Origin of the sequence: Kitasatospora sp. GP30, assembly GCF_029892145.1 — a bacterium.
Lineage (GTDB): Bacteria > Actinomycetota > Actinomycetes > Streptomycetales > Streptomycetaceae > Kitasatospora > Kitasatospora acidiphila.
This window is the reverse complement of sequence record NZ_JARZAH010000003.1, coordinates 56637-112539: the sequence shown is the minus strand read 5'-3', so window position 1 is coordinate 112539 and position 55903 is coordinate 56637. Positions and strand designations below refer to the sequence as shown.

General features: G+C 71.6%; 52 protein-coding genes and 1 pseudogene (2 of these 53 only partly in view). 26 read left to right on the top strand and 27 right to left on the bottom strand.

Annotated features, from left to right (window positions below):
- Positions 1-329, top strand: the 3' portion of a protein-coding gene (locus tag P3T35_RS06230; protein ID WP_280704592.1) for an AraC family transcriptional regulator. Its footprint begins 265 nt before the window's first position; only the last 329 of its 594 coding nucleotides appear in the window; its start codon lies beyond the left edge, outside the window; the stop codon is at positions 327-329.
- A gap of 184 nt (positions 330-513) precedes the next feature.
- Here the strand turns inward: P3T35_RS06230 and P3T35_RS06225 are convergent, their stop codons facing one another.
- From P3T35_RS06225 to P3T35_RS06210, 4 genes are all read right to left on the bottom strand, one after another.
- Positions 514-696: a hypothetical protein gene (locus P3T35_RS06225; RefSeq protein ID WP_101379562.1), complete on the bottom strand. Its 183-nt coding sequence runs from the start codon at positions 694-696 to the stop codon at positions 514-516.
- Between the two features lie 80 nt (positions 697-776).
- Entirely contained in the window at positions 777-977 is a 201-nt protein-coding gene (locus tag P3T35_RS06220) for a hypothetical protein (RefSeq protein ID WP_101379561.1), read from the bottom strand.
- Positions 974-1198: a hypothetical protein gene (locus P3T35_RS06215; RefSeq protein WP_101379560.1), complete on the bottom strand. Its 225-nt coding sequence runs from the start codon at positions 1196-1198 to the stop codon at positions 974-976. Before P3T35_RS06215 ends, P3T35_RS06220 begins: the two co-directional genes overlap by 4 nt.
- A gap of 5 nt (positions 1199-1203) precedes the next feature.
- On the bottom strand, positions 1204-1431 hold the full coding sequence (locus P3T35_RS06210) for a hypothetical protein (protein ID WP_143676765.1): 228 nt from the start codon (positions 1429-1431) through the stop codon (positions 1204-1206).
- A 107-nt stretch (positions 1432-1538) separates the two neighbouring features.
- On the opposite strand from P3T35_RS06210, the gene P3T35_RS06205 reads away from it, so the two are divergent.
- The 3 genes from P3T35_RS06205 to P3T35_RS06195 all read left to right on the top strand — a co-directional run bounded on the left by P3T35_RS06205 (position 1539) and on the right by P3T35_RS06195 (position 2965).
- On the top strand, positions 1539-2369 hold the full coding sequence (locus P3T35_RS06205; protein WP_180356368.1) for a helix-turn-helix transcriptional regulator: 831 nt from the start codon (positions 1539-1541) through the stop codon (positions 2367-2369).
- Positions 2273-2572: a DUF397 domain-containing protein gene (locus tag P3T35_RS06200; RefSeq protein WP_101379558.1), complete on the top strand. Its 300-nt coding sequence runs from the start codon at positions 2273-2275 to the stop codon at positions 2570-2572. Before P3T35_RS06205 ends, P3T35_RS06200 begins: the two co-directional genes overlap by 97 nt.
- 126 nt (positions 2573-2698) lie before the next feature.
- A complete protein-coding gene (locus P3T35_RS06195) occupies positions 2699-2965 on the top strand; it encodes a DUF397 domain-containing protein (protein WP_101379557.1) in 267 nt (88 codons plus the stop codon).
- Between the two features lie 54 nt (positions 2966-3019).
- Here P3T35_RS06195 and P3T35_RS06190 read toward each other — a convergent pair whose 3' ends face one another.
- Positions 3020-3937, bottom strand: coding sequence for an aminoglycoside phosphotransferase family protein (locus P3T35_RS06190; RefSeq protein WP_101379556.1), 918 nt, complete (start codon positions 3935-3937; stop codon positions 3020-3022).
- A gap of 267 nt (positions 3938-4204) precedes the next feature.
- Here P3T35_RS06190 and P3T35_RS06185 point away from each other — a divergent pair, with 267 nt between their 5' ends.
- The 3 genes from P3T35_RS06185 (at position 4205) to P3T35_RS06175 (ending at position 6468) form a co-directional block, all read left to right on the top strand.
- A complete protein-coding gene (locus P3T35_RS06185; RefSeq protein WP_180356367.1) occupies positions 4205-5536 on the top strand; it encodes an acyltransferase in 1332 nt (443 codons plus the stop codon).
- 144 nt (positions 5537-5680) lie between these two features.
- Entirely contained in the window at positions 5681-6277 is a 597-nt protein-coding gene (locus P3T35_RS06180) for a dienelactone hydrolase family protein (RefSeq protein WP_101379554.1), read from the top strand.
- Between the two features lie 11 nt (positions 6278-6288).
- A complete protein-coding gene (locus tag P3T35_RS06175) occupies positions 6289-6468 on the top strand; it encodes a hypothetical protein (protein WP_101379553.1) in 180 nt (59 codons plus the stop codon).
- A 132-nt stretch (positions 6469-6600) separates the two neighbouring features.
- Here the strand turns inward: P3T35_RS06175 and P3T35_RS06170 are convergent, their stop codons facing one another.
- The 7 genes and pseudogenes from P3T35_RS06170 to P3T35_RS06140 all read right to left on the bottom strand — a co-directional run bounded on the left by P3T35_RS06170 (position 6601) and on the right by P3T35_RS06140 (position 15267).
- Entirely contained in the window at positions 6601-7029 is a 429-nt protein-coding gene (locus P3T35_RS06170; protein WP_101379552.1) for a nuclear transport factor 2 family protein, read from the bottom strand.
- A gap of 130 nt (positions 7030-7159) precedes the next feature.
- A pseudogene (locus tag P3T35_RS40375) lies at positions 7160-7310 on the bottom strand (IS630 family transposase); the annotation flags it as partial.
- Between the two features lie 203 nt (positions 7311-7513).
- A complete protein-coding gene (locus P3T35_RS06160) occupies positions 7514-8149 on the bottom strand; it encodes a maleylpyruvate isomerase N-terminal domain-containing protein (protein WP_101379551.1) in 636 nt (211 codons plus the stop codon).
- A 22-nt stretch (positions 8150-8171) separates the two neighbouring features.
- Positions 8172-11009, bottom strand: a complete 2838-nt coding sequence (locus P3T35_RS06155) for a poly(A) polymerase (RefSeq protein WP_101379550.1) — start codon at positions 11007-11009, stop codon at positions 8172-8174.
- Positions 11009-12934 (bottom strand): RNA ligase family protein, encoded by a 1926-nt coding sequence (locus P3T35_RS06150; RefSeq protein WP_101379549.1) that lies wholly within the window; start codon positions 12932-12934, stop codon positions 11009-11011. The genes P3T35_RS06155 and P3T35_RS06150 overlap by 1 nt, the downstream gene beginning before the upstream one ends.
- A 122-nt stretch (positions 12935-13056) precedes the next feature.
- Positions 13057-14595: an FAD-dependent monooxygenase gene (locus P3T35_RS06145; RefSeq protein WP_280704570.1), complete on the bottom strand. Its 1539-nt coding sequence runs from the start codon at positions 14593-14595 to the stop codon at positions 13057-13059.
- 33 nt (positions 14596-14628) lie between these two features.
- Positions 14629-15267, bottom strand: a complete 639-nt coding sequence (locus tag P3T35_RS06140) for a TetR family transcriptional regulator (protein WP_101379548.1) — start codon at positions 15265-15267, stop codon at positions 14629-14631.
- Between the two features lie 106 nt (positions 15268-15373).
- Between P3T35_RS06140 and P3T35_RS06135 the strand changes: the two genes are divergently transcribed.
- Positions 15374-16174 carry a maleylpyruvate isomerase family mycothiol-dependent enzyme gene (locus P3T35_RS06135; protein ID WP_101379547.1) on the top strand — a complete coding sequence of 267 codons (801 nt, stop codon included), beginning with the start codon at positions 15374-15376 and terminating at the stop codon, positions 16172-16174.
- An 81-nt stretch (positions 16175-16255) separates the two neighbouring features.
- Here the strand turns inward: P3T35_RS06135 and P3T35_RS06130 are convergent, their stop codons facing one another.
- A complete protein-coding gene (locus P3T35_RS06130; RefSeq protein ID WP_101379546.1) occupies positions 16256-16927 on the bottom strand; it encodes a Tat pathway signal sequence domain protein in 672 nt (223 codons plus the stop codon).
- A gap of 54 nt (positions 16928-16981) precedes the next feature.
- A complete protein-coding gene (locus P3T35_RS06125; protein ID WP_218976654.1) occupies positions 16982-17944 on the bottom strand; it encodes a hypothetical protein in 963 nt (320 codons plus the stop codon).
- A gap of 379 nt (positions 17945-18323) precedes the next feature.
- Between P3T35_RS06125 and P3T35_RS06120 the strand changes: the two genes are divergently transcribed.
- The 3 genes from P3T35_RS06120 (at position 18324) to P3T35_RS06110 (ending at position 20489) form a co-directional block, all read left to right on the top strand.
- Positions 18324-18977, top strand: coding sequence for a TetR/AcrR family transcriptional regulator (locus P3T35_RS06120; protein WP_280704564.1), 654 nt, complete (start codon positions 18324-18326; stop codon positions 18975-18977).
- A gap of 165 nt (positions 18978-19142) precedes the next feature.
- Positions 19143-19790: a DUF6230 family protein gene (locus P3T35_RS06115; protein ID WP_101379544.1), complete on the top strand. Its 648-nt coding sequence runs from the start codon at positions 19143-19145 to the stop codon at positions 19788-19790.
- A 294-nt stretch (positions 19791-20084) separates the two neighbouring features.
- Entirely contained in the window at positions 20085-20489 is a 405-nt protein-coding gene (locus P3T35_RS06110; protein WP_101384915.1) for a DUF6114 domain-containing protein, read from the top strand.
- 60 nt (positions 20490-20549) lie between these two features.
- Here the strand turns inward: P3T35_RS06110 and P3T35_RS06105 are convergent, their stop codons facing one another.
- The gene (locus P3T35_RS06105) at positions 20550-21023 is read right to left on the bottom strand and encodes a hypothetical protein (protein WP_101379543.1); all 474 of its coding nucleotides are present in this window, start codon (positions 21021-21023) and stop codon (positions 20550-20552) included.
- A gap of 54 nt (positions 21024-21077) precedes the next feature.
- Between P3T35_RS06105 and P3T35_RS06100 the strand changes: the two genes are divergently transcribed.
- Entirely contained in the window at positions 21078-21560 is a 483-nt protein-coding gene (locus tag P3T35_RS06100; RefSeq protein WP_101379542.1) for a MarR family winged helix-turn-helix transcriptional regulator, read from the top strand.
- 4 nt (positions 21561-21564) lie between these two features.
- On the opposite strand, the gene P3T35_RS06095 is transcribed toward P3T35_RS06100, so the two are convergent.
- The 3 genes from P3T35_RS06095 to P3T35_RS06085 form a co-directional block, all read right to left on the bottom strand.
- The gene (locus tag P3T35_RS06095; RefSeq protein WP_101379541.1) at positions 21565-21945 is read right to left on the bottom strand and encodes a MerR family transcriptional regulator; all 381 of its coding nucleotides are present in this window, start codon (positions 21943-21945) and stop codon (positions 21565-21567) included.
- Positions 21946-22008: 63 nt separating this feature from the next.
- Positions 22009-22767 carry an SDR family oxidoreductase gene (locus tag P3T35_RS06090; RefSeq protein ID WP_180356366.1) on the bottom strand — a complete coding sequence of 253 codons (759 nt, stop codon included), beginning with the start codon at positions 22765-22767 and terminating at the stop codon, positions 22009-22011.
- Between the two features lie 95 nt (positions 22768-22862).
- Positions 22863-24047 carry an MFS transporter gene (locus tag P3T35_RS06085; RefSeq protein WP_101379539.1) on the bottom strand — a complete coding sequence of 395 codons (1185 nt, stop codon included), beginning with the start codon at positions 24045-24047 and terminating at the stop codon, positions 22863-22865.
- Positions 24048-24236: 189 nt separating this feature from the next.
- On the opposite strand from P3T35_RS06085, the gene P3T35_RS06080 reads away from it, so the two are divergent.
- The 7 genes from P3T35_RS06080 (at position 24237) to P3T35_RS06050 (ending at position 33612) form a co-directional block, all read left to right on the top strand.
- Positions 24237-24914, top strand: a complete 678-nt coding sequence (locus P3T35_RS06080; protein ID WP_101379538.1) for an alpha/beta hydrolase — start codon at positions 24237-24239, stop codon at positions 24912-24914.
- A 227-nt stretch (positions 24915-25141) separates the two neighbouring features.
- On the top strand, positions 25142-25423 hold the full coding sequence (locus tag P3T35_RS06075) for a hypothetical protein (protein WP_101379537.1): 282 nt from the start codon (positions 25142-25144) through the stop codon (positions 25421-25423).
- Between the two features lie 90 nt (positions 25424-25513).
- The gene (gene glmS, locus P3T35_RS06070) at positions 25514-27340 is read left to right on the top strand and encodes a glutamine--fructose-6-phosphate transaminase (isomerizing) (protein WP_101379536.1); all 1827 of its coding nucleotides are present in this window, start codon (positions 25514-25516) and stop codon (positions 27338-27340) included.
- Positions 27341-27499: 159 nt separating this feature from the next.
- Positions 27500-28306, top strand: a complete 807-nt coding sequence (locus P3T35_RS06065) for an SAM-dependent methyltransferase (RefSeq protein WP_101379535.1) — start codon at positions 27500-27502, stop codon at positions 28304-28306.
- A gap of 116 nt (positions 28307-28422) precedes the next feature.
- A complete protein-coding gene (locus P3T35_RS06060) occupies positions 28423-30732 on the top strand; it encodes an EAL domain-containing protein (RefSeq protein WP_280704558.1) in 2310 nt (769 codons plus the stop codon).
- Between the two features lie 129 nt (positions 30733-30861).
- Positions 30862-31740, top strand: a complete 879-nt coding sequence (locus tag P3T35_RS06055; RefSeq protein WP_101379534.1) for a serine protease — start codon at positions 30862-30864, stop codon at positions 31738-31740.
- A 237-nt stretch (positions 31741-31977) separates the two neighbouring features.
- The gene (locus P3T35_RS06050; RefSeq protein WP_101379533.1) at positions 31978-33612 is read left to right on the top strand and encodes a hypothetical protein; all 1635 of its coding nucleotides are present in this window, start codon (positions 31978-31980) and stop codon (positions 33610-33612) included.
- Between the two features lie 37 nt (positions 33613-33649).
- Here the strand turns inward: P3T35_RS06050 and P3T35_RS06045 are convergent, their stop codons facing one another.
- Entirely contained in the window at positions 33650-34261 is a 612-nt protein-coding gene (locus tag P3T35_RS06045) for a TetR/AcrR family transcriptional regulator (RefSeq protein ID WP_101379532.1), read from the bottom strand.
- Between the two features lie 165 nt (positions 34262-34426).
- Here P3T35_RS06045 and P3T35_RS06040 point away from each other — a divergent pair, with 165 nt between their 5' ends.
- The 3 genes from P3T35_RS06040 to P3T35_RS06030 are packed head-to-tail and all read left to right on the top strand — an operon-like array spanning position 34427 to position 36917.
- Complete coding sequence (locus tag P3T35_RS06040; protein ID WP_101379531.1) at positions 34427-35182, top strand: SDR family oxidoreductase; 756 nt, start codon at positions 34427-34429, stop codon at positions 35180-35182.
- Positions 35179-35964, top strand: coding sequence for an SDR family oxidoreductase (locus P3T35_RS06035; protein WP_280704553.1), 786 nt, complete (start codon positions 35179-35181; stop codon positions 35962-35964). The genes P3T35_RS06040 and P3T35_RS06035 overlap by 4 nt, the downstream gene beginning before the upstream one ends.
- The gene (locus P3T35_RS06030; protein WP_101379530.1) at positions 35961-36917 is read left to right on the top strand and encodes an NADPH:quinone oxidoreductase family protein; all 957 of its coding nucleotides are present in this window, start codon (positions 35961-35963) and stop codon (positions 36915-36917) included. The genes P3T35_RS06035 and P3T35_RS06030 overlap by 4 nt, the downstream gene beginning before the upstream one ends.
- 61 nt (positions 36918-36978) lie before the next feature.
- Here the strand turns inward: P3T35_RS06030 and P3T35_RS06025 are convergent, their stop codons facing one another.
- The 3 genes from P3T35_RS06025 to P3T35_RS06015 all read right to left on the bottom strand — a co-directional run bounded on the left by P3T35_RS06025 (position 36979) and on the right by P3T35_RS06015 (position 40951).
- Positions 36979-38175 carry an acyl-CoA dehydrogenase family protein gene (locus P3T35_RS06025; RefSeq protein ID WP_101379529.1) on the bottom strand — a complete coding sequence of 399 codons (1197 nt, stop codon included), beginning with the start codon at positions 38173-38175 and terminating at the stop codon, positions 36979-36981.
- 5 nt (positions 38176-38180) lie between these two features.
- A complete protein-coding gene (locus P3T35_RS06020) occupies positions 38181-39179 on the bottom strand; it encodes a phosphotransferase family protein (RefSeq protein WP_101379528.1) in 999 nt (332 codons plus the stop codon).
- A 137-nt stretch (positions 39180-39316) separates the two neighbouring features.
- Positions 39317-40951, bottom strand: coding sequence for a metallophosphoesterase family protein (locus tag P3T35_RS06015; RefSeq protein WP_101379527.1), 1635 nt, complete (start codon positions 40949-40951; stop codon positions 39317-39319).
- Between the two features lie 272 nt (positions 40952-41223).
- Here P3T35_RS06015 and trpS point away from each other — a divergent pair, with 272 nt between their 5' ends.
- Positions 41224-42222 carry a tryptophan--tRNA ligase gene (gene trpS / locus P3T35_RS06010; RefSeq protein WP_280704548.1) on the top strand — a complete coding sequence of 333 codons (999 nt, stop codon included), beginning with the start codon at positions 41224-41226 and terminating at the stop codon, positions 42220-42222.
- Positions 42223-42253: 31 nt separating this feature from the next.
- On the opposite strand, the gene P3T35_RS06005 is transcribed toward trpS, so the two are convergent.
- On the bottom strand, positions 42254-44497 hold the full coding sequence (locus tag P3T35_RS06005) for an AAA family ATPase (RefSeq protein WP_218976652.1): 2244 nt from the start codon (positions 44495-44497) through the stop codon (positions 42254-42256).
- A gap of 175 nt (positions 44498-44672) precedes the next feature.
- On the opposite strand from P3T35_RS06005, the gene P3T35_RS06000 reads away from it, so the two are divergent.
- Positions 44673-45422 (top strand): DUF2785 domain-containing protein, encoded by a 750-nt coding sequence (locus P3T35_RS06000; RefSeq protein WP_101379525.1) that lies wholly within the window; start codon positions 44673-44675, stop codon positions 45420-45422.
- Positions 45423-45594: 172 nt separating this feature from the next.
- The gene (locus P3T35_RS05995; protein WP_101384911.1) at positions 45595-46911 is read left to right on the top strand and encodes an acyltransferase; all 1317 of its coding nucleotides are present in this window, start codon (positions 45595-45597) and stop codon (positions 46909-46911) included.
- A 764-nt stretch (positions 46912-47675) separates the two neighbouring features.
- On the opposite strand, the gene P3T35_RS05990 is transcribed toward P3T35_RS05995, so the two are convergent.
- On the bottom strand, positions 47676-50840 hold the full coding sequence (locus P3T35_RS05990; protein WP_143676764.1) for a BTAD domain-containing putative transcriptional regulator: 3165 nt from the start codon (positions 50838-50840) through the stop codon (positions 47676-47678).
- 297 nt (positions 50841-51137) lie between these two features.
- On the opposite strand from P3T35_RS05990, the gene P3T35_RS05985 reads away from it, so the two are divergent.
- The gene (locus P3T35_RS05985) at positions 51138-53357 is read left to right on the top strand and encodes a tetratricopeptide repeat protein (protein ID WP_101379523.1); all 2220 of its coding nucleotides are present in this window, start codon (positions 51138-51140) and stop codon (positions 53355-53357) included.
- Here the strand turns inward: P3T35_RS05985 and P3T35_RS05980 are convergent.
- From P3T35_RS05980 to P3T35_RS05970, 3 genes are all read right to left on the bottom strand, one after another.
- Positions 53285-53821, bottom strand: a complete 537-nt coding sequence (locus P3T35_RS05980; RefSeq protein WP_101379522.1) for a hypothetical protein — start codon at positions 53819-53821, stop codon at positions 53285-53287. The two genes, P3T35_RS05985 and P3T35_RS05980, sit on opposite strands and share 73 nt — an antisense overlap.
- On the bottom strand, positions 53821-55056 hold the full coding sequence (locus P3T35_RS05975; RefSeq protein WP_280704540.1) for a hypothetical protein: 1236 nt from the start codon (positions 55054-55056) through the stop codon (positions 53821-53823). The genes P3T35_RS05980 and P3T35_RS05975 overlap by 1 nt, the downstream gene beginning before the upstream one ends.
- A gap of 172 nt (positions 55057-55228) precedes the next feature.
- On the bottom strand, positions 55229-55903 hold the 3' portion of the coding sequence (locus P3T35_RS05970) for a deoxyribonuclease IV (RefSeq protein WP_280704538.1). It continues 246 nt past the right edge of the window; only the last 675 of its 921 coding nucleotides appear in the window; the start codon falls outside the window, past its right edge — the gene reads right to left on this strand; the stop codon is at positions 55229-55231.

Genomic DNA, 55903 nt, shown 5'->3' with positions numbered 1-55903 from the left:
ACGAGACGCCGGACGACAACGCAACGCTGGCCGAACTCGGTAAGACGATCGGAGCCAGCAGTCGCACCCTCAGCCGACTGTTCCGCAGCGAACTCGGCATGACCTTCTACGAGTGGCGCACGCAGCTACGCATCCATCACGCACTCGTGCTCCTCGCCGACGGCCACGACACCACCCAAACCGCCTACGCCTGCGGATGGGCCAACCCCAGCGGCTTCATCGCAGCGTTCACCAACATCATCGGCACGACCCCGGGCCGCTACCGAGCCGGCCGCGGGACCACCGCCCACGCATCTCAACTCCCCGCAGTGGTCGAGTCGTCGGGGTGAAGCGGACTCGCACCCGGGCCGATTCGGTCCGCGCTCGGAGAGGAGACGACCCCCGCGTGCCTCGCGATTCCCGCACAAGTACAGAGCCGAAAAACGGCCCAGGACATCTGTTCCGGGCCGTTTTCCTGTAGCGGAGACGGGATTTGAACCTGCGACAACTGTGGTCACCGCGCGGTCGGTTGGTTCAGCGGGCGGCGGCCAAGTTGGTGGTGATCGTGGCGTGGAGCTCCCTCATGGCGGCGAGGGTGGCGTCGAGGTCGGGGACGGCGGGGCTGGTCTGCTGGGTGACCTGGGCGTCGAGGGTGCGGCCGAGGGCGTCGAGGTCGGCGAGCGCGGCTTGGTGGTCGAAGGGGTGGCCGTGGTTCATGGGGTTCCGTTTCCGCTTCTGGGCGTGGTGAGTAGTCGTGCGGCGGGGCCCCGCACGGGAGTTGGGGTGGGGCGGGGTGCTCAGGTACCGCGCAGGGCGGCGCGGTGGAGCATGCGGTTGGCGCGTTCGAAGCCGAACAGGCACCAGGGGATGGCGACTTGGAGTCCGCCCTTGGTCGTGATCAGCGGCCCCGGGGCGACCAGGGTGAAGCGGGAGCAGCAGTGGCAACGCCCAGGACCCCAGAGGTCGTTGGGCGGGAGGGGGATCGGCCAGCTGCTCATCGGCGAGCCCTGCGGGCGCGGTGGCGCTCGGCCCATTCGAGGAACGGCCCGCCGGCGATCACGCAGATCATGAGGAGCGGGGCTGCGGTGTAGCAGAACGCGGTGACGCGGGTGGAGAGCGGGGAGGTGGCCAGGAGCAGGGCGGCGACCAGGCCCGCGCCGAGGCTGAGGGTGAGGGCAGTGGCGGTGGCGATGGTGACGCAGGCGGCACGGGAGGGCATGGACGTCACCGCGCCGAAGGGGTCGGGGAGTTGTCGGCGGGTTCGATGAGGTCGGCGGAGACCTCCCACTCGTAGCCGCCGCGCGGGGGCCGGAGGTAGACGGTGGGGTGCTTCTCGTAGCCGGGGCCCATGTAGGTCCCGATGCGTCCAGTGGTGAGGTCCCGGACGAGCTCTCCGGGGTGGGGGGCGTACGGCGCGCGGGGAGGGTGCGCAGAGGTCGGCTGAGCGCTCATTGGGTCGCTCCTTTCAGTGATCGTGCAGTAACAGGATCGGCATCAGGGCGTACGATCGCCAGTACTTCCACGTTGACTGTTCTCCTATGTTTAAGGAGCGTCCGAATATGACCGAGGTCGAAAATGACGCGTCGTCATCGGCTCTGGTGCGCTTCGGGAGCGAGCTCCGCAGGTCACGACTGGCGAGGCGGTGGTCTCAGGTCGAGACCGGCAAGCGGATGGGGTACTCGAACACCCTCATCTCGTACCTCGAAAGAGGACAGCGTTCCCCAACAAGGCCGTTCGCTGTTAAAGCTGATGAGGTGTTCGGTACGGGCGATCTGTTCCTCGAACTGTGGCGGCGCTACACACGTGCCGCCCAACTGGAAGGCTTCGCTGAGTTCGCTGACGCCGAGGCTCGGTGCCGACGGCTGCGGGCGCTGGCGCTGACGGTAGTTACGGGACTCCTCCAAGTGCCGGACTATGCCTGGGCGCTGGCGCTAGCTGCCGTGGAACGTGGTGCCATCACACGCGCAGCGGCTGAGCAGCGCGTGGAGTTCCTGCTGACGCGTCAACAACTCCTGGTGCAGAAGTCGCCGCCCATCGTCCATGCTGTGTTGGACGAGAGCTGCCTGGCGCGACCGATTGGCGGGCCAGTTGTGATGGGCAAGCAGCTCGATCACCTGGCTGAGCTGGCAGCCCGGCCGAACATCACCATCCAGGTGGCGCCCTTCTCGCTCGCCGAGAACCTGCCGTTCACGTTGCCAGTGATCCTTCTTGATCTGCCGGACAGCTCCGTAATTGGGTATGCCGAATCGCAGACCCAGGGTCATCTTGAGCGTAGGCGCCAGACCGTAGCGGGATGGGAGAGAGAGTACGATCAGCTACTGGTGGAAGCGCTGCCCAAAGCGGCCTCCCTGGCACTGATCCGCAAAGCTCGAAGGGGGCTTGCTCCGTGATCCCTGACCTGTCCAACGCTTTCTGGTTCAAGTCGTCTCACAGCAACAATGGCGGTGAGTGCGTAGAGGTGTCCGCTAGCCTCCCTAACGCTGTGCCTGTCCGCGACTCCAAGAACCCTGAGGGCCCGGCCCTGGTGTTCACCTCCCAGGGCTTTGCTGCCTTCGTCCGGGGCGTGAAGAGCGGTACCTTCGACGCTGCCTGATCATGCCTCAGGTCAGTAACCCCCTGGCTCGCCCGACTCCAGGCGAGCCAGGGGTTTCCTATATCCGCCCACCGGTAACCGATAGGAGTACCGGCTCGACCCGCGTGGTACGAAAGGACGTTCGCCATGAACAAGTCCCCCGTCACCTGGTTCAAGTCGTCCTACAGTGACAACGGCGGTGACTGCATCGAGGTCGCCCTCGGCATGACCTGGTTCAAGTCGTCCCACTGTGACAGGGGCGGTGACTGCATCGAGGTCTCCGCCAGCCTCCCCACCGCCGTCCCCGTCCGCGACTCCAAGAACCCGGACGGGCCCGCCCTGGTCTTCAGCCCCGAGGGCTTCGCCGCCTTCGTCCTGGGTGTGAAGCGTGGTGCCTTCGCCGCTGATGCCTGACAGCGCGTCAGGCTGAGCAGTCGCCTGCTGCGCACATGGGAAAAGGTCGATCGATCAGCCGCCGGCCGTTGCGATGAGGCGCCGCAGCGAGGCGTGGCCGGGTGGGCCCCAGGTGGGCTTGCCGCCGGGGCGGCCGTGGTCGCCGGCGTCTCCGATGAGGATGCAGGCGAGGGCTTTCAGTACCGCGTAGCCGCGGGCGCGACGCAGGGTCGCTGCGTCCGGCGTCGGCTGGTACGCGGCATGGAAGCGGTCGGCGGCGCCGTCCGGCAGCAGGAGCCACGCCGCGGCGAGGTCGCAGGCGGGGTCGCCTGCGCAGAGGTCGCCGAAGTCGATCACGCCGCAGAAGGTGCCGTCTGCGGTGAGCACGTTGGCCGGGTGCAGGTCGGCGTGGAGCCACAGTGCCGGGCCGGCCCAGGCAGGCGCCGCGGCGGCGTCCTCCCATACGGCCAGCACCGCGTCCGGGTCGGGGAGCAGCCCCAGCTCGGTGGCCGAGGCGAGCTGCGCGGCGAACCCCTCGGCGTACTCGGCCAGCGGCCCGCCGCGGTAGCGACCGGCGGGCGCCCCGGTGGGAGCGGGCCGGTGAAGGGCCGTCAGGAAGGCGGCCAAGGTGTCGGCCGCCTCTTCGGCGCGCGTGGCGGGGGCGCGGTCGGCGGGTTCGCCCTGCAGCCAGGTGGTGACGATCCAGGGCCGCGGAAACCGCTCGGAGGGCTCACTGAGGCGCTGCGGGACGGGGACCGGTAGCGGAAGCCGCGGGGCGAGGGCCGGCAGCCAGGCATGCTCCTTGCGCAGTAGCGCATCGGCGGACTCCGTCGCCCAGGGCAGCCGCACGGCGAGGTCGTCGCCGAGCCGCCACAGCTGGTTGTCCCAACCGCGCGCACCGAGCCGCAAGGGGTGATCGGCCAGGTCGGGGTGCTGGTCGCGCAGCAGCTCCCGGACCAACTCCGCAGTGATGTCCATCTCGGTGTGGGTCATGCGGAGCAACGGTAGTCGGGTGCGGGTAACGAGCGTGTCACAAGCCCAGGCGGAGCGATCCCGCTGATCGGCCTCTTGCATACGAGGTATGCATACTCGGTATGCTGCTTCACAGGGCTCGACGAGTCCGCCCCGCCGACGGCGCGCGCAACTTCCGTGCGCCCGCCCATGCCCCGTGATGCCCCGAACCACTGGGATGCGTCCGAGCGGAGGTACCTGATGCAGCGTCATGTTTCGCTATCTGCTGACTGGTTGGTGAATAGACAAATGAGTGGCACTCTCTCCGAGTCGGAGATGGCACCGACCGCCCTGAGGCCCCCCGCCGGCAAGGCGGCCCGATCGAAGAGCGCTCGGCTCGGCTGGCTGGACGGCCTGCGCGGGATCGCGGCGCTGCTGGTGGCGATCCACCACTTCGGGCTGGCGGACTGGATCCCCGGGGGAAAGGACTTCGAGAAGCACTTCGATCTCGGCCTCTACCCGGTGATGCTGTTCTTCCTGGTCAGTGGCTACATCGTGCCCGCCTCGCTGGAACGGCGCGGTGACGTCCGGGGGTTCTGGGTGGGCCGGATCTTCCGGATCTACCCGCTGGTCATCATCGCCGTCACGCTGGCCGCCGTCCTGCTGCCCCATGACTACTCGGCCGTGCCGTCGCAGGTCACCGACCGGCCGTTCTGGGCGTACCTGGCGAACCTCACGCTGCTGCACGAAATGACCAACATCGCCAGCGCGTTGGGCTCGATGTGGACGCTCTGCTACGAGATGGTCTTCTACTTCTTCGTCAGCGCGCTCTTCGTCAACGGCCGCCACCGGCAGAGCGCCCCGGTCTCGCTCTTCTTCGCCGGCGCCGCGCTGCTGCTCGGCGCCTGGTGGAAGCCGCAGTTGGTCACACCCAAGGCGCCGTGGGTGGCTCCCGGTCCCACGCACCACATCATCGTGGCCACCGCGCTGCTGATGCTCACCGGCCTGGTCCTGATCATGCTCGGCCGCCCGCAGCTGATCCGGATCGGCGCCATGGTGCTCGGCGGCCTCGGTGCGGCGCTGCTCTTCATCAACGCCCGCTCCACCTTCTTCGAGAGCATGACGATCCTGGCCACGATGTTCGCGGGGACCGTCATCTTCCGCGCCGAGCAGCGCCAGATCGACCGCAGCCTGGCCTGGATCTGCTGCGCGTTCGTGCTGACCACCGGCTTCCTGGTCGGCTACTTCTACGACAACCCGGATGCCCAGAAGATCACCTGGACCGGCAGCTGGCAGGGCTTCTCCCTCGCCTACGTGGGAGCGTGGGCGACCTTCGGGCTGGGCATGCTGCTGCGCAACCGGCGCTGGCCCCGGGTGCTGACCTGGCTTGGCAAGATCAGCTACTCGGTGTACCTGGTGCACCTGCCGGTCCTCTGGGCCACCTGGTGGTTCAAGGACAAGGTCGTCCACTTCCCGGACAACGGCCCCGGCCGCTGGCTGCTGCCCGCGTTCTTCATCGCGATGGTCCTGCTGTTCAGCGAACTCACCTACCGGCTGGTCGAGATACCCGGCCAGAAGCTCGGCAAGCGGATCGCCGCCGCTCTGAACCGCCGCACCGGCGACACGGCGGTTACCGACTAGGGCAGCCAGGGCTTCCAGTGCCCGCCCGCTGCAGAGACGGGCTGTGGTGGGCGCCGATCGACATGGGTCGAACGCCTGTTCTAGGATCTCTGTCGATCGTGCGACCAGCCGAGGTCGACATCAAGGGGCGGGAGCGACTCGGGTATGGCAGAGATCGTCTTGTTTCACCACGCGCAGGGGCTGACTCCCGGCGTGGTCGGCTTCGCCGACCAGCTGGGGGCGGCCGGGCATGTCGTCCACACCCCGGACCTGTTCGATGGGCGCACGTTCAACTCCATTGACGAGGGTGTCGGTTACGCACGGAAGGTCGGTTTCGACGAGATCACCGAGCGCGGCGTCCGCGCGGCCGAGGGCCTGCCCGGGGGGATCGTCTACGGGGGTTTCTCCCTCGGGGTGCTCCCCGCGCAGAAGCTGGCGCAGACCCGGCCGGGCGCCCGAGGTGCGCTGCTGCTCTCCGCCTGCCTCCCGGTCTCCGAATTCAGCGCGGCCTGGCCCGGCGGTGTGCTGGTCCAGGTGCACGCGATGGAGGCCGATCCGTTCTTCGTCGAGGACATCGACGCCGCCCGCGCGCTCGTCGCCGGTGCCGCCGAAGCGGAGCTGTTCCTGTACGCCGGAGAGCAGCACCTGTTCGCGGACGGTTCGCTGCCCTCCCATGACCCGGGCGCCTCCGCGCTCCTGACGCAGCGCGTGATCGAGTTCCTGGATTCCCTCGATTCCGTCGACTCCCTCGACGCGCGATGAGCTCCTCTGCGGTGACGATCAGTCAGGCGCAGGCGCGCCGGCTGGCCATCTCGCGGCAGTTGCTGTCCGGGGCCCGGCCGCCGGCCGGCGCCGAGCTCGCGGGCCTGGCCGCGTTCGCGGGCGCCGATGCCGTCGAGTTCGGTGACAGTGACACGGTGCCCGATCGGTGGCGCTCCACGCTGCTCGGATGACCTGACCGCGTTGCGTCAGGCACCATTTCCGGAGCAGGAAGGGCCTAGTGCTCAGTACGGTGCTGGTCGGGGATCCGGCCCGCGCGGCGCTGGCCGTGGGTCGCTCTGACCAGCACTGCGGGGGAGAACCTGTCAGGCCAGCCGGTCCGGAAGCGGGGCGAGGGTGAAGTTGTCCCAGATGAAATGGTCCATCTGGTGCTGATCGCCACTCAGGTTGACGACGCGGTCGACCTTGCCGTCGGCGCGGAAGTGCCAGACCAGGGCCCACATGGTATCCACCTTGCCAAGACCCTCGGTCGTCCACCCACGGTGAATGTCGACCACGTACTCGTCATTCGTGCCAAAGAAGATCGGCTCAGCCTTGAAGCCCGCCTTACCGAGCTGGTCGAAGAAGCTGCGCACCTCTGCGATTCCTCGCTTGGTGCCCGAGAGCGGATGGCGCCCCGGGATCGTCCACTCGATGTCCTCGGCCAGCACGGCGCTCATGCTCTCGGCGTCACCGGCAGCGTAAGCGGTGAAGAACCGCTCAATCGCGTCGACCTTCGGATCCTTCGCACTCATGGAGTCCCCCCAGATAGTTGATCACGTCGTATCGAGGCAGGATGCCACGCCTCAGTGGGCGGGGCCATCGGGTTTCCAGATCACGAGACAGCTCATGCGGGACCTCGCGCGTGCTCGACCGGATGGTCCGTCAGGCGGCTGCGCTGAGGGTGCGTCTGCCCCAACGGACGCCCCTCTTGCATCGGATGCCCGGCGCGTTCGCGGCGTTGGGCGGCCAGGATGTCGGCGTGGCGGGCGTTGGCGTTGCGCCAGCGCAGGTAGAGGTGCAGCTCGCACGTCTGACTGTGTGGCAACTGGTACTGCCCCGACGCACGATCTGCTGCAGCCGCTGCCCCTCCTGGGCGCTCAGCCTGCGAACTTCGACCGGCTCTGCCACCACGCCTCCACGCATTGGATGGGATGTCAGCCCCCATCCAATCGGCCGCCCCAGCCTCGGCGCGGGCAGGAACCCGGGAACCTATGCGGTCAGTGCCGTAGGTCGCGATCAGAACACGTTGATCGCCCCCGGTGCCCGCTCCGCCCGAGTCAGTGCCCGCAGCATCGCGCCCTGACCATGGCGCCGAGTGGCCAGGCGGGACAACAGCGCGAGCACCGGGTCGTAGGCGTCGTCGGCGAACTCGGGCGTGGCCCAACCGAGACTGGCCGCCAAGTCGTCCTGATGTACCACCAGTTCCACCAGCCTGGTGACCAGGAAGTCGTCAAGTCGCAGCGCCCATCCCGTCTGCGGCAGGAACACCGCCTCCGCGCCGGTCCGCTTCGCCAACTCGCCGCGCTGCTCGGCAAGTGCGGCGCGGGCCCGGGTGACCAGCGGCGCCGGACCCTCGGTGCCGTGCTGCTCGGCGCGGGCCCGGATGCCCGCGTTGGCCTCGCTGTCGAGCGGGGCGCCGATCCAGGCGGCGCGCTCGTAGTGGTCCAGCAGCGGGATCGGGGGCTCGGTGGACTCGGGGGCGGTCAACGCCGCCGAGACGCTGAGGACTTGGTGGGCGAGGTGGCCGGCGAGGGCGCCGACCGTCATCTCCGGCAGGGCGCTGGGTTGTTGCCAGGCCGCGGCAACATCAGGATGTGCCACGAGAGTTACCGCTTGCTCGGCGGCGGTCAGGTAGCCGGTGATGACGGTCATTGCTCCTCCAAGCTGGTCCGGGTCAACGCAGAGTGGGTACGTCGCCGCCATGTTGCCACTCGACGGTGACTCCGGGCAGGCCGGCGACCCAGGGGGCGACGAGTTCGGCGAGGCGGGCGGGGTCGGGCGGGGTCTGGCCGAGGCCGATCGCGAACCGGGCCGACGTCGGGCCGGCTTCGAACGGGCGCGGCCAGGCATGGAGGTCGGGGGAGTCCTCGGCGAGGGCGGTGAGCAGGGTCAGCAGCCGACCGCGCATCCGGCCGAGCAGCTTCTCGAACGCCGCGGGGTCGGTGGCCCGCAGTGAGACGGTCGCCCAGCCCGCGTGGCGGCGGTGCAGCGGCGGGCCGGCCAGCAGCTGGTCGGCAGGATCACCATCGCCTTCCGTCAACTCCCAAGCGCGGTACAGCTCCTGGCTCAGCAGCTCCAGCCCGCCTGGCAGTAGCTGACCCGTGCAGCTGCGGATCGGCTCGGACGGTGTCAGCACGGTGCCGGGCCGGTACGAACCGCCGTCCCATGCCCCGAGGCGCACCGGCCGCTGCCAGTCCCAGGCCGCCCAGTCGCCGAAGAACGCGCACCGCAGGGCGTCGCCGTCCAGCTCCGGGTGCGCGCGCACCGTGCGGGCCGCCAGCACGGCCCAGGCCACCCCGGGCAGTCCGCCGAACGGCGCGCTGTCCAGGCCGCGTGCCTTGGCCCAGGCCTTCACCTCGCGGGCCAGCCGGGCGAACGCCGGGTGGCGGTCGCCGACGGCCACGCGCACCGCGTCCGCATCGCTCACCGCACTCAACGCGAGAGCGGCCGACTCCCCGAGCTCGGCGCGCCGGTCCACCGCCTCGGCGGGCGGCAGCGCCCCGGCACCCACCAGCACCAGATCGACGCCGAGCCCGCCGAGCCGGAACCGCAATCCGGGAACCCGGGCACCGACCACCTCGCGCACGGCGGTGCCCGCGGGCAGTACGGCGGCAAGCCGCTGCTCGATGTCGGCGAGCCGCGCCTCACCCGGCAGCACGGCCACCAAGTCCAGGTCGGACCTATCCAGCGCGCACCCCATCCGCCGCGAGCCGACGACCTCCAGCACGGCGCCCGTTGCCGCCAGCGCCCGCGTCACCAGCTCCAGCGCCGCGTCGACCGCCTCCGCATCGGGCTCCTCGCCCGACGGCGGCCAGCCACCCCGCGCCTCCGGCAGCCACCGCAGCTCGCCCGTGCCCAGCGCGACCACGGCACGCGGACGCATCGGTCCGGCGCCCCGGCGGGACAGCAGCACCACCCCGCCGACATCAGCCCACATGGTGTCAAGATGCTGATCCGCAAAAGAGATCACGGTCTGCGGGTCGCTACTCCGCCCAAGGCTCAGATGCGGGGTGAATCCCGGCGCACGCCCCCGGCAGCGCGGGAAGCGCCGCAGCAACTCGTCCCGCAGTGCGGCCCACGGCTCCTCGCCGTCGGCCGCCGGGTCGAGCCAGACCGTCGCATCGCCGTGGTGCTTGAAGCTGTGCACACCCGCCAGTCGGGCCGTGAACGGCGCGACCTCGGCGGTGGCCGCCGCGACCAGCGGAGCCGCGCGGTCGAACGCGGACTCCGGGACGAAGCCGAAGAGCAGGTTGACATGCGGCGGCCAGCGGTGGATCTGGCGGTCGTGCCGGCGGCGCACCTCCTGGATGGCGGGCCACAACTCGTCCGGCGGGAGCCAGGCCACCGCCGTGCGCGCCGTGGGCGCGACGTCGAGCGCGCCGCCCGGCGGGTCGTCCAGATCGAGTTGACTCGCCACACCGTAATGGTCCGACACGAACAGCCCGTCCGGACCGGCGACGCGCCCGAGCAGCTCGGTGGCGGCGACGCGCGGGCCGCCGGGGCGCACCAGGATCCGGTCCAGCCGCGCCGCCCGCCCGGTCAGCGAGGAGATCGCGGCGAGCGGGTTGGCGGTCGGGTCGAAGGTCGGGGTGTGCGAGGCCGCGCCGTGCACCTCGGTCCAGGCGTCGCGCATCCCCAGCGCCGCCCCTGGTCCCTGAGCTCCTTCGCGGCCGTCGTTGAAGTCGCCGACCAGCAGCAGATCGCCCGGGACCCCGGCCAACCCCTCGGCCAGCTCTGCGAGTTCACGCTCGCGCTTGGCCGCGCCGTCGTCCGAGTGGTCGCTGCTCAGGTGGGTCGCCGCGACCACCAGCGGGCCGGTGGCGGTCTCCACGGTCAGCGCGGCGACCGCCTTGTGCGGGCCGAGGCTGTGCAGCGCCGCCTCACGCACCGGCAGCCGACTCAGCAGCAGCAGGCCGTGCTCGGTGACATCCCGGCCGTCCGGGGCGCAGCTCACGGTGTAGTCGGCGCGCACCCAGGGCGTGCGTAGCAGCAGGTCTAGGAGGGCGGGCTCGACCTCCTGCAGGGCGATCACGTCGGCGTCGGCGGCGGCGAGGGCGGCGAGCAGCAGCGGTCGCCGCCGCGCGGTGGCGATCCGGTCGCTGTCGTAGCGGCCCCACAGGACGTTCCAGGTGACCACCCGTGGGCGCAACCCGGCGGTGCCGTTGGGGAGTTCGGGAGCCGCCTCGGCCGCACGCCAGGCACCGGCCGCGTCGTCCCACCGGTAGGCCGGGCGGGCGGTGAAGAACGGCGCGCCCAGTCGGCGCGGTTCGCGGGCCCGGCCGGCCGTGCTGCGGTCCAGCACGTCGAGGCCGGTGGTCCGGTCCCACACCAACTCCCCGTCGGCCTCCACGAACAGCACCCGGTGCCAGGGGATGTCGCCGCCCGGTACGAAGGCCGGCAGCGCTATCCGCTTGGGCTCGGCCTGCCGCCGGCTCACCCCGAGCACGAAGCGGGCCGGGTCGAACCGCGGGTCCCAGCGGACCTGGTGGTAGATCTGCTCGCTGGTGCGCATCAGTGCTCCTCGGTGAACTGGGCGTCGCCGAGCGGCGCGTCGCCGGACCGCCCGTGGTCGAGCGGCGCGTCGCCGGATCGCCCGTGGTCGAACCGCGCGTCGCCGGATCGCGCGGCACCGACCCGCCCGTCGCAGGACCACCCGTGAGCGAACCGCGCGTCGCCGGACCGCCCGTGGTCGAGCGGCACGTCGCCGAAGGGCTCGTCGTCGATCTGCGCGTCATCCCTGTCCTGCACCGTGCCGCCCGGCCCGACGTACCAGGTGCGGTGGGCTTCGCCGGGATACGGCGGGGTGAACCGGCGCAGTTGGGTGGTGAGGGCGTTCTCGGGCACCCGGTGTTCACGGACGGCGTTGCGGCGGCGCAGCTCGGCCTCGTCGGCGAGCAGCACCGCGTGGGTGGTCAGCGCGTCGCGGCGCTGCGCCACCGCGTGCACCTGGGCGCGCTGGTGCCGGTTGAGCGAGGTGGCGTCCCAGACGACCGTGCCGCCCGCCGCCAACGCGGCGTCCAGCCGGGCCAGTCCGTCGCGCAGCACCTCGCCGTTGGCGCGCTGGTCGGCGCGGTCACCCCGGTCGGTCCGCAGCTCGTCCAGTGCTACGAAGCAGTCAACTCCCCTGAGCCGCCGAGCGAAGGCGCTCTTGCCGCTGCCGGACGGACCGACCAGCTGGATCAGCCGGGGAAACCTGCCGTCCCGCCAGCGCCAGGTGGCGGCCGCCGCCTCCGCTGCGGTGCTGAGCCGCCCGGCCGCGAACGCCTCCCGGGCCTGCGCCCAGCAGCGGTCCACCACCTCGGCGTCCAGTCCGGCCAACTCCGCGCGCAGCTCAGTGCGCAGTGGTGCCAGCGGTGCGGGGCCGAGCAGCCCGGCGTCCTCGGCGTGCAGCGCGGACCACTCGACCTGCTCGCGTTCCTCATCGGTTGCCGCGACGGCCGCCGCCACCGCGTGCAGCACCCCGAGATCGGCCGCGATCGCCAGGCGCCGCAGGCCGGTTGGGCGATCCTGGTCGGGGTACGGCCGCATCGGCCGGTCGTGCAGCCCGACCAGATCGGCGACCCGCCGGGCCAGCGGCATGCCGACCACCGGGGCCAGCCGCCCGGCCAGTCGGCCCCGAGGAGTGCCGTGCAGCAGCGCGGCGAGCACACCGGCGAGCCGGGCGTCTCCCGTGCGCCCCAGCACGTCGAGCCGCTCGGCGGCCGCGGCCACCCGGCGCTCCGGCGAACCGAGTTCGAGGCCCCCGGTCACCCCGAGTGCCGCCAGCAGCCGGCCAGGCTCGGCCGCCGCGCCGGAGCGGATCGCCCAGAGTTCGGCGGTCGGGCCCAACTCGTTGGGCACCACCGCCGCGTGCATCCAGTGGGTGCCGGTCTGCACATGGCCGGCCCGGACCCACTTGGCGACCCGTTGCCCGAACTCGGCCCGGGCGAACCCCGCGACACTGCGCACCACATAGCCCTCCTGGCGGTCCAGGTCGAGCTTCAGGGCCCGCAGTGCCCGTTCGTCCAGCACCCCGCGCCACAGCACCGGCGGCACCGGTATGCCCCGGGCGCGTAGCCAACGCACCGTCAGATCCCAGTCCAAGCACCAATCCTGGCCGTTCCAGACGGAGAACCCGTAGAAGAAGCCGGCCAGTTCGCGATACGGAATCGAGTGCCGGGCGTACAGGTTCTCGCCGCAGATCCGCCAACCGGCCGGGATGCTCGGGCCGATCCGGCCCTGCAGCGCCTTGACCCAGGTGCGGGACGGGTGGTGCGCGGAGTCCAGCGAACGGGCGTGCAGGCCGTCCTGGTAGAGGGTGGTGTTCTCACCGTCGAGCTTCTCGGTGACCACCACCTCCAGGCCGCGCAGGCCGGACAGGTCACCGGTGCGGACGTCGTCCCCGGAAGCGCCCGGCGACCAGGGCAGGTGGGGCGTCCGGGGATAGTGCGTGCGCATGATCGACTCCGTGAATGGGCGTGGGTGCCACTGTAGGAGCGGGTGGGAGGCCGGGCCATCGAAATAGCGGGTCCGTCGATCAGTGGTGACGGACCTGTCGAACACCCGGCCCGCTCCGTGGGTCAGTCGGCGAGCGGCTCCCCGAACCAGCTGGTGAGCGCCTCGTGAAGCGGTTTCAGGTCCCCGTCCTGGTCGTCGGCGGCCCAAGCCACGTACCCGTCGGGTCGGATCAGCAGCGCCGCGGTCGACTCACCCGGACAGTCGGCCCGTTGCACCGCCACGCGGTCCCGCCAGCCGTGTGCCGCCGGTGCGAACCGGCCCTCGGCGCTCAGGTCGAGCAGCAACGGCCGTGCGCTGCGTAGCAGTTCGGCGACCCGTGGGCCGCTCAGCGGCAGCTCGGGGACGAACCGCCCGGCCAACGGGTGTACGCAGTCGACCGGATAGCGCAGATCGGAGCCCGCCAGCAGCTCGGCGATGCGGCGGGTGTTGGCCGGGTCGGTCAGCAGTTCGCCGAAGAGCGTCCGCAGCGCCGTGACGGCGGGTCCGGGGGCCATCAGTGCGAGCTGCGCCTGGGAGTGCATGAAGACCCGCTCGCCGACCGGGCGGCGCTCGCTCTGGTAGCTGTCCAGCAAGCCGGGCGGCGCCCAGCCGTGCACCTCGGCGGCCAGCTTCCAGCCGAGGTTGGCGATGTCCTGCAGGCCGAGGTTGAGGCCGGGGCCGCCGACCGCCGAATGCACATGGGCGGCGTCGCCGGCCAGCAGCACCCGCCCGCTGCGGTAGTGCTCGGCCAGGCGGGTGTTTCCGCCGCGGAGGCGGCGCAGCAGGTGCGGGCCCGGGCTGGTCGGAGCGGCGAGCGGCAGTTCGGCGCCCAGCACCCGCCCGGCGGCCTCGCTCAACTCCTGGAAGGTCAACGGTGGTTCGGGACTTCGGGGAGCGTTGGGGGCCTCCTCCCACTCCAGGACGGCGACCAGCGGCTTGCCCGGCTCGACGGCGGCGAAGACGAAGACGCCGCGCTCGGTGCGGTGGTAGCCGGCCGGTGCGATCCGGCCGTGGCCCGGGACCTCCAACGCGCCGGTCCGCTCGTCCACCCAGCCGGCGGGCAACGTGACATGGGCGGCGCGGTGGACCACCGTGGGCCCGCTCACGCCGGGAAAGCCGATGCCCGCCAGCTTGCGCACGGTGCTGCGCCCGCCGTCGCAGCCCACCAGGTAGCGGGCCCGCAGCCGGTACGGGCCGTCGGGGCCTGCCAGTTGAAGGTCGACTCCCTGCGCATCCTGCTCGAATGAGTTGAGCCGATGCCCGCGCCGCACCTCGACGCCCAGCTCCTCGGCCCGCTCGGCGAGCAGGGCTTCCAGCTCGCGTTGCTGAACCGGCAGGATGTGGAGCGGGTTGGGGTCGAGGCCGGTGAGGTCCAGCGGGAACGCACCGAACATGTAGCCGGGCCTAGGTGTTGGTGCGTCCGGGCGCCCGGTGATCCGCTGGTGGAGGCCGCGGTGGTCGAGCAGCCGGACCACCTGACCGACCAGCCCGTTGGCCTTGGGCTCCCGGCTGGGTTCGGTGAGTTGCTCCAGCACCACGGACCGCACGCCGGCCAGGGCGAGTTCGCAGGCGAGCATCAGCCCGTTCGGTCCGCCACCCGCGATGGCCACGTCGATGATCATTGAATTGTCCCCCAGGGAATTGCTGACGATTCGTCAGATCGGTGTGGGTGACGACGGATCGGGCAAGCCGGCCGCGAGTAGCGCCAGTGCCTCGCGCAGCAGTGCGGTGATCGGCACCGGCGGGTCGCAGCGCAACCACTGGTCGCCGGCCGCCTGCTGGGCGGTGAGCACGGCGGACGCCGTCAGGCTCGGGTAGAGGTCCCGGTCGGCGTCGGTGCCGGTGCGCTCGGCGATTGCCCGGGCGAGCTCGATCCGCGCGGTGACCGCGACCCTGGCGAACTCGCCCTGCAGGGCGGGCTCGGCCAGCATTCGGCGGACACCGGCGGTCCACTCGGGGCCCGGCCCCTGGTCCGGCGGACCGTAGGGCGCCAGCACGGCCTCGGTGATCGCCGCCCAGAGCGGCTCGTCGGCCGGGCGCTCGCGCAGGGCGGCGGCGGCCTGCCGGGTGCGGTCCAGGTGGCGGAAGAGGATCGCCTCGTACTTGCTGGAGAAGTAGTTGTTGAAGGTCCGCGGCGACACCCCGGCCGCCGTGGCGATCTCCTCGACCCGCACGTTCTCCAGGCCGCGCTCCACGGCGAGCCGCAGGGCGGCCCAGCTCAGCGCGTCACGAGTGGCCTGCTTCTTGCGCTCGCGCAGCCCGCTCGGGGTGCCGGCGGCGGGATCCGTCGTCATGGCACCACTCTAGCGATTCTTGCGTGCAGCGCAAGATTACTTGGCACGCAAGATTGCGGGACGCGCAAAGTTTGCTCACCTGACGATCGGTCAGCAGAGTGAAGGCATGGATCAGATCAGCCACTTCCGCCGCGAGAGCGCGGCCTTCGAGCAAGCGATCCGCCGGGCGGCCGAGGCCGACGCCGCACCTCTGGTGCCGTCCTGCCCCGGCTGGTCGGCCGCCGACCTGGCGCTCCACCTCGGTGCGGTGCACCGCTTGGTGAGCCAGGTGATCACCGAGCGGTCGTCCGTGCCGCCCCAGCCTGACCAGCGCGCCGCCCACATCCCGGCCGACGCGATCGGGTGGCCGTCGCCCGATCCGGCCGAGCAGCCGTTCCGCGGTCCGGTGGCGCCGGATCTGACCGACTGGTTCGCCGCAGGGGCGGCCGAGTTGGCCGAGGTGTTCGCCACCACGCCGTTGGACACCGAGGTGTGGACATACGGCGCGGACCCGACCGTCGCCTTCTGGCTGCGGGTGCAGTGCATCGAGCTGTCGCTTCACCGCTGGGACGCGGAACGGGCGTTGGGCGAGCCCGGCAGCCCGATCACGGCCGACATCGCCACCGACGCGATCACGCAGAACTTCGAGGTGATGGCGTCGGCCCGCCGGATGATGAAGCAGGCCCCGCCCGGGGCCGGTGAGCGCTACCGGTTCCGCCGCACCGACGGGCCGGAGAGCTGGTCGGTGGAGTTCACCGGCAACGAAGTGCGGCTGGCCCGGCCGGCGGGTGAGGCTGAGGCGGAACTCGCCGGTACGGCAAGCGACTTGCTGCTCCACCTGTGGGGGCGCAGCCCCGCCGAGGAGTTGGCGGTCAGCGGCGACAAGGCTTTGCTGGAGCGGTACTTCACGCTGGTGCCGCACGTCTGAGCTGACACGTGGGCGCCGCCGCCCTTCCTGACCGCAGAGCAGGAAGGGCGGCGGCGCGCATGGAACACCCGCGATCGATCGTCAGTTGACGAAGATCGACGGGCTGCCGGCCTGGCTGGAGTCCACGAACGGCCCGTAGACGCCGCTGAAGTAGGCCGTCGAGAAGCACGCGCTCGGGCCGGTCAGCTTGTTGAACTGCTGGTTGCTGAAGGTGAGCGACGAGTTGGAGTTGTTGCCGTTGGAGGTGAGGCTGCCGGCCGCCTGGTAGGTGCAGGTCACCGTGCCCAGCAGGGTGTTGAGCACCACGGTCGCCCCGATCGGGCCGGACGAGCCGGCGGAGAGGGTGTTGGGGAGGCCGCTGGAGTCACTCATGCTGTCCTTGTACGGCAGATTGCTGAGGGTCAGGCTCTTCACACCGGTGACGCCCGGGGTGTTGACCACCTTGCAGCTGCCGAGGGTGAAGCCGGTGAGTGAGCCGGAGGCGGTGCCGGGCGCGGTCGGGTTGCTGCCGACCGTGCCGGAGAAGGTGGAGCTGGCGCACTGCAGGCCGGTGCCGCCTGCGGTGGTGGAGTAGAGGGTCGCGTTGGTGCCGGAGAGCAGCGAGGCGGTCATGGTGTCGCCGACGGCGACCGCGCTGCCGCCCAGGCTGCCGTAGGTGAGCACCGGACCGGCCGCCGAGGCGGGTATGGCGGTCAGGGCCGTGACGGCGACGGCCGCCAGGGCTACGCCGCCGAGAACCAGGTGGTTTCGCACGAGGGTTACCTCAATTTCTGGGTGGGGGTGGTGTTTCTGTGTGGGGGAGTGGTCTCAGTGGGCCGCGGACGCGTTGAGCGCCGACGTCAGGTCGGACACGCTGGTGTCCAGGGCCAGTGAGGTGTCGGTCTGGTCGAAGGTCACCGAACCCTTGCCGGCGCTGGCGGGCAGCCCCATCGCCAGGTCGATGATCCAGTCCAGGCTGCCGCCCAGCCCGCAGCCGCTGGCGCCCGGCACACTGAAGGTGTTGTCCACCAACTCGGCCCCGGTGAACGAGGCTTCGAAGGCGCTGTAGCCATTGGGGTCGCTGTTCAGTGCCAGCGTGCCGGGGTTGCCGGTCATCGGCGTGGCCGGGGCCGGCGGTGCGGTGGTGCCGGTGGTGGGGGAGAGCACGATCGGCGAGCTGTCGGAGCCGATGTAGCAGTCGTCGCCGAAGAGCAGGTTGGAGAGGTGCAGCTTGATCGGCATCTTGAACACCGGGTACGACTCACCGGTTGCCAGCGGGGTGAAGTTCGTTATCGGGCCCGCCGGTTCGACCTGGGCGAAGATGCTGGTGATGCCGGGCAGGAAGTTGATGATCCCCGGGATGGTGATCTGGGCCGCCTGGGCGGTCATCAGTGGGGCGCCGGTCGGGGCCACGGTGGTGTACTGGTTGGCGGTGCTGCCGTCGGGGAAGTTGACCTGGGGAGCTGACTTGTCCCAGTACGCTCCGAACTGCAGCGTGATCGGCGAGGTGAGCGGCACCGTGGTGCTGCCGATGGTGAAGCTTCCGGCGTTGGTCACCGCGACCACGCAACCGACCTGCAGGTTGCTCGGGTCCTGCATCGCCGGCGCGCTGATCGGGCAGTTGCCCATGCCGGAGTAGATGCCGCCGGGGGTCGCGGCCTCGGCCGGGGTGACGGTGGCGGCCAGCAGGGCGGCCGAGAGCCCTGCCACCGCGGCGGCGAGCCGCCGGCGCGTCGTGTGGGGTTTGCGGAGCTGGTGCGGTGCGGAGTGCGGCAGTTCGGTGCGGGGCATGGCAGCGCTCCTCGGGCACGGCGGGTGGGCCGGCGCGGCAGCCGGACCGTCCCGGCGCCACGGGGGTCCGGCCACTCAGCCGTGGGGATGAGGTTTCGGTCATCGGGTTCGGCGGCTGCCACCGCTTTTCGGCACTTCCTGCGCCATACTGTGTCATCGGCTATTTTGACCGCCAACTCACTGGCAGATCTTGCTAGTTGAAGCCCTAGCTCGATTGGAAACCTGGGAAGGTTTTAAGCCTGGTCCACGCCAGCGTCAAGGGATGGAGCGGAAGTTGCGGAAGAATCTTGAACTAGACGTTACATCAGGCGACTTGATCCTTCCGGGAGTTCGCAGTGGTCGGGATCCGGCCCGCTCGATCCGACGTGGACCGAGTCGGGTGCCGCCCGAGGTGGTCGCCGCCACCCAGCGCGAGCGGCTGCTGGACGGGGTGGTCCACACGGTGGCCGCCTGCGGCTACACCGGGGCCCGGGTGAGCGACATCTGCCAGGCCGCCGGGGTGACCAGGCCGGTCTTCTACGAGCAGTTCAGCGGCAAGGAGGAGGCCTTCCTGGCTGCTCACCGGCATGGCTGCGCGGTGGTGATCCGGCGCATGGAGGAGGCCTTCGCGGCCCAGCTGGACTGGTGTGCCGGTGTGCACGCCGCGCTGCGGGTGATGCTGGCGATCCTCGCCGAGGTGCCCGCGTTCGCCACCATGGCGGTGGTGGAGATCGAAGCCGTGGGACCGGCTGGACGGCTGGCACGCGAGCAACTGCGGGTGCGGCTAAGGCGGTTGTTCTCCGGCTGCCCGCTGGTGCCACCCGGGATCTCGCGCGAGCTGCTGGTGGACAGCGTGGTCGGCGGCGCCTACTCGACCGTCTACCGCTACATCGCGACCGGTCGACAGGACGAACTCACGGATCTGCTCCCGACGTTGTCGTTCGCGGCACTGGCTCCGTTCCTCGGTCCCGAGGAGGCGGCCGAGCAGGTGGCCGCAGCACAGGCGGCCGGTGTCGGCTGGCGGCGACCGCTGCTACCCTGCACGGACTCTTGACCCTCTGCTTACCCCGAGGTAACTTCTCGGCAGCTGTCTTGCCGCCTGATTGATCATCAATTCCTCTGCCAGGGAGGGTGGTTGATCACCCGGCGGGAGCGCTGTCCGCGCCAGGGCAACGCGCGCTGTCCATCACAGGTCCTTCACCAACTCCCTGGAGCAGCCATGGCCGAGTCCGTCGAGCCGACCGCCGAGTCCGCAGAGCCAACCAGCCCAGCATCCGGTCGAGGCCGAGTCCGTTTGAAGCGAGCCGCCCTGATGGGGATCCCCGCCTGCCTGGCGGGTGGAGTGCTGATGGCGCTGACCGCGCAGGGTGTCATCGGCGCCCAGTTCGCCATCTCCGGCATGGCCTTCACCGTCACCGCCGACCAGCTGCAGGGCAATGGGTTCGAGCAGTTCGGCGGCCTGGACAACATGATCCCCAACAGCCCGAACGCCGGTAACACTGGCGGCCAGGTGATCGTCGCGGTCTCCGCGATCAAGTCCGCCTCGCTGACCAACCTGTGCCAGAGCGTCAACCTCGGTGGCACCAACCTGAAGATCACCGCGGGCGACAACGGCACACCGGTGACCGCGGACAGCCTGACCACCGACTCCGACCTGCTCTCCGGCGACGCCTCGTTCAACAACATCGAGGTCGGCGGCGACGCCAGCACCTTCGACAAGGCCGGCGTCCAAGGCCCGGCGGGCGTCTTCGGCCAGCAAGCGGACTCGGTGACCATCAACCACCTGCGGCAGGACAACTACGCCACCACCGCCGCCACCTTCAAGCTGCCCAACCTGCACCTCAGCTTCAGCGACACGGGCTGCTGACGAATGGCCGAGCAGACACCGACACCCGAGCCGAGACCGGCCGCCGGGGAGGCTCCTGAGCCGACCCGGGGCGCCGGGGAGGCTCGGGGCACCGAGGAGACCGCCAGGATCGCGGCGCCGCCGACCGCCGCGCCGGGCGGAACCGGTGCGGACCCGCAGGCCGCCGCGGCATCGGAGGCCACCGTCCCCCACCCCGCCTCGGCGGTCGGGGCGGCGGTTGCCGCGAGCACGGCCGACGGGCCCGCACCGGTCGGCGACCCCGCCGCCCCCGAGGGCGAGCGGAGCCGGGCCGAGGTGCCGACGAGCAAGCAGCGGCGCACCTTCAAGCAGTGGCGCGGCGCCCGCCCGTTCTGGGGCGGGTTGCTCGTCTTCCTCGGCGGGGCCGAGATCCTCTTCACCGAGAAGATGCCGCTGCCGGTGATCATGCACATCGGCATGCAGGGCATGGCCGGCCTCGCGGTGCCGTCCGTGATGGTCCTCTGCGGCCTGCTGCTGATCTTCAGTCCAGGTCAGCGGCTCTTCTACTCGATCCTGTCGGTGCTGCTCACCCTGGCCAGTTGGGTCACATCCAACCTGGGCGGGTTCTTCATCGGCCTGCTGCTCGGCCTGATCGGCAGCATCGTGGCCTTCGGCTGGGTGCCCAACCAACCCGCCCGGCGCCGCCTGCTGCGCCGCGGCACCCGGCCCAGCACCTCCTGAGCCGGCCCCCCGACCTGCCCCCGCGGAGGCCACCCACTCCGCGGGGGCAGGCCCCTGCCGTCAGTCCTTCGCCGCCAACTCGTCGAGGTGGCCGGCCAAGCGCTGCAGCAGCGTCATCAGCTGCGTGAACTCCTCGGCCGACAGGCAGGACATCATCTCGGCCCGCTGCCGCCCGGTCGCCGCATCGGCGCGCCGGTGCGCCGCCGTGCCCGTCTCCGTGAGGGTGATCTGCCCGCCCTCGTCGGTCAGCACCCAGCCGCGCGCGGCGAAGGCGTCGACATGGGGCCGCATGGTCGGCTCGGCGGGGCCGATGAACGCCGCCATGGTCTCGTCGACCTCGGCCACTGTGAGCGGGCCGCAGGCGATGGTGTTGAGCACCTGCCACGAGCGCCGGTTCAGGCCCTGCTCGGCGAGCAGGGCGCGGAAGCTCGCGTCGATCGCGCCGTCGATGTGGCGCAGCCAGTAGCCGAGCGGGCGCTGCTCGCGGACGTTGGGCAGCGAGTGCGCGGTGGCGTCGGTGTCGGTGGTGGTCATGATTGTGGCTCCCCCTAATGCATGTATTTTTACAATGAATGTAACCTAGCATGCATGTCGAAGAGCAAGCAATCGGAGCAGGACGAGGCCGTGGCCGCGGTCGAGCGGGCCATGGTGGCGATCCGCCGCAGTCAGACCCGCCGCTCGCTGGCCCGTCTGTCACCGCCGGAGGGCGAACGGCCCATCGACCCCACGCTGTTCGGGGTGCTCGACGTGATCGAGGGGTGCGCCCGGGCCTGCTCGGTGACGGATGTCGCGGTCGGCCTCGCCGTCGACCAGCCGCGCGCCAGCCGGCTGGTGCAGCGCGCGGTGGCGGACGGGCTGGTGGACCGTGACGTCGACCCGGCCGACGCCCGGCGCACCCTGCTCACCCTGTCCGGGGAGGGGCAGCGCCAGTTGGACCTGGTGCACGGGCGGCGCCGGCAGGTTTTCGCGCGAGCGATGGGGGACTGGCCGGACGCTGACCGGGTCGCGTTCGCTCGCCTGCTGACCGCTTTCGTGGCGGACTTTGCGGCACAACTCCCGGGCAGGGATTAGAAGTTCAGCACGTCATCGATGGGGCGTCGGCTGGGGCGGAAGGGTGCAGGCCCAGGGCGGAGGCCAAGCGGTTGCGGGCGGCGAGTTGGCGGGCGATGCGCTGGTCGAGGACGGCCAGGCGGTCCAGGGCGATCCGGCGCCCGTGATCGCTGGGGGTGACGGTGGCCAAGTCGCCGTCGAGGCAAGTGGCGAACGCACTCACGTCCTCCAACGTGAGCCCGGCGTCCAGGAGATGGCGGATATTCCGCACCCTGGTCGCGGCCTGCCCGTCGTAGTCGCGGTAGCCGTTGTCGGCCCGCTCGGAGCGGATCAACCCGGCCTGCTCGTAGTGGCGCAGGGCGCGTGCCGTAGTGCCGGTCGCCCTCGCCAGCTCGCCGATCCGCACCCCGCACCGCCCCCGTCGTTCACCCGCACCGATGAGTACTGCCTATCACGCCACCACCGTTTATCACGCGACCACCGCACCGCCGTCGACCGGGAGCACCACCCCCGTGACGAAGGACGCCTGCGGATCGGCCAGTGCGGTGATCGCCCAGGCCACCTCCTCGGGCCGCCCGATCCGCCCCAGCGGCGTGTGCGCCACCTGCCACTCCCGCACCGCCGCCTGCTGGTCGGCGGTCAGCCCCTGGTGCTCGCCGATCGGCGTCTCGATGCCGCCCGGGGCGACCGCGGCCACCCGGATCCCGCGCGGCGCGAGTTCCACCGCCCAGCTGCGAGTCAGCAGTTCCAGCGCGGACTTGGTGGCCGCGTAGACCGAGCTGTGGGCCGGCCAGGCCCGCAGGCCCACCGAGGTGCTGACGTTGACCACCACACCGCCGCCCAACTCCAGTGCGGGGAGCGCGGCTTGGGTGAGCAGGATGGGCGCGGTCAGGTTGGTCGCCAGCTGGCTGTGGATCGGCGCCGCGTCGAGCGAACCGAGCCCGCCGCCGCGCACGATCCCGGCGTTGTTGACGACCACATCCAGCCCACCCGCCAACTCCACTGCCGCCTGCACGATCTGCTCGGGCGCGCCGTCCGCCGTGATGTCGGCGGCCAGCGGCGTGATCAGCGGGTGCCCGGCAGTGGTCTCGGCCAGCGGCTCGGGCCGCCGGCCGACCGCCAGCACATGGGCTCCCTGGGCGGCGAACGCACGGGCGGTGGCGCGGCCGATGCCGGTACCGGCGCCGGTGACGAGGACGGTGCGGGCTGGGGTGGTGTGCGTGTTCATGGGGCTGATGCTCCAACCCTGCCGCCAGCGTCAAGGTCAAGCGGCGCGGGGTGGGGTGGGGTGGGGGCGGTGAGGGCGTCAGTCCCGGCGAGGGATCAGGCCGTTGCGTCCCGCTCCGCACGGCGCCGCCGCAGTACGGCCGGTGCCGTGGCGAGAACGGCGACGACGAGCAGCGCGGCGGGTGCGCCCAGTGTGCCGAGCGGGCCGGCGTGGTCGACCAGGAGGCCGCCGAGCGAGGCGCCGGCGGCGGCGCCCAGGTTGTAGGCGGTGTTGACCCAGGCGCCCGCCTCGGTCCGGGAACCGCTGGGGACCAGCAACTCGACCAACTGGTAGGCGGTGATCAGCAGCACGTCCGTGACACCCCCGGCGAGCAGCAGCCCCAGTGCGGCGGCCGGGCTCCCGCACAGCAGTGCGGGGAGGGCGTAGCAGGCGGTGGCGGCGGCGACCAGCAGCAGCGGGCGGCGGGTCAACTCGCCGGGCAGGCCGAGGCGTCCGTACAGCAGCCCGCCGATCACGCCGCCGATCGAGAAGAGCGTGGTGAGCACACCGGTGGTGACCGTGCCCCAGGCGGCCAGCATCGCCACCTCCACCAGCGACAGGGCCGCCGCCACCGCCAGCACCAGACCGAGAAGCGGCACAAAACCCGCCGCCAGCAACGGAGTTCGCTGCCTGCCCGGCCGCACCTCGACGTTGCCGGGCACCGCCCGCAACGCGCCCGGCAGCAACCCGAAGCCCACCAGCGCCAGCACCGCGCACACCACCAGCACGGTCGCCGCGGACGACACCGCGATCAGCACCCCCGCGAGCACCGGCCCGAGAGCGAAGACCGTCGACTCGGTGGCGGTGTCGAGGCTGAGCATCGACTGCCGCTGCGCCTCGTCGGCCGCGAGTCGGCCCCAGGCCGTGCGCAGCAGCGGCCCGACCGGCGGCGGGCAGGCGCCGGCCAGCACCGCGACGGCCACGACCAGCGCGGTCGGCTGCCGCTCGGTGCAGACGGCGGCCAGCAGGAGCAGCAGCAGTGCATAGCAGCCGGCCATCGGCCGCAGCGCTCCCGGCCGGCGTTCGACCAGGCGGGCGCGGAGTGGCCCGAGTAGCGCGGTGGCCAGCCCGGCCAGGCCGACGGCGGTACCGGCCACCGCGTAGGAACCCGTGCCGGCCCGAACCGCCAGCAGCATGGGGATGCTCAGCAGCCCGTAGCAGAGCCGGGCCGGCAGGCCGGTGAGGAAGAGGGCGCGCGCTCGGGGCAGCGCGAAGACAGCACGATAGGACGCACTGGACATGGGGATTCTCCGAAAACACAGCGCGATCGGCGCTCGCCGGATCGCGCGCGGGCACGACAGATCACCGTCTGCCACTTGGCGGAGCAAGCGGCCTGACGGCCTGTCAGTGTGGTTCGGAGGCGAACATGAGTGTCAGAGTAGCCGACTACGGTGACGAAGCGGAAGATCGTTGAGGGAGGTCGGCTGACCATGACGACTTATGTACTGATCCCCGGTGCCGGCGCGGGTCCCTGGTCCTGGCACCTGCTGGCGGACGAACTGCGTCGGCGCGGCCGGCAGGTGGTGGCCGTCGATCTGCCGTGCGAGGACGACGAGGCGGGGCTCGCCGAGTACGCCGACACCGTGGTGCGGGCGGTCGGTGACCAGCGTGAACTGGTGCTGGTGGCGCACTCGTTCGGCGGGTTCACCGCGCCGCTGGTGTGCGACCGGCTGCCGGTGCGCCTGCTGGTGATGCTTCAGGCGCTGGTGCCGGCGCCGGGCGAGACGCCCGGGGAGTGGTGGGCCAACACCGGCCACGCGGCGGCCCGGCAGGCCGAGGATGAGCGCGGCGACTGGGATCCGGACGACACCACGGCGCTCTTCCTGCACGACACACCGCCGGAGGTGGCCGCCGAGCTGCTGCGGCGGGGCCGCGAGCAGTCGGCGACACCGTTCCAGAAACCCTGGCCGCTGGCAGCCTGGCCGACCGTGCCGACCAGGGTCCTGCTGGCGCGCGACGACCGGTTCCTCCCGGTCGACTTCATGCGCCGGGTGGTGCGGGAGCGCCTGGGCATCACGCCTGACGAGATGCCGGGCGACCACTGCCCGATGCTCGGGCACCCGGTGGAGCTGGCCGACCGGCTGGAGGCGTACACCTCCGCGCTCTGAGGGATCCGAAGCTCCGGCGCCGGCCCGTCGTGCGGAGGGATGCCGTATGCGCCGACCGGTGGGCCGGGCGGCTTGACGGCTCGTGCTCGGTTCCACCGCACCCGGCGGCCCGGATGCGCGGCTCAGTCCTGCCCGCTACGTTAGCCAGCAGGCCGAACGGCGGGATCGTGCCCGATATCGGGCAGGATTCTTGGTTTTCCCGGAGCGGCCACCTAGGCTCACCGTCCGTGTCCAGCTCTCCTCCACCAGCGCCGTACGCGGATCTGCTCGCTCACCTGACCCGGACCAGTGCGCTCGGGCCCCGGGAAGCCGCCCATGTGGTGGCCGAGGTGCTCGCGTACTTCTCCGAGACGACCGCGGACTTCGTACGCCGGCGGCACACCGAGCTGCAGGCCCGCGGGCTGACCAACGACCAGATCTTCACCCGGATCGCCGAGGAGCTGCCGGGCCGCCGGGTCGTCGCACCGGAGCTGTCGGCACGCCAGCTGCGGCGCATCGTCTACGGCTGAGCGCAGCCCGGCACCGTCGGCTGCGCACAGCACGACACAGCAGAGTCAGGTAGTCCGTCCCTCCACCCACGTCAGGAGCCAGCCCTCACCATGTGCGGAATCGTCGCCTACATCGGTCCCAAGGACGCCACCCCCTTCCTGCTCGAAGGCCTGCAACGGCTGGAGTACCGCGGCTACGACTCCGCCGGTGTCGCGGTCACCGGCAAGGGCACCGGCCTGAAGGTGCGCAAGACCAAGGGCCGGGTGGCCGACCTGGCGGCCGCCATCCCGGCCCGGTTCAAGGGCGGCACCGGCATCGGCCACACCCGCTGGGCCACCCACGGCGAGCCCAGCGACGCCAACGCCCACCCGCACCTGGACAACGCCGGCCGGTTCGCGGTGGTGCACAACGGCATCATCGAGAACGCGGACCAGCTGCGCGCCAAGCTGATCGCCGACGGCGCGGTATTCGCCTCGGAGACCGACACCGAGGTGCTGGTCCACCTGGTCGCCGCGCACAGCGGTGAGGGCACCGACCTGGAGGACGCGGTCCGCGCCGCGCTCGCCCTGGTGGTCGGCACCTACGGCATCGCGGTGCTGGACGCCGAGCAGCCCGACCGGGTGGTGGTGGCCCGCAACGGCAGCCCGATCGTGCTGGGCGTCGGCGAGAAGGAGATGTTCGTCGCCTCCGACGTGGCCGCCCTGGTCCGCTACACCCGCCAGGTGGTGCACCTGGAGGACGGCGAGCTGGCCGTGGTCCGCGCCGACGGCTTCCGCACCTTCGCCGAGGACGCCCGCCCGACCACCCGCCAACCGTCCACCGTGGACTGGGAGATCGACTCCTTCGACACCGCCGGGCACGCGCACTTCCTGATCAAGGAGATCCACGAGCAGCCCGCCGCCGTCGAGCGCACCCTGAGCGGCCGGCTGGACGAGCGGTTCGCCACCGCGCACCTGGGCGGGCTCAACATGGACGCGCGCGAGCTGCGCGACATCCGCCGGGTCAAGATCATCGGCTGCGGCTCGGCCTACTACGCGGGCCAGATGGGCGCCCAGCTGATCGAGGAGCTGGCCCGGATCCCCGCCGACTCGGAGCCGGCCTCGGAGTTCCGCTACCGCAACCCGGTGATCGAGCGGGACACCCTCTACATCGCGGTCAGCCAGTCCGGCGAGACCTACGACACGCTGGCCGCCGTGCAGGAGGTCAAGCGCAAGGGCGGCCGGGTGCTCGGCGTGGTCAACACGGTCGGCAGCGCGATCGCCCGGGCCGTGGACGGCGGCGTCTACCTGCACGCGGGCCCGGAGATCTCGGTCGCCTCGACCAAGGCGTTCACCTCCACCGTGATCGCGTTCGCGCTGCTCGCCCTGCACTTCGGCCGGATCAACGACCTGTCGCCCGCCGACGGCCGCCGGATCGTCGACGGTCTCAAGGCGCTGCCCGAGCAGATCCGCCAGGTGCTGGCGCAGGAGCAGGAGATCGCCGAGCTGGCCGCCGAGTACGCGGACTGCGACGGCATGATGTTCATCGGCCGGGTGCGCGGCTACCCGGTGGCCCGGGAGGGCGCGCAGAAGCTGAAGGAGATCAGCTACGTGCACGCCGAGGCCTACCCGGCCTCCGAGCTGAAGCACGGCCCGCTCGCGCTGATCAGCCCCGAACTGCCCACCGTGGCACTCGTGCCGGACGACGAGCTGCTGGACAAGAACCTGACCACGCTGGGCGAGATCCGGGCCCGGGCCGGCCGGGTGCTGGCCGTCGCGCACACCGCGCCCGACGCCAAGCTCGCCACCCACACCCTGCTGGTGCCCAAGAACGAGCCCGAGCTGGACCCGCTGCTGCTGAACATCCCGCTCCAGCTGTTCGCCTACCACGCCGCGGTGGCGCTGGCCCGGGACGTGGACAAGCCGCGCAACCTGGCCAAGTCGGTCACCGTCGAGTAGCCAGCGGGCGGTGCGAAGATCGGCCGACGGCCCTGATAGCTTCAGGGGCGTCGGCCGCCCTCATCCCCCTACCGCGTGCCGAGCCGGTTGCGACGCCATCAGCGTCCATAGGATGATCTTTGTGCCTCTTGTCTAAACATGTGTCGGAAGGGGTCCCTGATGCGGCGACCATCGTGGGTGCCCGAGGGCATGGACCTGGACCGTCCGGCAGCGGCCCGTGTGTACGACTACTACCTGGGTGGTTCGCACAACTTCGCGGCCGACCGTGAGATGGCACGCAAGGCGATCGAGATGTGGCCCGACCTGCCGTTGATCATGCGGGCCAACCGGGCCTTCCTCCGCCGCGCGGTCACCTACCTGGCCGAACAGGGCTTCACCCGATTCCTGGACATCGGCTCCGGCATCCCCACCTTCGGCGCGGTGCACGAGGTGGCCCGGGCGATCCAGCCGGACAGCCGAGTGGTCTACGTGGACAACGACCCGGTGGCGGTCGCGCACAGCCGGCTGCTGCTGGAGGGCGACAAGCTCTCCACCGTGGTGGAAGCCGACCTGACCGACCCCGCCGACCTGCTGGCCCGGCCCGAGGTGGCCGATCTGCTGGCGCCCGGTGAGCCCGTCGCGCTGCTGCTCATCGCCGTACTGCACTTCGTCACCGACGAGCAGGAGCCGGAGCGCATCGTGCGCACCCTGCGCGACGCGCTCCCGGCCGGCAGCGCGATGGCCGTCTGCCACGCCTCGCTGGAGGGCCGCCCGGACCAGGCGGAGACCCACCAGGCCCTCTACGACCGCACCCCGACGCCGATGACGATGCGTTCGGAGGAGCGGATCAACGGCCTCTTCGACGGCTTCCGGCTGGTCGAGCCCGGGGTGGTCTACCTGCCGCAGTGGCGCCCGGACGAGCCCGCCGAGGTCGGCGAGAACCCGGAGCGGATGGTCGGCCTGGTCGGCGTTGGGCTGCTGCCGTGACGACCCCTGCTTCGCCGGACCTACCCGGGACGGGCGTGCCCGGGACGGACGGGCCCGCTGCGGACGCACGCGAGACGGCGCCCGGGACGGACGCGCCTGAGACGACCCTGCCCGCGGTGGACGCACACGAGGCGGCGCCCGCCGCGGACGGGCCCGAGGCGGATACCCGCGAGACAGCGCCTGCTGCGGACGTGCTCGCGCTGGACGCACGCGAGACGGCACCCACGACGGCCGTGCCCGCTGCGAACCCGCCCGCGGCGGACGCACCGCCCGGCGGCGCGCCCGCCCACCCCGGCGCGCCCGCCCACCCCGGCGCGCCCGCCCACCCCGGCGCGCCCGGCGACCCCGGCGTGCCCGACTCCGAGGAGTGGGCCCGCCTGCTGCGCAGCAGCCAGGGCGCGGCCATGCACCCAGAAGCACTGCACCGCCTGGTCACCCGCACCACCGCCCTGCTGCACGAGGCGCAGGCCGCCCCGCTGCTCGACCCCGGGCCGGCCGCCGAGGCCGGCGCCGCGCTGGTCGAGGCCCAGTTCACCGACCCCGACCTGCTGGCCCGGGCGATCGGCCTGCTGCACGCGGGCGAGCCCGGGCAGCCGGTGCTCGCCGAGCTGGCCGGCGCGTTCGCCGCCGGCTGGGCGGGCGCGCTGCGCGAGCGCACCCTCCAGGAGCAGGAGGCGATCCGCTTCGCCGCCGACACCGCCCGCCGGGAGGCCGAGCGGGCGCTGCGCGAGTCGGAGGCCCGGTTCCGGGCGCTCTTCGAGTCGGCGGCGATCGGCATCGGCATCGCCGACGTCGCGGGCAACATCCTGGCGGTCAACAAGGCGATGCAGGACATCTTCGAGGTGACCGCGGAGGAGCTCCAGGGGCGCCAGGTGACCGACCTGGTGCACCCCGAGGACAGCGAGGGCGTCTGGGAGGCCTACGAGGAGCTGGTCAGCGGCAAGCGCGACCACTTCTCCTTCGACAAGCCGTACTACCGCCAGGGCGGCGAGGTGGTCTGGACCCACCTGACGTCCTCGCTGATCCGCGACGACAACGGCACACCCGTCTACCAGGTCGCGATGATGGAGGACGTCACCGACCGCTACCGGCTCCAGGAGCGGCTGCGCCACCAGGCGAACCACGACCCGCTGACCGGGCTGCCCAACCGCTCGGCGTTCTTCGAGCGGCTGGAGGCGGTCTTCGACTCGCCCGAGCCCGGCGCCCGGTTCGGGCTCTGCTACGTGGACCTGGACGGGTTCAAGGTGGTCAACGACAGCCTGGGCCACGAGATGGGCGACCAGCTGCTGGCCGCCGTGGCGCTGCGGCTGGAGTCCGCGCTGCGTCCGCTCGGACATCTGGTGGCGCGGCTGGGCGGCGACGAGTTCGTGGTGCTGCTGGAGAACTGCCGGGGCGAGCAGGAGGCGGTGGCCGCCGCGAAGACGGTGCTGGCCGCGCTGTCCAAGCCGGTGCCGATCGACGGGCACCGGCTGGCGGTCGGCGCCAGCGTCGGCGTGCTGGAGCGGCCGGTGGCGGCGACCACTCCGCTGGCCGCGGTGCGGGCCGCCGACCTGACCCTCTACCGCGCCAAGGAGGAGGGCCGCGGCCGCTGGACGCTCTTCGACCCGCAGCGCAACGCCCGTTCGGTCAGCCGCTACGCCGTCTCGGTGCGGATGCCGGTGGCGCTGGACCGCGGCGAGTTCTTCATCGACTACCAGCCGCTCTGCCGGCTGGAGGACGGCTCGCTCTCCTCGGTGGAGGCGCTGGTCCGTTGGCGGCACCCGCAGTTGGGCGTGCTGGGGCCTGACGAGTTCATCGGCACCGCCGAGGAGACCGGTCTGATCATGCCGCTCGGCCGCTGGGTGCTGGAGCAGGCCTGCGGCCAAGCGGCCGACTGGGTGGAGCGGTTCGGCGACCGGGCGCCGCATCTCAACGTCAACCTGGCGGTCCGCCAGCTCCGCAACGCCGGGCTGGTCGCGGACATCGACCGGGTGCTGCGCTCCACCGGGCTCGACCCGAAGCGGCTGCAGCTGGAGATCACCGAGAGCGCCGTGATGGGCCCCGAGGACGACTCCCTCCGAGCTCTCAACTCGCTTGTGGACATGGGTGTTTCGCTGGCCATCGACGACTTCGGGACGGGCTGGTCGAACCTCGCCTACCTGCGTGACCTGCCGGTCGCCAGCCTGAAGATCGCCGGCTCGTTCGTCAGCGACCTCAAGGAGAGCGGGCGCGAGCAGGTGCTGGGTTGGCGGATCGTCGGCGGCCTGGTGTCGCTGGCCCACACCCTGGGCCTGACCGTCACCGCGGAGGGCGTGGAGAACGCCGACCATGCGGAGCGGCTGCGTTCGATGGGCTGCGACCGGGCCCAGGGCTGGTACTTCGGTCGGCCGTCCCGCCCCGAGGAGATCGTCAAGCGGATCATGGGGTCCAACTCCGGGCTGCGCTGACGAGGGTTCGCGCCGCATTGCCGAGGCGGGTGCTACCAGTGCGTTCCCAGCTTTCTCGCAGGAACTCTTGACATGCAGTCATGCGCAGGACAAATTTGCGGGACCCCCACACCTCAGAGGAGCCCGCACATGAAGCTGCCCCTCAGCGGCGCGCTGGCCGTGACCCTGCTCGCCAGCGCCGGCACGCTGGCCGTCTCCGCCCCCGCGCAGGCCGCCCCCGCACCTGCCCGCGCGCTGACCGCTCATGCTTCCGCCGCCCAGCACGCCCCGCATGCCGCGAACGTCACCTTCGCCGGTACCGTGGCGCTCGACGACTGCTCCGGTTCGATCGTCAGGATGCCCAACTCCCAAGGTGCGGACCCGGCTCTGGTGATGACCAACGGGCACTGTCTGGAGTCCGGCATGCCGAACCCCGGTCAGGTGATTACCAACCAGCCGTCCAGCCGTGACTTCACCCTGCTCGACGACTCCGGCAACTCGATCGGCGACGTCCAGGCGAGCAGCGTGGTCTACTCGACCATGACCAACACGGATGTGACGATCTATCAGCTCCCCGAGAGCTACGACGACATCCAACAGCAGTACGGCATCAGCCCGTTGACCATATCGGCAAACCACCCGACGGCCGGCACCCCGATCGAGGTCGTCTCCGGCTACTGGCAGGCCACCTACGGCTGCAACATCGACGGCTTCGTCTACCAGTTGAAGGAGGGCGACTGGACCTGGAAGGACTCGGTCCGCTACACCTCCAGCTGCAACACCATCGGCGGGACCTCCGGCTCCCCGGTCATCGACACCAACACCGGCCTGGTGGTCGCCGTCAACAACACCGGCAACGAGAACGGCGAGCGCTGCACCGTCGACAACCCCTGCGAGGTCGACGCCAACGGCAACGTGACGGTGCACCAGGGCACCAACTACGCCGAGGAGACCTACGAGATCCCCGCGTGCTTCGCGCCCGGCAACAAGCTGGACCTGACGCTGGCGGGCTGCACCCTGCCGCAGTGACGCCGGCACGCTGCCGCGGGCCCGCGCCCAGGGTTCGCGGGCCCGCGGTGAGCGAGGGAGCGTCGGCACGTAGTCCCGGCCGTCGGCCGGCCGGGGCTGGTGAGGCCGGCCGGGCCGCTGCGAGACTGGCTGACGCACCGCCGGATCGACCGTGGCGGTTCAGTAGGCAACCAGGCAAGCGGACAGGCGGGTTCGGCTCGGCAGACAGGCGGACCAGTGGAGAGCAGCACCTATCGGATGATCGTCGCCAGCGGGTACGACTACGTCGACACCGGGGCCCGCGCCGACGAACTGCTGCGCCGCCGGCTCGGCGAACAGTGCGGCTACGACTCCGCGGCGCTCGGCCCGGGTCGTACCGCGCTGGCTCCCGGGGTGCTGCTGGACGCCGACTCGGCGGCCGGGCGCGAGGGCGCCTACACCCGCTGGCGGTTGCGCGAGTCCACCGCGGCGGGTGCGGGCCTGCGGCAGACCACCTTGGTGCTGCACTCCCGGGAGCACGGCGCGGCCCCCTGGATCTGCCTGGAAGTCGAGCACCTGCCGGGTCCGGCGGCGAACTCCGGCGGAGACGACCCGACGGAGCTCGCCGCCGCGCTGCTCACCGAACTGGCCGCGCACGACGGGCCGTCCGCTGTCCGCCCCGAACCCGCGCCGGTGACGGCCGCCGACGTCGAGCGGGTGGTCGCGGAGCTGTGCCACCCCGAGCGGCGGCTGCCCATCGTGGTGGACGCCGGGGTACTGGACACCGGGGAGCCGGATTCGGCCGCCCAACTGCCCTTGTGGCAGCCGTTGGTGGGCCTGGCCGTGCTCTACCGGCTGACGGCCGAGGCCGTCCCCGCGTTCAACCGGGCGCTGCCGCACCATCGGATCGCCGCCGGCGGCGTGCGGACCTATCTGCCCGGCCTCGACCCGGCCTCCCCGGTGGACGGCTACCGCCACCCCGCCGTGCACCCGCACAGTCGGCACCCCGACCCGGCCCACACCGCCGCCGTCGTGGCCCGGCTGCCCAGGCGGCTGGCGGCACGCGCCCCGCTGCCCGCCGAACTGGCCGCCGTGCCCGCACTGCGCTCCCTCCCCCAGTCTGCGGCCCTGGCGCCGGCCGCCGACGGTGAGCTGGACCAACTCCGCGCCGACCGTGAGGTGTTGACGGCACTGCTGGAGGAGGCCGGGCACGAGGAGGCGGCCCGGCGCGCGGAGATCGGCCAACTGCGCCTGGAACTGCGGGAGCAGGAGGAGTACGCACTCGGGCTGGCCGTGGAGCTGGCCGAGCGGGCCGATGAACTGCGGCGCACCGAAGGCTGGTTGCGGCACCTCCAGCAGCACCTCGCGGGGCTGGGGGAGGCGGCCGAGGCCTATCGCGCACCGGATGCCGTGCCGGCCGGGCCGAGAAGTTTCGCGGCGCTGCTGGAGCGGGTCGGCGAGCTGCCGGAACTGCGGTTCACCGGGAACCGGCGGATCACCGCGGGCCTGGATGCCCAGGCGCTCGGCGAGGACTGGGCGGCGACCGCCTGGGACGCGCTGCTGGCGCTGCAGGACTACGCGGCGGCCCGGCGCTCCGGCGCCGCCTGGCGCGACTTCCTGCACTGGTGCCGCCAACCCCCGCCGGGCGGGCACCGGTTCCCGCCGGGGAAGGTGGTGCGGGACGAGTCGGCGCAGACCGCCGGCCGACCGGTCTGGCGGCGGCAGCGGACCTTCCCGGTGCCGACCGGGGTCGACCCGGCCGGCGAGGTCTTCATGGGCGCGCACCTGCGGATCGGCGCGGGCAACAGCAAGGCGCCCAGGCTGCACTTCCATGACGACACCGCCCGGAGCGGGCTGGTCTACCTGGGCTACCTCGGGCCGCACCTGGACAACACGCTGAAGGCCGGCATCTGAGCAGGCCGCCGCCCGGCAGGGGAGTCGCCCCCGGGGGTCAGGCCGCGCCGAGCATCCGCAGCACCAGCTCGCCGTAGCGGATGCCGAGCTGCTCCGGGGTCTCGGTGCTGCGCTCGTTGTACCAGCGGGCCACGTCGATCCCGAGGCCGGTGATGGCGCGGGCGGCGGTGCGGGTGTGGGTGTCGGTGAAGACGCCGGCCGCGATGCCGTCCTCGATCACCTGCTTGACGGTGTCCTCGATCCGGCGGCGCAGCTCGGCGACGACCGCGAAGTCCTCCTCCGGCAGCGCGCGCAGCTCGTAGTTGACGATCCGCCCGACCGTGTGTCCGCGGGCGTGCCAGGCGGTGAAGTCCTCGACCAGCAGGCGCATCTGCTCGCGCGGCTGGTCGCTCTTCGCCACCGCCGCCTCGACCAGAGCCAGCGTGGCGCTGTGGCCCTCTCGGCTGATCTCGGCGAGCAGGGCGGCCTTGGACGGGTAGTGGATGTAGAGCGCGGCCGGGCTCATCCCGGCGCCGGTGGCGATGTCCCGCGTGGTGGTGGCGTGGAAGCCGCGGGAGGCGAAGGATTCGACGGCGGCGCCCAGCAGCCGCCGCGCGGCCTCAGGGCGCTCTCCAGGCCAGTTGTCGGCGGAAGGCTGCTCGGTGGTCATGGCCGACATCCTTGCATGATCGGGCCGACGTGCGGTGTTGACAGTGTGACCTGTGGACAACATGCTAAGCAAGCGCTTAGTCACCCCCAGATGGCGGGTATTCGCGCAAGCGCTGAGTCACAACGAGTCCAGGTGCAGGTCCAGTTTTCGAAGCGAGGTCGACCCATGACGCTGACGTTCAAGGGACAGGTGGCCCTGGTCACCGGAGCGAGCCGGGGCATCGGCCTCGGCATCGCCCGGGAACTGGTCGACCGGGGTGCCAAGGTCTGCATCACCGCGCGCAACCCCGAGCCGCTCGCCGACGCGGTGCGGGAGCTGGGCGGCGAGGAGAACGCCATCGCGGTGGCCGGCAAGAGCGACGACCCCGAGCACCAGCGGGCCGCGATCGACCGGACCATCGAGGCGTTCGGCCGGCTCGACATGCTGGTCAACAACACCGGCATCAACCCGATCTTCGGCCCCGTGCTGGACACCGACCCGGCCGCCGCCGCCAAGATCCTCGCCGTCAACGTGCTCGGCCCGCTGGCCTGGACCAAGCTGGCCCACCAGGCCTGGATGGGCGAGCACGGCGGCTCGGTGGTCAACGTCTCCTCGATCGCGGGCCTGCGCACCTCGCCCGGCATCGGCATGTACGGGGTGAGCAAGGCCGCCCTCTCCCGCCTCACCATGGAACTGGCCGGGGAACTCGGCCCCGACATCCGGGTCAACGCGGTGGCCCCCGCCGTGGTGAAGACCAAGTTCGCCGAGGCGCTCTACGTCGGCCGCGAGGACGAGGCCGCCGCGCCGTACCCGCTGAAGCGCCTCGGCGTGCCGGAGGACATCGCCGGCGCGGTCGCCTTCCTGCTCTCCGACCAGGCGTCCTGGATCACCGGCCAGACCCTGGTGATCGACGGCGGCGTGACCCTGGGCGGCGGCCTGTGAGCACCGCCCTGACCGGTCAGCGCTGCGTGGTGACCGGCGCCGGCCGCGGGATCGGTGCCGCACTCGCCGAGGCCTTCACGGCCGAGGGCGCGTCGGTGGTGGTCAACGACCTGGACGCGGCCGCCGCCGCGGCGACCGCCGCCCGGATCGGCGCGGTCGCGGTGCCCGGGGACGCGGCGAGCCGGGACGGTGTGGCCGCGCTGATCGACGCCGCCCGGGCCGAGCTCGGCGGCATCGACGTCTACTGCGCCAACGCGGGCGTCGCGCCCGGCGGGGGACCGGAGGCGCCGGAGGCGCTCTGGACCGCCGCCTGGGAGGTCAATGTGATGGCCCACGTCCGGGCCGCCGAACTGCTGCTGCCCGAGTGGCTGGAGCGCGGCGGCGGGCGGTTCGTGGCCACCGTCTCGGCGGCCGGCCTGCTCACCATGCTCGGCTCGGCCCCGTACTCGGTGAGCAAGCACGCCGCGCTCTCCTTCGCCGAATGGCTCGCCGCCAGCTACCGGCACCGCGGCATCAAGGTGCACGCACTGTGCCCGCAGGGTGTGCGCACCCAGATCCTCGAATCGGCGGGCGAGTTGGGCCAGGCGCTGATGGGTGCCACGGCGCTGGAGCCGGAGCAGGTGGCGGCGGACACCCTGCGGGCGATCCGCGAGGAGCGGTTCCTGATCCTGCCGCACCCCGAGGTCGCCGACTACTACGCGGCCCGGGCGACGGACACCGACCGCTGGCTGGACGCGATGAACCGGTTGCAGCGCAAGTACGTGGTGGAGGAGGAGCGGTGAAGGCCTGGCAGGTGACCGCGGCGGGACTGCCGCAGGACGTGATGCGGCTGGCCGAGGACGTGCCGGAGCCGGTGCCGGCCGACGGCCAGGTGCTGGTCCGGGTGCGGGCGGCGGCGGTGAACTTCCCGGACGGCCTGATGTGCCTGGGCCAGTACCAGGTGAAGCCGCCGCTGCCGTTCATCCCCGGCGTCGAGCTCTGCGGCGAACTCACCAGCGGGGAAAGGGTGATCGGCAACCCGGTGGCACCCAGCGGGGCGTTCGCCGAGTACGCCCTGATGGACCGGCGAGCCCTCTTCCCCGCGCCTGAGGCGCTCGACGACGCCGAGGCGGCCGCGCTGCACATCGGCTATCAGACGGCCTGGTTCGCGCTGCACCGGCGCGCCGCGGTGCGGGCCGGCGAGACCCTGCTGGTGCACGCGGCGGCCGGCGGAGTGGGCAGCGCCGCCGTGCAGTTGGGCCGGGCCGCCGGCGCGCGGGTGATCGCGGTCGTCGGCGGGGCCCAGAAGGCCGCGGTGGCCAAGGAGTTGGGCGCCGACGCGGTGATCGACCGGCAGGCCGAGGACTTCGTCGCGGCGGTCCGCGAGCTCACCGGCGGCCGGGGCGCGGACGTGGTCTTCGACCCGGTCGGCGGGGACGCCTACACCGGCTCCACCAAGTGCATCGCGTTCGAGGGCCGGATCGTGGTCGTCGGGTTCGCCAGCGGGACCATCCCCACCCCGCCACTCGGGCACGCACTGGTGAAGAACTACACGCTGCTCGGCCTGCATTGGGGCCTCTACAACACCAAGGACCCGGCCGCGGTGCGGGCCTGCCACGAGGAGCTGTCCGCACTGGCCGCCACCGGGGCGGTCCGCCCGCTGGTCAGCGAACGGCTGCCGCTGGCGGGGGCCGCGGACGCGGTGCAGCGGGTGCTGACGGGCAAGACCACGGGACGGGTCGTCATCCTGCCCTGAACCCGGAAGCGGTGAGCGGGGAGTACCGACCAGGTACTCCCCGCTCACCGTTGGGCTCTGGTCAGCCCTGGTACTTGCGCAGCTCGCGGCGGGCCAGCGAGCGGCGGTGCACCTCGTCCGGGCCGTCCGCCAGCCGCAAGGTGCGCAGGCCGGCCCAGAGCTGGGCGAGCGGGGTGTCCTGGCTGACGCCGGCGGCGCCGTGCGCCTGGACCGCCTTGTCGAGGATCCACTCGACGGTCTGCGGCACCACGATCTTGATCGCCTGGATCTCGGTGTGCGCGCCGCGGTTGCCCACGGTGTCCATCAGCCAGGCCGCCTTGAGCACCAGCAGCCGGGCCTGCTCGATCCGCACCCGGGACTCGGCGATCCAGTCCTGGATCACGCCCTGCGCGGCCAGCGGCTTGCCGAACGCCACCCGCTCGCTGACCCGGCGGCACATCAGCTCGAGAGCCCGCTCCGCCACGCCGATCGCCCGCATGCAGTGGTGGATCCGGCCCGGCCCCAACCGGGCCTGGGCGATGGCGAATCCGGAGCCGGGCTCGCCGATCAGATTGCCTGCCGGCACCCGGACGTCGTCGAAGACCACCTCGGCGTGGCCGCCGTGGTCGCGGTCCTCGTAGCCGAACACCGTCATCGCGCGCTTGACGGTGACCCCGGGCGTGTCCCGCGGCACCAGGATCATCGACTGGCGGCGGTGCACCTCCGCCTCCGGATCGGTCAGGCCCATCACGATGAAGATCCTGCACTCGGGGTTCATGGCGCCCGTGATGTACCACTTGCGGCCCTTGATGACGTAGTCGTCGCCGTCCCGGGTGATCATGGTGCGGATGTTGGTGGCGTCCGAGGAGGCCACCTCCGGCTCGGTCATGGCGAAGGCCGAGCGGATCTCACCGCTCAGCAGCGGCTCCAACCACTGCTTGCGCTGCGCCTCGTCGCCGAACTCGTTGAGCACCTCCATGTTGCCGGTGTCCGGGGCCGCGCAGTTGAGCGCGGCCGGGGCCAACTGGATGCTGCGGCCGGTGAGTTCGGCGAGCGGCGCGTACTGCAGGTTGGTCAGGCCCGCACCGCGCTCGCCGGGCAGGAAGAGGTTCCAGAGGCCCTGCCTGCGGGCCTCCAGCCGGAGTTCGCGGATCACAGCGGGGGTGGACCAGTCCGGCTCGACCGTCAGCCGGGACTCGGCCGGGTAGACGTGCTCGGTGAGGAAGGCGGTGAGCTGCTCACGCAGCGCCTCGGTGCGGGAGTCGAAGGCGAAGTCCATGGGTCTCAGTGCTCCTTGAGGGCGTTCAGGCCGTGCTGGACGAAGGCGGGCACCAGGTCGCCGATCCGGTCGAAGTCGGCTCCGACGGTGCCGCCCTGCTGGAACCGGAAGTGGATGCCCTCCAGCACCACGGCGAGCTTGAAGGAGGCGAACGCCACGTACCAGGCCACCGACGAGACGTCGCGCCCGGAACCGGCCGCATAGCGGGCGATCAGTTCCGCGCTGCCGGGGAAGCCGGGGGCCAGCGCCACCCCGGGGATGACGCCGTCGAACTGCTCGGCCAGTTCGGTGTACATCACCAGCAGCCCGAGGTCGGTGAGTGGGTCGCCGAGGGTGGACATCTCCCAGTCGAGCACCGCGACGATCCGGTCGTCCGGGCCCACCAGTACGTTGTCCAGGCGGTAGTCGCCGTGCACCAGGGTCGGCGCAGGGGAGTCGGGCAGGGTCTCGGCCAGCCGGGCGCGCAGCTCGTCGATGCCGGGGACCTCGCGGCTGCGGGAGGCGTCCAGCTGCTTGCCCCAGCGCCGCACCTGGCGGGCGAGGAAGCCCTCGGGGCGCCCGAAGTCGGCCAGGCCGACGTCCGCCGGGTCGATGGCGTGCAGGTCGACCAGGGTGTCGACCAGCCGGTCGGCCAGCGCGCGGACCCGCCGCGGGCCGAGGGCGGCCAGGGCCGCGCTGTCCCGGTGGGCGGTGCCGTCGACGAACTCCATCAGGTAGAAGGGTGCGCCGATCACCTCCGGGTCCTCGGTCAGCCGCACCGGGCGCGGCACCGGCACCGGGGAACCGTGCAGTGCGCTGAGCACCCGGAACTCGCGCCCCATGTCGTGGGCGGTGGCCAGCACATGCCCGAGCGGCGGGCGGCGCAGCACCCAGTGCTCGGTGCCGTCGGTCACCCGGTAGGTCAGGTTGGAGCGGCCGCCCTGGATCAGCTCGGCCCGCAACGGGCCGGTGCCCAGGTACGCCTGGAGCTTCGCAAGGTCGAGTCCGGGGGGATTGTCGGTCATGGCATCCTCGGGGGGTGAGACTGACTAAGCGCTTGCTTAGCCTGTCGCTCCATCCTGGCGATGTCAACGAGCAGTCCGGGAAACACCAGAGCCGCACCGGCCCGAAGGCGGGTGCGGCTCTCGGTGAAGAGGGGGGTCTACCTACCGTCGGAGCGCTTGCGGTGCAGCACGAAGTTCTCCAACGGGCTGATCCTCCCGTCCGGCTGGGCCACGGTGTAGTAGGTCACGTGCATGCTGGTGGTCGCGCCCGGGTGGCTGCCCGGGTCCACCGTGAAGGCCGCGAAGCCGTACGAATGGTCCAGATCGCGCACCCCGACCCACGGCGCGTCCTCGTACACGTACACCGGCGTACGCTTGCCGTTGCCGCCGACCGGGCCCACCCCCGTGATCACCTTGGCCTTGCCGGGCCCGAAGAACTTGCCGTTGGTCGGCGAGGAGGTGCCGCCCCCGCCCAGCACCATGTGCACCGTGCCCTGCGAGGTGTCGATCACATCCGTCGCCGTCGCCACCGGGTTCGGGGTCAGCGTCTCCGAACCGGACACCACGCCGCGCACCGGCAGCGAGCGCTCGTAGTCGTGCTCGTGGCCGCAGACCACCAAGTCCACCTGGTACCGGTCGAAGAGCGGCCCCCACTGCTCGCGGACACCCCGGTCGGCACCGTTGGCGTCGGAGGAACTGATCACCACCTGGTGCATGCAGACCACCACCCAGTCGATCGAGTGGTCCGCGCGGGCTGCCGCCAAGTCCTTCTCCAGCCAGGCCTGCTGGGCACCGCCGCTGTAGCCGTGCACGTAGGCGTCGCCCGCGTCCTGGTACGCCACGTCGTCGTTCTGCAGCACCACCACGTGCACCGAGCCGACCGTGAACGAGTACCACAGCCCGGCGAATTCGGCGTCACCGCCGTTGCCCGGCAGGTCGAACCGGGTTTGGAAGGCGGAGAAGCCGATCGGCCCGTTCGCCTTCTCGTTCTCGTGGTTGCCCGCCGCCGGCATCCACGGCCGGAACCGGGCCGAGCGGGTGTTGTTGGCGAAGAAGCCCTGCCAGGTGCGCAGCCGGTCCGGGGAGATGTTGGCGTAGCACAGGTCGCCGTTGAGCAGGTGGAACAGCGGGTCGACCTGCTCGATGCCGGCCACGATGTCCGCCGAGGCCGGCGAGGCGATGCCGCTGGGCACCGAGGTGTAGCCGCCCTTGCCGTCGGGCTGCCAGGTGGTGATCGGCACCGCCTGGTCGCCGAAGCTGGTGAACGTGAAGGCCTGCCGCCCGCGCCCCGCGGTGCGGAAGGTGCCGGCGTCCGGGCGGCCGCCGTCGTGCAGCGCGGCATAGGTGTAATAGCAGCCGGGGCGCAGGTTCTGCATCCGCGCGTGGTGGGTGTAGACGGTGCGGCCGCTGACCCCGTCCACGTAGGTGCGGGTCTCGGCGTCCACGGTGCGGCCGAACCCGCCCTCCAGGCTGCCCAGTTGAACGCGGGGCCGGCGCACCGGGCCGTCCGTGGTCCAGGAGGCGGTCATCTGGCTGGTCGGATCCGTTCCGAACGTCAGGTGCAGGCCCTCCACGGCCGGCGCCCCCAGCGACTCGGGCCGGGTCAGCAGCAGCGGCGAACCCTGGCCCTGGCCCTCGGCTGACGCATCGTCAGCAGCCGCCGGAGTGGCGGCGAGCAGCGGTGCGGCGGCCAGTGCGGCGCCGCCCACGCCCGCGGTCAACCGCAGGGCGCTGCGCCGGGTCACCGTGCCGCCCCCGTGCTGCTCGGTCGGGGCGTCGCTGGGCTGGTCCATGGATGTCCTCGCTTCCGGGTCGCCGATGACCGCTCACGGTAGGGCGTCCCACCCTCCCGGCGAGTGAACGGCGCGCAGCGGTCCCCTGAACCGCACGGGACGCGTTACAGTAGGGCCCATGCGCACTCGCCTGCTCTGCCTCAGCTGGTGGCCGTCCTAGGACGGCCGCGCATCCACCATGCCCAGGGTCGTCCGGACGGACGGCCCTTCGTTGTGATCCTCGCCGGGGCCGCCGCCGGTCGGCCGCCCACCCGATGACGAGGAGAAAACCGATGCCGCACTCCCACCCCCGCGTGCTCACCGGCGACCGGCCCACCGGTCCGTTCCACCTTGGTCACTACTTCGGCACCCTGCAGAACCGGGTCCGCCTGCAGTCCGAGGGCGCCGAAGTCTTCATCGTGGTCGCCGACTACCAGGTGCTCACCGACCGCGACACGGCCGACCGACTCGCCGAGTACGTCGAGGGTCTGGTGCTCGACTACCTGGCCATCGGGATCGACCCGGAACGCGCGGTGATCTTCACCCACAGCGCGGTGCCGGCGCTCAACCAGCTGCTGCTGCCCTTCCTCAGCCTGATCAGCGCCTCGGAGTTGCAGCGGAATCCCACCGTCAAGGACGAGATCGCGCACTCCCGGCAGTCCGCGGTCAGCGGGCTGATGCTCACCTACCCCGTGCACCAGGCCGCCGACATCCTGTTCTGCAAGCCCGGCCTGGTCCCGGTCGGCCAGGACCAGCTGCCCCACCTGGAGGCCACCCGCACCATCGCCCGCCGCTTCAACGCCCGCTACACGCAACCGGGTTCGCCGCTCTTCCCGGAGCCGCAGGCACTGCTGTCGGCGGCGCCGCGACTGCTCGGCACCGACGGCGGCAAGATGAGCAAGAGCCGTGGCAACGCCGTCTCCCTCGGCGCCACCGAGGACGAGACCGCCACCCTGCTGAGGGGCGCCAAGACCGACGCCGACCGCCGGATCGCCTACGACCCGCTCGGCCGGCCCGAGGTGGCCAGCCTGCTGCTGCTCGGCGCGCTCTGCCAGGGACGCGACCCGCGCAGCTTCGCCGAGGACATCGGCGACGGCGGCGCCAGCCGACTCAAGGCCGAGGTCGTCGACGCGGTCAACGACTACTTCCGCCCCATCCGCAAGCGCCGCGCCGAAATCGCCACCGACTGCGCCTACTTGCGCGACGTCCTGGCCCGCGGCAACGCCCGTGCCAACGAGATCGCGGACCGCACCCTGGGGGAGGTGCTGACGGTGATGGGGATGCGGTACTGACCTCACTGGTGCGGATTCACCAGGGAGGGATTCACCAGTGCGGGGCCGTCGTGCGATCCGGCAACTCGGCCAGCACCTCGGGCAGTTCGGTGAAGTAGCCGATGGCGAGGCGCCTGGTGGCGCGGGTCAGGGCGACGTAGAGGTCACTCAGGCCGCGCGGCGACTCGGCCAGGATGGCGGCCGGCTCCAGCGTCAGCACGGTGTCGAACTCCAGGCCCTTGGCCTCGGCCACCGTCAGCACCGCCGCCCGGGCGTCCAGGTCCAGCTTCCCGCGCAGTGCCCGCGGCACGATCACCGCGCAGCGGCCCGGGAGCCGGGTCGCCGCGATGACCAGCGCGCCCAGCGCCGCCGAGTCGGCCAGCCGGGTGCGCCAGGGCTCGATGCCGCCGTCGCGCACCGCGCGCGGCGGTGTCGCGGCACTGTCCAGCTGCCGAAGCACCTCGGCCGCCGGGCGCGCGATCTCGCTGGGCGTGCGGTAGTTGACCGTGAGCGGGGCGAGTCGCCAGCGGGTGCCGACGTAGGGCTCCAGCACCCGCTGCCAGGAGGACGCACCGCCGCGGTCACCCGTCTGGGCGAGGTCGCCGACCAGGGTCATCGAGCTGCTCGGGCAGCGGCGCATCAGCAACCGCCAGGCCATCGCCGAGAGTTCCTGGGCCTCGTCCACGATGATGTGCCCGTACACCCAGGTGCGGTCGGCGGCGGCCCGCTCGGCGGGGGAGCGCAGGTCCGGCGCGCGGTGCCGCTCGGCCAGCCGTTCGGCGTCCACCAGGTCGAAGGCGGACAGCAGTTCCTCGCCGCCGTCCAGGTCGACGGAGCGGGAGCCGTAGGCGATGTCCAGCACCTCCTGGGCGTACTCCAGGCGTTGGCGCTGCTCGGTCGCCTCCCTGGCGGCGGCCGAGGCCTGCTCGGCGAGGTCGGCGCCGAGCAGTTCGGCGGCCTCGTCGAGCAGGGGGACGTCGGCCGGGGTCCAGCCGTGGTCGGCCGCGCGGTGCAGCAGGGCGCGCTCGGCGGCGGTGAACTCCGGTGCGGCGGTGGCGATCCGGCCCCGGTCGCCGAACAGCTCGGTGAGTAGCCGCTGCGGGGTGAGCAACGGCCAGAGCTGGTCCAGGAGTTGCTTGAGCTCAGGGGTGGCGCGCAGGTCCCGGCGGATCTCGGCGAGGTCGCCCTCGTCCAGCAGGCCGGCGCCGCCGATCCGCCGGACGTACTGCTCGGTGAGCGCCGCCACGATCTCCCGCTCCAGCAACGGGCGTGCCGCGTTGTGCAGTTCGCCGCTCGCCCGGGCCAGGTCGCGGGCCCGGCGGCAGGCGGTGGGCGTCAGGGGCAGGGGCTGCCGCTCGAAGGGGAGTTGCAGCGGCTCCTCGGGGACCCACTGGCGGTCGCACACCGCCCGCTCCAGCACGTCCAGCATCGCGGGCCGGCCCTTGAGCTCGGCTGCCTCGGCGGGTTCGGCGGCGGTGGCGGTCAGGCCCGGGTAGAGCTCGCCGATGGTGGCCAGCCGGACTCCGGTCTCGCCGAGCGAGGGGAGCACCTGCTCGATGTAGCGCAGGAACGCGGGGTTGGGGCCGACGATCAGCACCACCCGGCGGGCCAGTCGCTCGCGGTGGGTGTACAGCAGGTAGGCCGCGCGGTGCAGGGCGACGGCGGTCTTGCCGGTGCCGGGACCGCCCTGGACCACCAGCACGCCGCGGTGGTCGGCGCGGATCACGGCGTCCTGCTCGGCCTGGATGGTGGCCACGATCTCGCCCATCCGGCCGGTGTGGTCGGCGGTGACGGCGGCCAGCAGGGCGGCCTCGCCGGCAACGGCGGACTCGGCGTCCGCCAGGTCGAGTTGGTCGCGTCGGTCGAGTTGGTCGAGTTGCTCGTCATGGAGCGAGACCACCCGGCGGCCGCTGGTGGTCAGATGCCGGCGGCGGCGCACACCGTCGCGGCGCAGGGCGGTCGCGGTGTAGAAGGGGCGGGCGGCTGGGGCTCGCCAGTCGATCAGCAGCGGGGTGTGGTCCTCGTCGTCCGCGCGCAGCCCGAGTCGGCCGATGTGGTGCACCTGGCCATCCGTCAGGTCGAGGCGGCCGAAGCAGAGTCCCTGCTCCACCGCGTCCAGGTCGGCGAGCTGCGCCCCGAGTTCGATCGCCGTGCTCTCCCGCTCGGCGGCGGCCTGATGGGCGCCCGTGGCCTGGGTGAGCGCCTGGTCACGACGCTCGGCGGTCTGCGCGCGCAGGGCGTCGAGGCGGGCGTAGGCGGTGGCGACGAACCGCTGCTCCTGGTCGAGCTCCGTCATTGACAGAATCTCCTTGCTGACGGTATAATCCTTACAGGGACTGTTATGTGAGCCTCCATCAGGCATGGCTCAAAGAGCCATCGTAGCTGGGTAAGGGGCTGACGCGTTGCCGCATGCGCGGATTGACTGGGCCCGTCTCGCCGCCACTGGGTTCCCGTTCCCCTCTGACACCCCCGTGCGGGAGCTCATCGACGAGCTGGCGGCCATGCTGAGCTCGCCCGATCCGGTGGTACGCGACGACCAGGCCTACACCGCCACCGCGCAGTGGGTTCGCGAAGGCCGGCTAGACGGGCAGCTGATCGCACTCGGCGAGGCCGCCGTGGCGCGGTTCGACCACCCCGAAGTGCAGGCGCGCACCTTCGCGCCGCTGGTGCTGCGGTGCGTGCTGACACGACGCCAGGAGACACCCGGCGCCGTCGACCAGGCCACCGTCCAGCGCTGGTACGCCGCTTTCGCCCGCTGGTACCCGGCCGAGCCCGACACCCGTGGCTGGGATGACCGCCTCGGCTGGCTGCACGCCGTCGCCCACGGCGCCGACGCGGCCGCCGCCTTCGCCCGCGCGCTCCCCGGGCACCGCGCCGACATCCTCGACCTCTGCGCCCGCCGGATCGCGGCGGCCGCCGCCGAACAGCGGTACCTCCAACTGGAGGACGCCCGCCTGGCCCGGGCGATCACCGGCATCCTGCTGGAGCCCGGCCTCACCGAGGCGGAGGCGATCGGCTGGCTCGACGTGCCGGCCAAGGCCCTGGAGGGCGGCGGGCCCGGCCCGGTTCCCGCCTGGGCGTTCAACATCTTCGCCACCCTCCAGGCGCTCCATGTGCAGCTGACGCGCGGCCTGGTGGACGGCGGCGTGCCGCCGCACGCGGAGGCGGTGGCGGACCGGGCGCTGGAACTGCTGCGGCTGCCCTGTCCTTGGCTCGCCTGAGCCCTGAGCCCTGAGCCCTGAGCCCTGAGCCCTGAGCCCTGAGCCCTGAGCCCTGAGCCCTGAGCCCTGAGCCCTGAGCACACGGGCCCGCAGCACCCGGTCCGGCCACGAAACAGTCACAGGTGTTCGAATCGTCGGTGCGCGGCTCGGCGTGCGGGCCAGCATGCGCACCATGGGTAGAGACCGGTACGTCGACTTCCTCCGCGCCTTCTCGATCTGCCTGGTGGTGCTCGGCCACTGGCTGATCACCGGACTGGTGCGCGCGCCCGACGGGACCATCGCGGCACCGGAGTTGCTGGCGACCGTCCCCTGGACCCAGTGGCTGACCCTCGGATTCCAGATCATGCCGCTCTTCTTCCTCGCCGGCGGCCATGCGGCAGCCGGCTCCTGGGCCGGCCGGAGCCAGCCGGCGGCCGGCTGGGTGCGGTCGCGAGCCCTGCGGCTGCTGGTTCCCACCGCCGGGTACGCGGTACTGGTCCTGCTCGCGGTCGGGATCAGCACCGCGCTCGGGGTGGACCGGCCGACCCTGGCGCTGGTCGGCTGGGCGCTCGGCATGCAGTTCTGGTTCCTGCCGCTCTATCTGCTGCTCAGCGCCGCAACTCCGTTGCTGCACGCCGCACATCGCAGGTGGGGTGTGCTGGTGCCGGTGGCCCTGGGCGCGGCCTCCCTGCTCCTCGGTCGCACCCAACTATCCCCGCTCAACTACCTGTTGGTCTGGGGCACCGCGTACCAGCTCGGCTTCTGCTGGCGCGACGGGCAGTTGACCAGGCGCCGGCTGACCGCGCCCGCACTACTGACGACGGGCGCTGCGGCCTTCGCGCTGCTGGTCGGCTTCGGGCCGTACCCGGTCAGCCTGATCCTGGTCACGGGAGAGGCGGTGAGCAACACCAACCCGCCCTCAGCCGCCATGCTCGCCTGGGTAGTTGCCCAGACCGGCCTGTGCCTGCTGCTGGCCCCACCGGTCCGGCGGCTGCTGGCGCGCGACCGGATCTGGCGCCTGGTCCGGCCGATGGGCAGCGCCAGCATGGCCCTCTACCTCTGGCACATGGTGCCCGTGCTCGTCCTCGCCGCCGCCCTCTACCTCACCGACCTTGCCCCCGAACCCAGTTACGGCTCCGGCGCCTGGTGGCTGCTGCGCCTGCCCTGGCTGCTCCTGCTCGCCGCGCTGCTCCCGCTGCTACTGGCCGCCCTCACCCCACTGAACCGCCTGCTGGCCCGCCTCCACACCGCCCTGCGCCCCACCACCCCGGTAGGCCCCGCCGGCCTCGCCACCCTCACCCTCGGCTTGGCCCTGACCACGGTCGCCCTCACCCACTGGGCTGCCTCCGGCTTCGCCGCCGGCGGGACCTTCCCACTCGGCACGACGCTGGAGTTCGCCTGTGGGCTGGCGTGCCTGGCGCCGGCGGGTTGGAGCCGCGGCCGCGAAAGGAGCCTGGGCGGGAAAGTGTGCAAGCGGGCGGCTATCCCAGCCCGTTGGGCCGACGAGTAGTAGGGGCCGGTGGCCGTGGTCGGCCGGATTGCACTCCGGCCGACCACGCGGACTAGTCGACTTGAGCGCGACTGCCGAGCCCGAATCCGGGGCCGCTACTCACCACGTTCTGCGCCGTGCGTGGGCCGCACATCCAGCCGGGGATCCAGCAAGCTGCGATGAGCGCCGACGCCGCGATGCCGACCATCAGCGTCGGAAAGCCCGGGGAGGGTTTGGTGCGCCGTCGGGCCGCCAGGTGGCGGGCGGCCCGACCGGGTTGGTTCGGATGCGACGACGGTTCTGTACTGGTGCGGGGGTGGTTCTGGTCGCCGCCGTGGTGCGTGGACATCTAGGGGCTACCGCTGCCTCTCTGTCATATGACTGATAGTCAGAAGATCATATGGCACCCTACGGCACCCAAAGTGCCACTACCAACTCAGTGCCAGTCCAGGCACGTTGCTGCTGGTCACGATGACATGCAGGTCCTGAGAGGCCCGGGCGGCGTATGGTGCTACTGGGCCCGAAAGCGTGAAGCCAGGGCCGCTCGCTCGACCGGCGGCTGCTTGATCCAGTAGCTTGCCGCAGCGAGGTAGTGCCCGCGGGCTCAACCGTGCCTGCCAAGGTGAGGGCGGTCGCGGCCACGCGGCCGTCGACCAGATCCAGCCGGTACGGGAGCCTCAGGGGCCGTTCGACAGCATCGGCGATCGGGCGAGGTGGGCAGGCCCGGCGGCACACGGTCCCGACCTCACGCTTCCACGATCAGTGGTTGGCCAGAGTCCGGATCCTCACCCCTGAAGGATCGCCTTCGCGGAACTGCGGGCCCTCGCAGCCTCCTCATGCTCCCCCAGCCGCGTCAGCAGGTCCGCGAGCGCTTGGAGCGCTTCTCCCTCTTCGTGCTGGTGGCGAAGCCGGTGTAGCAATTCCACCGCTGTCGTGAGGTTGAGGCGAGCGGCTTCCAGTTGTCCGGCGGCGGCCTCGGCGGTGCCGAGCCCGCGGGCGGCCATGGCACATCCGTGGTCCGCGCCGAGGGCTGTACCAAGCGGTAATGCCTCCTGGTACCAGGAGATGGCCTCCTGGTGCCGCCCGGCGCGGCGGAGCAGGTCACCGATGATGATCAGGCTCTCAAGTTGGGCCCAGCGGTCGCCGGCACGACGGAAGACGTCGAGTGCGGTGCTCGCCAGGTGGTGGGCTCGCTCCCAGTCGGCGGGTAGATCCAGTGCCGCGATCAGGTTCATTTGAGCACCGGCCAGTTCATGAGCAGGCATGACCGGTGCGCCGATGGTGAGGCAGCGTTCCAGCACCGCCCGTGCCGAGGCCATCTCACCCTTCTCCACGAGCAGATGACCGAGGTTGCTGAGCGCGGTCACTTCCAGCCGGGTGTTGCCGATCTGACGGAATCCGGCCAGCGACTCCTCGAGAAGCGCGATGGCCGACGCGTGATCACCGAGATAGATCATGATGATGCCCATGTTGTTGCGGATCCGGTCCGCTTGCCGGGAGTTGCCGTAACTCAGGCTTATCGCCAGGGCCGCCTGCTGGGACTTCAGGGCAGCCTGGAAGTCACCGGCCTTCCCGTGCAGCACGCCGGCTTGGGAAGTGGCTTCGGCGACTCCTTCCAGATCGTCGGCCTGCCTCGCAGTGGCCAGGGCCCGAGCGTTGAGCGCCGCTGCCTGCGGAAACTGCGCCAAGTGGCCGTGAACGGCGACCAGGTCGAGCAGCGCTCGTGTCTCGGCATGGACGTCGCCCACCGTATGCCAGTATTCGGCGGCCTCGCTGTGGAGTGTGATGGCTTCTGCCCAGAAGCCTTCGGCATCAAGGAAGCCTCCCAACGCATGGGTGAGCCAGGCAGCTTCACGTCCTGCTGGTACAGCCATTTCTCCTGATGCCGACGGAGCGAGACCCCGGTTGCTGTCAGCGGCGTGGCGGAGCACGCTGAGCAGCTCGCCGAGTCGGCTCGACAGCCAGTCGCGGACGGCGGCCGGTTCGTGCCATGAACGGGCCCAGGCGGTCGCGGTGAGCTCAGGCGGGATGTCCAGACGGAGTCGGTGGGGGTAGAGCATCCGATCGGCCCGATCGACCGCGTCGATGGTGAACCGGATCAGCCGTGACAGTGCGGCCTGTTCGGTGGCACCGGGGTCGGTCCGATGTTCCAGCCCCGCGGCGAACTCGGCCATGAGGTCGTGGAACGCGTAGTTCTCGGGAACGGGCTCCTGCAGCAGATGCGTTTCGATCAGTTCCTCAAGGGCCCGCTCGGTGGCGCTCAGTGACCTGCCGAGCAACGCTGTGGCGGCGAACTGGTCGAAGCGGGTGCCTGGATAGAGGCTTAGCAGCCGGAACGATTCCTGGTGCTCAGCGGATAGCGAGCGGTACGACAGTTCGAGGATCGGTGCCAGGTCGCGGCTGGTGTCGTGGAGTTCGTCGAGCAGCCGGGTGCTGTGTCGCAACCGCTGCAGTAGGTGCTCCAGAGTCCAGCTCGATCGGGTTTTGAAGCGGGTGGCGACCAACTCGACGGCATAGGGGTGCCGGAGGCAGCAGCGGACGATCTCCTCGATCTGGGCGGGATCGTTTGCGCGCTCCGGCCCCACCAGTGAACGGAAGAGAGCTGTCGCCTGGCTGACCGGCAGCGCGTCCAGCACGATGTGGTGGGCGCCGGGTAGTTCGTGGAGTCCGCGGCGGCTGGTCAGCAGGATCAGCGACCGGCAGGCCAACGGCAGTAGCTCGCGCACCTGGTCCGCGCCGGCGACGTCGTCAAGGACGACTACGCATTGCCGGTCGGCGAGCAATTGGTGCCACAGGCCGATGCGTTTCTCATGCTCGGTCGGGATGCTTCGTGGTGGGAGCTCGAAGGCTCGCAGCAAAGCGATGAGTACGGCGTGTGTTGTGAGCGGTCGCTGGGTCGCCGAGTGGGCGTGCAGGGCGACCAGGATCTGCCCGTCCGGGTATCGGCTGCGCAGCTGGACTGCCGCATGTACGGCGAGGCTGGTCTTGCCGGTGCCGCCGAGGCCGCTGATGACGCGCGGGCCGGTCAGTGCGGGGTCGGTGGCCCGCTCCAGTTCCTGCTCGCGGCCGACCAAGGGACGAAGAGTGGGCAGGTTGTTCGGGGCGGCCAACCAGGTCGGCGCCGCGGCCATGGAGTCGGAGGTTCGGAGCGCGGCGGTGGCGCCGCCCGGTAGTGCGACCGGCGTGCGGCTGGCCGGTGGCCGGGGGAGGAGCTCGGAGACCGGTCCGCCGGCCAGGATGCGCTCGTGCAGCCAGGTCAACTCGCGGCCGGGGTCGGTACCCAGGCGGTCTTGCAGGGTGCGTCTGGCGCGCTGATAGAGAGCCAGGGCTTCGGCTTGGCGGCCGGCGCCGTACAGGGCGGCCATCAGACGGGCGGCGAGCACCTGATCCGTGTCGTGGAGGGCTACCAAGGGCGAGAGCTCGGGGATCACGTCCGCGAACCGGCCGAGCCGGAGGCTGATGGTGGCCCGGGTGATGGCGGCCCAGAGATGGGTGGCGTGCATGTCGGCGCGGGCGCCTTGTGCCCACTCGCCGCGGAGGCCGGCCAATGGGTCTCCTTGCCAGAGTGCTTCGGCCGCGGTCAACAGCGCGATGGCCTGATCGTCTTCGCCCTGGTCCGCGCAGGCGCGGGCCCGGTTGGCGAGTTGGCGGAACCGGTGGTAGTCCACCTGTTGCGGATCGCCTTCGAGGACATAGGCGTGGCCATGGCTGCCGATCGAGACGGCAGGCGCGTCGGGCCCTTCGGTCTCGGTACCGGTTCGGAGGGCGCGGCGGAGCTTTGAGATCAGCGGATAGAGGCTCGCCGCCGGGTCGGCGGGCAGTTGGTCGGCCCAGAGCCGGTCTGCCAATGTGTCGAGGGAGAGTGGCCGCCCGATGTCGACGGCCAGTGCAGCGAGCAGGCAGCGGAGCTTCTCCGGGCCGAGCTTGCTGCGGTTCCCCGCCGCCACCATATCGACCGTGCCGAGCAGTCGCAGCTCTACCAAGGATCTCTCCTATCGGTCGGGCACCACCCCGCACCGCACATAGCAGAGATGTAGGCGGGGTAGAGAACACTCCACCATGCCTCGCTGGTTGTGCAACGTATCTGGCGATAATCGATCGAACGGAGCATGAAAAGACGGAAGTTGATCGATTGGAGACCAACTGGAGGTAGGGCATTCATGGGCCCCTTGACGATCGACATCATGCGGCAAGCGCTTGCACGGGTTGGTCCAGCCGAGCGCTCCAGGCTGGGGTGGATCATCGGTGTGGTCGCGCAGTCCGTGGACCAGGGTGATGAGCTGGCCGAGCTGGCGGTGCGTCAGGCTGCTGCGGATGCCAGGACGGCGCAGGCCGTGTGGGTGTGGCTCGAGGCGTCGGCGGGTGTCCGGGTGGAAAATGCGATCAGCGGGTCCGCTCAGGTCTCCGGGAACGTTCTGCAGGTAGGGGAGGTGCGCGGCGATGTGCATCTGCATGCGCCGGCCGCGTCAACGATCCCGGTGCCACGCCAGCTTCCGCTGCCACCGGCGCAGTTCACCGGCCGACTGGCCGAGTTGGACGCGCTGGACCAGTTGGGGGCCGAGAGCCGGGTGCTGGTGGTGAACGGCCCGGCCGGGGTAGGAAAGACGGCGCTGCTGCTGTCCTGGCTGCATGGTCGCACCGAGAGGTTCCCGGACGGCCAACTCCATGCCGATCTGCGTGGCCACGGCCCCGAGGGCCCCGCCTCGGCGCTGGCGACGCTCGGTGGGTTGCTGCGAGCCTTCGGAGTCGACCGGATTCCGGGTGAAGCCGATGAGGCCGCCGCGCTCTGGCGCTCGGTGACGGCCGGTAGGCGCATCCTGCTGATGCTCGACAATGCTCTGACCGCCGCCCAGGTGCGCCCACTGCTGCCCGGGACGGCGGACGCTGCGGTTGTGGTGGCAAGTAGAAACAGGCTTACCGGATTGGGAGTTGACGGAGCGGCGTTTCTCTCGGTCGGCCTGCTCGACGAGGTGGCCGCGGCCGGGCTGCTGGTGCGGCGGATCGGCGATCGGCGGGCGCAGGCCGAGCCGGCAGCGGTGGGTCAGGTGGTGGCCCGCTGCGCGGGGCTGGCCCTCGCGGTGTCCCTGGTGGCGGCGCGGCTCGCGGCGCGCCCGCAACTGACCGTGGCAGCCGTGGTAGCCGCACTCGACCGGGAGAACGGACGACTGGCCGCGCTCCGGCTGGACGGCGAACCGGCCGTGCAGAGCGCCCTGGATGCCTCGTGCGCCTGCCTGGCAGCCGCACCGGCCCGGCTCTACCGGCGCCTCGGACTGCTGCCGTTCGGCGAGTTCGGCGCCGATGACGCGGCCGCCTTGATCGACGAACCTCCACTGGTGGCAGAGGAGTTGCTCGATTCTTTGGCCGAGGCCAACCTGGTGGAGGAGTTGGGGGCCGACCGATACCGCTTCCATGACCTGGTGCGGTTGCACGCCGCCCTGCTGGCCCGGACCGAGGAGTCGGACGCGGATGTGGAGGCCGCCCTGGGACGAGTGGTGGAGTGGTACCTGGCCACCGCGCGGACCGCCGAGCGGCTCCTGACTCCCAGCCATGCCGGTCAGCGTGAGGACAACCGCCGGCAGCACCAAGGACTGCCGTTCGCGCCGGACGACCAGGCGGCTGCGCTGGCCTGGCTGGACCAGAAGCGCACCCAACTCGCGGCCGCGGTGCGAACGGCCGTGGGCCAGCACTGGGATCGGCCGGCCTGGCAGCTCGTCGACGCCATGCACCCGCTCTTCCTGCGCCTGCGCGCCCCGGAACTCGGCGACGAGCTGCACCGCCTGGGCTTGGCCGCGGCCCGGCGGGACGGCAACCCAGCCGCGGTGGCACGGATGTTGACGGATGGCGCGCGCCGCTTGGACAACCTCGGGAAGCCGGAGGAGTCCGGCGCCTGGTACCAGCAGGCTTATGAACTCGCCCGCACCGGAGGGGGCTTGAAAGAACAGGCACAGGCCCTGCACGGGCTCGGCCGGAGCCATCGGTCGGCCGGGCGGCTGACCGAGGCACAGGAGTGCTTCCAGGAGGCGCTGCGCCTGCGCGAGGCCGTCGGCTACCAGCGCGGTGCCGAACTGACCCGGCTGCTGCTGGCGGAGGTGGCGATGGCCAGGGGGCGGCCGGAGTCGGCGGTTCCCGAACTGGAGTCGGCCCACCGCAGCTTGATGTCGCTGGGGGATCCCTATGAGGCCGCCAGGGCGCTGGCCTTCCTGGGGCAGGCGCGGACCGCACTGGGCCGGTTCGATGCGGCGGCGCAGGCGCTTGAGGAGGCGGCCGGGCTCTTCCGGGCGGCGGGATCAGCGTACTGGGAGGCCCGAGTCCTGGAACTTTCAGGCCAGTTGGCCGAGGCGAGGGACACCCCGGAGCAGGCACTGGCCTGCTACCGGGAGTCCCTCGCCCGCTATCAGCAGGTCGGAGCGGCCGACCGTGACCGTCTCAGCGAGGCGGTGCGGCGGCTGGCAGCGCCGGAGGGCTGAGCCGAGCCGCCTCGGCGGCCTGGGGTGATGACCGAGACCGAGGTCAGCGCCTCGGGCACGACTCGCGCCACCAGGCAGGCGTGCAGCAGCGAACCGAGCACCCTGGCCGCCATACACGTGCTGCCGGGAGCCGGCAGCCAGCGCTGCGGCCGGCCGCGGCACCAGCTGAGCAGGCTGCCGTCCGGCTGGGGCAGGACCAGGACCAGGCAGCCCGGGTAGTGGCCGGCCAGCTCCTCGGGCCGCCGGGTGCAGGCGATTTCGCTGAAGAGCACATCGGCGAGGTCCAGTCGGGAGCCGGAGAGGTCGATGGCCAGGTGCTCATCGGCTCCGCGCGAGACGGTGGAGCCGCCGCGCACCGTCAGCTGGGCGAGCAGCCCGTCCGGCCCGAACCCGTCCAGCGCGACCAGCAGGCCCGTTTCACCGGAGCTGAACTCGGCAGCGACCTGATACATCTGATGCGTCATCAGAACTCCTTCCCGGTCAGTGGTTGGGGCAGTGGCAGTGGTTCGGCCTCCGGGCGGTGCGCCGGCTCGCCCAACTCCAGGATCCGGTACAGCAGTCGGCGGATATTCGCGTCGAAGGCGCCCGGCTCGGAGGAGATTCGGGCGGCGATCTCCCGGTACGACTCCGGCTGGTACTGCTCGGCGGCGTAGTCGAGTTGCTGGTCCAGGCGCAGGCTGAGCGAGAGCGACGGTGCGGTGCGGGCGAGTTGGGCGCCGGGTGAGTCTCGGTTGACGGAGCGGAACGGGTACTGCGCGATCAGGATGGGCGCGCCGGTCATGCTCCCGTAGAGGGTGACCGAGCCATGGTCGCCGATGATGAAGTCGGCGGCGATCAGCGCGGGCCGCCAGTCGCACTGCGGCGGCAGCAGGGTGAGGCGGTCGCCTCCGGCTGCGGCCAGCCATGCTCTGACTTGCCAACTTCCGTGCCCAGCATGGACGTTCGGGTGCACTAGAACGGCCACCCGGTATCGCTCGGCCGGCAGTTCGGTGAGCAGTCGCGGCAGCAGTGCGTCGAGCCGGTGGAAGGCCGATCCCAGGCCCCAGGTGGACGAGACCAGCACGAGCCGCTCACCGTCCCGGAGCCCGAGCGCCTGCCGGTAGGCGTCCCGCCGTCCCAGCCCCAGGGCGATCCGGTCGTAACTGGCGTCCCCCACCACCTCGGTGATCGGCAGCGCTTCGGGGCAGAGCCAAGCGAGGGCGTCGCGCTCCTCCCGGTGCGCTACGGCGAAGGCGCGCGGGACGACCCGGCCCTGCCAGGTCAGGTAGCGGCGGCCGAGGCCGCCGACGGTGCGAGTGGCGGCGTCCTGCGGTCGGGACAGCTTGATGTGGCCCGCCCCGTGGGGGAGGCGGACCAGTGGACCGCGCAGCTGCTCCATGCCCTGGGAGCCGGCGGTCAGGATCAGGTCGAAGTCGGTGCGGCAGACCTGCTCCCAGGGCAGCACCAAGCCGGCGAGCTCCGTGAGGACGCTCTCCACGCCGCTGTTGAACGCGTGCGGGGCGACCGTGAAGACCACGCTGACCCGCAGGTCGGCGCGGAACAGGTGGAGCAGGTCCTGCAGCCGCCGCCCGTAGACCAGGGTGTGGATGACGACCAGGACCCTCTTGCAGTCGGGCAGGGTGCTCCACTGCCCGGGATCACGTTGAACCGGACCAGAATGCTCCTGAACCGGACCAGATTGCTGCTGAGCCGATGACACGACCAATCCCCCTTGGCACATCGACGTGGGCCGCTCTGCTGCGGCCGGTGCCAGGTTTGCCCGGGAGCCTGGCGGAAGCCGTGTCGGACCCTTGTCGAATCCTTGCCGCGCAGGCGGTGGTGCGGGAGCCGACCAGCGTGCGAAGGCGCGCGGCCGTGGCGGGGGAGGGCGCTCACCCGGCCGGGGACTCGGCCGCCTCCGCCCGCAGGCGCTTCAGCAGGGCGACGTCGGCGGGGTGGCCGAAGCCGGGGGCGGCGGAGCGGTCGGGGGTTTCGAGGATGAAGGGGACGCCGGCGGTGGCGGGGTGGGCGAGGAGGTCGCGGAAGGCGGCGGCGCCGATGTGGCCGTCGTCGATGTTGGCGTGCCGGTCCTTGCGGGCGCCCGCGACGTCCTTGGAGTCGTTGGCGTGGATCAGGCGCAGGCGGCCGGGGCCGGCGGCGTCGGTGAGGGCGTCGAGGGCGGCGGCGACGCCACCGGGGGCGGCGAGGTCGTGACCGGCGGCGAAGGCGTGGCAGGTGTCGAGGCAGACGCCGACCCGGGGGTGGCGGTCCAGGGCGTCCAGGTACTCGGCGAGCTCATCCAGCCGGGAGCAGAGCGACGCGCCCTGCCCGGCGGTGGGCTCCAGCAGCAGCCACGGCGCACTGTCGCCCAGTGCGTCCAGTTCGTCGAGCAGCGGCCGCAGATCGCGGCGGACCTGGGCCATCGCGGCCGCCCGCCGGTCGGCGCCGATCGAGGAGCCGGTGTGCACCACCACACCGAGGGCGCCGATGGCGTGGCCGCGCAGCAGGGAGTGGCGCAGCGAGGCGGTGGACCGCTCGCGGGTGGCGGCGCTGTCCGAGCCGAAGTT

Coding starts and splice junctions, on each gene's coding strand:
- P3T35_RS06225 (WP_101379562.1), bottom strand. CDS start 696: ATGAACCACGGCCACCCCTTCGACCACCAAGCCGCGCTCGCCGACCTC.
- P3T35_RS06220 (WP_101379561.1), bottom strand. CDS start 977: ATGAGCAGCTGGCCGATCCCCCTCCCGCCCAACGACCTCTGGGGTCCT.
- P3T35_RS06215 (WP_101379560.1), bottom strand. CDS start 1,198: ATGCCCTCCCGTGCCGCCTGCGTCACCATCGCCACCGCCACTGCCCTC.
- P3T35_RS06210 (WP_143676765.1), bottom strand. CDS start 1,431: ATGAGCGCTCAGCCGACCTCTGCGCACCCTCCCCGCGCGCCGTACGCC.
- P3T35_RS06205 (WP_180356368.1), top strand. CDS start 1,539: ATGACCGAGGTCGAAAATGACGCGTCGTCATCGGCTCTGGTGCGCTTC.
- P3T35_RS06200 (WP_101379558.1), top strand. CDS start 2,273: ATGGGAGAGAGAGTACGATCAGCTACTGGTGGAAGCGCTGCCCAAAGC.
- P3T35_RS06195 (WP_101379557.1), top strand. CDS start 2,699: ATGAACAAGTCCCCCGTCACCTGGTTCAAGTCGTCCTACAGTGACAAC.
- P3T35_RS06190 (WP_101379556.1), bottom strand. CDS start 3,937: ATGACCCACACCGAGATGGACATCACTGCGGAGTTGGTCCGGGAGCTG.
- P3T35_RS06185 (WP_180356367.1), top strand. CDS start 4,205: ATGAGTGGCACTCTCTCCGAGTCGGAGATGGCACCGACCGCCCTGAGG.
- P3T35_RS06180 (WP_101379554.1), top strand. CDS start 5,681: ATGGCAGAGATCGTCTTGTTTCACCACGCGCAGGGGCTGACTCCCGGC.
- P3T35_RS06170 (WP_101379552.1), bottom strand. CDS start 7,029: ATGAGTGCGAAGGATCCGAAGGTCGACGCGATTGAGCGGTTCTTCACC.
- P3T35_RS06160 (WP_101379551.1), bottom strand. CDS start 8,149: ATGACCGTCATCACCGGCTACCTGACCGCCGCCGAGCAAGCGGTAACT.
- P3T35_RS06155 (WP_101379550.1), bottom strand. CDS start 11,009: ATGCGCACCAGCGAGCAGATCTACCACCAGGTCCGCTGGGACCCGCGG.
- P3T35_RS06150 (WP_101379549.1), bottom strand. CDS start 12,934: ATGCGCACGCACTATCCCCGGACGCCCCACCTGCCCTGGTCGCCGGGC.
- P3T35_RS06145 (WP_280704570.1), bottom strand. CDS start 14,595: ATGATCATCGACGTGGCCATCGCGGGTGGCGGACCGAACGGGCTGATG.
- P3T35_RS06140 (WP_101379548.1), bottom strand. CDS start 15,267: ATGACGACGGATCCCGCCGCCGGCACCCCGAGCGGGCTGCGCGAGCGC.
- P3T35_RS06135 (WP_101379547.1), top strand. CDS start 15,374: ATGGATCAGATCAGCCACTTCCGCCGCGAGAGCGCGGCCTTCGAGCAA.
- P3T35_RS06125 (WP_218976654.1), bottom strand. CDS start 17,944: ATGCCCCGCACCGAACTGCCGCACTCCGCACCGCACCAGCTCCGCAAA.
- P3T35_RS06115 (WP_101379544.1), top strand. CDS start 19,143: ATGGCCGAGTCCGTCGAGCCGACCGCCGAGTCCGCAGAGCCAACCAGC.
- P3T35_RS06105 (WP_101379543.1), bottom strand. CDS start 21,023: ATGACCACCACCGACACCGACGCCACCGCGCACTCGCTGCCCAACGTC.
- P3T35_RS06100 (WP_101379542.1), top strand. CDS start 21,078: ATGTCGAAGAGCAAGCAATCGGAGCAGGACGAGGCCGTGGCCGCGGTC.
- P3T35_RS06090 (WP_180356366.1), bottom strand. CDS start 22,767: ATGAACACGCACACCACCCCAGCCCGCACCGTCCTCGTCACCGGCGCC.
- P3T35_RS06085 (WP_101379539.1), bottom strand. CDS start 24,047: ATGTCCAGTGCGTCCTATCGTGCTGTCTTCGCGCTGCCCCGAGCGCGC.
- P3T35_RS06080 (WP_101379538.1), top strand. CDS start 24,237: ATGACGACTTATGTACTGATCCCCGGTGCCGGCGCGGGTCCCTGGTCC.
- glmS (WP_101379536.1), top strand. CDS start 25,514: ATGTGCGGAATCGTCGCCTACATCGGTCCCAAGGACGCCACCCCCTTC.
- P3T35_RS06065 (WP_101379535.1), top strand. CDS start 27,500: ATGCGGCGACCATCGTGGGTGCCCGAGGGCATGGACCTGGACCGTCCG.
- P3T35_RS06055 (WP_101379534.1), top strand. CDS start 30,862: ATGAAGCTGCCCCTCAGCGGCGCGCTGGCCGTGACCCTGCTCGCCAGC.
- P3T35_RS06050 (WP_101379533.1), top strand. CDS start 31,978: ATGATCGTCGCCAGCGGGTACGACTACGTCGACACCGGGGCCCGCGCC.
- P3T35_RS06045 (WP_101379532.1), bottom strand. CDS start 34,261: ATGACCACCGAGCAGCCTTCCGCCGACAACTGGCCTGGAGAGCGCCCT.
- P3T35_RS06040 (WP_101379531.1), top strand. CDS start 34,427: ATGACGCTGACGTTCAAGGGACAGGTGGCCCTGGTCACCGGAGCGAGC.
- P3T35_RS06025 (WP_101379529.1), bottom strand. CDS start 38,175: ATGGACTTCGCCTTCGACTCCCGCACCGAGGCGCTGCGTGAGCAGCTC.
- P3T35_RS06020 (WP_101379528.1), bottom strand. CDS start 39,179: ATGACCGACAATCCCCCCGGACTCGACCTTGCGAAGCTCCAGGCGTAC.
- P3T35_RS06015 (WP_101379527.1), bottom strand. CDS start 40,951: ATGGACCAGCCCAGCGACGCCCCGACCGAGCAGCACGGGGGCGGCACG.
- trpS (WP_280704548.1), top strand. CDS start 41,224: ATGCCGCACTCCCACCCCCGCGTGCTCACCGGCGACCGGCCCACCGGT.
- P3T35_RS06005 (WP_218976652.1), bottom strand. CDS start 44,497: ATGACGGAGCTCGACCAGGAGCAGCGGTTCGTCGCCACCGCCTACGCC.
- P3T35_RS05995 (WP_101384911.1), top strand. CDS start 45,595: ATGGGTAGAGACCGGTACGTCGACTTCCTCCGCGCCTTCTCGATCTGC.
- P3T35_RS05990 (WP_143676764.1), bottom strand. CDS start 50,840: ATGGTGGCGGCGGGGAACCGCAGCAAGCTCGGCCCGGAGAAGCTCCGC.
- P3T35_RS05980 (WP_101379522.1), bottom strand. CDS start 53,821: ATGACGCATCAGATGTATCAGGTCGCTGCCGAGTTCAGCTCCGGTGAA.